General features: G+C 72.3%; 47 protein-coding genes and 1 pseudogene (2 of these 48 cut by a window edge). 27 read left to right on the forward strand and 21 right to left on the reverse strand.

Annotation, left to right across the window (positions count from 1 at the left end; all coding sequences use genetic code 11):
* A protein-coding gene (gene argG / locus ACF062_RS25420) for an argininosuccinate synthase (protein ID WP_223778570.1) crosses the window boundary here: on the reverse strand, positions 1-845 show its 5' portion. The gene continues 604 nt to the left of window position 1, outside the view; only the first 845 of its 1,449 coding nucleotides appear in the window; the start codon lies at positions 843-845; its stop codon lies off the left edge, out of view.
* 270 nt (positions 846-1,115) lie between these two features.
* Between argG and pstS the strand changes: the two genes are divergently transcribed.
* Complete coding sequence (gene pstS / locus ACF062_RS25425; RefSeq protein WP_392141501.1) at positions 1,116-2,195, forward strand: phosphate ABC transporter substrate-binding protein PstS; 1,080 nt, start codon at positions 1,116-1,118, stop codon at positions 2,193-2,195.
* Positions 2,196-2,266: 71 nt separating this feature from the next.
* On the opposite strand, the gene ACF062_RS25430 is transcribed toward pstS, so the two are convergent.
* Positions 2,267-2,470, reverse strand: coding sequence for a ferredoxin (locus tag ACF062_RS25430; RefSeq protein WP_223778572.1), 204 nt, complete (start codon positions 2,468-2,470; stop codon positions 2,267-2,269).
* A 5-nt stretch (positions 2,471-2,475) separates the two neighbouring features.
* Positions 2,476-3,684, reverse strand: a complete 1,209-nt coding sequence (locus tag ACF062_RS25435; RefSeq protein ID WP_392141503.1) for a cytochrome P450 — start codon at positions 3,682-3,684, stop codon at positions 2,476-2,478.
* Between the two features lie 246 nt (positions 3,685-3,930).
* On the opposite strand from ACF062_RS25435, the gene ACF062_RS25440 reads away from it, so the two are divergent.
* The 3 genes from ACF062_RS25440 to ACF062_RS25450 all read left to right on the forward strand — a co-directional run bounded on the left by ACF062_RS25440 (position 3,931) and on the right by ACF062_RS25450 (position 7,437).
* On the forward strand, positions 3,931-5,403 hold the full coding sequence (locus tag ACF062_RS25440; protein ID WP_392141505.1) for a PepSY-associated TM helix domain-containing protein: 1,473 nt from the start codon (positions 3,931-3,933) through the stop codon (positions 5,401-5,403).
* 260 nt (positions 5,404-5,663) lie between these two features.
* Positions 5,664-6,134: a four-helix bundle copper-binding protein gene (locus ACF062_RS25445; protein WP_392141507.1), complete on the forward strand. Its 471-nt coding sequence runs from the start codon at positions 5,664-5,666 to the stop codon at positions 6,132-6,134.
* A 115-nt stretch (positions 6,135-6,249) separates the two neighbouring features.
* On the forward strand, positions 6,250-7,437 hold the full coding sequence (locus ACF062_RS25450; protein ID WP_392141509.1) for an acyl-CoA dehydrogenase family protein: 1,188 nt from the start codon (positions 6,250-6,252) through the stop codon (positions 7,435-7,437).
* Between the two features lie 44 nt (positions 7,438-7,481).
* Here ACF062_RS25450 and ACF062_RS25455 read toward each other — a convergent pair whose 3' ends face one another.
* Complete coding sequence (locus tag ACF062_RS25455) at positions 7,482-8,498, reverse strand: metallophosphoesterase family protein (RefSeq protein ID WP_392141511.1); 1,017 nt, start codon at positions 8,496-8,498, stop codon at positions 7,482-7,484.
* Positions 8,499-8,907: 409 nt separating this feature from the next.
* On the opposite strand from ACF062_RS25455, the gene rph reads away from it, so the two are divergent.
* From rph to ACF062_RS25480, 5 genes are all read left to right on the forward strand, one after another.
* Positions 8,908-11,490: a rifamycin-inactivating phosphotransferase gene (rph, locus tag ACF062_RS25460; protein ID WP_392141513.1), complete on the forward strand. Its 2,583-nt coding sequence runs from the start codon at positions 8,908-8,910 to the stop codon at positions 11,488-11,490.
* 74 nt (positions 11,491-11,564) lie between these two features.
* The gene (locus ACF062_RS25465) at positions 11,565-12,503 is read left to right on the forward strand and encodes an oxygenase MpaB family protein (RefSeq protein ID WP_392141515.1); all 939 of its coding nucleotides are present in this window, start codon (positions 11,565-11,567) and stop codon (positions 12,501-12,503) included.
* Positions 12,485-14,722 (forward strand): tetratricopeptide repeat protein, encoded by a 2,238-nt coding sequence (locus ACF062_RS25470; RefSeq protein ID WP_392141517.1) that lies wholly within the window; start codon positions 12,485-12,487, stop codon positions 14,720-14,722. The genes ACF062_RS25465 and ACF062_RS25470 overlap by 19 nt, the downstream gene beginning before the upstream one ends.
* A 72-nt stretch (positions 14,723-14,794) precedes the next feature.
* The gene (locus tag ACF062_RS25475) at positions 14,795-16,348 is read left to right on the forward strand and encodes a phytoene desaturase family protein (RefSeq protein ID WP_392141519.1); all 1,554 of its coding nucleotides are present in this window, start codon (positions 14,795-14,797) and stop codon (positions 16,346-16,348) included.
* Between the two features lie 59 nt (positions 16,349-16,407).
* Positions 16,408-17,034 (forward strand): TetR/AcrR family transcriptional regulator, encoded by a 627-nt coding sequence (locus ACF062_RS25480; RefSeq protein WP_392141521.1) that lies wholly within the window; start codon positions 16,408-16,410, stop codon positions 17,032-17,034.
* A gap of 2 nt (positions 17,035-17,036) precedes the next feature.
* Here the strand turns inward: ACF062_RS25480 and ACF062_RS25485 are convergent, their stop codons facing one another.
* Positions 17,037-17,822 (reverse strand): alpha/beta hydrolase family protein, encoded by a 786-nt coding sequence (locus ACF062_RS25485; RefSeq protein ID WP_392141523.1) that lies wholly within the window; start codon positions 17,820-17,822, stop codon positions 17,037-17,039.
* A 124-nt stretch (positions 17,823-17,946) separates the two neighbouring features.
* On the opposite strand from ACF062_RS25485, the gene ACF062_RS25490 reads away from it, so the two are divergent.
* A complete protein-coding gene (locus tag ACF062_RS25490; RefSeq protein WP_392141525.1) occupies positions 17,947-18,624 on the forward strand; it encodes a GNAT family N-acetyltransferase in 678 nt (225 codons plus the stop codon).
* Between the two features lie 35 nt (positions 18,625-18,659).
* Positions 18,660-19,505 (forward strand): PaaX family transcriptional regulator C-terminal domain-containing protein, encoded by an 846-nt coding sequence (locus ACF062_RS25495; protein ID WP_392142023.1) that lies wholly within the window; start codon positions 18,660-18,662, stop codon positions 19,503-19,505.
* Here ACF062_RS25495 and ACF062_RS25500 read toward each other — a convergent pair.
* The gene (locus ACF062_RS25500) at positions 19,495-20,733 is read right to left on the reverse strand and encodes an FAD-dependent oxidoreductase (protein WP_392141527.1); all 1,239 of its coding nucleotides are present in this window, start codon (positions 20,731-20,733) and stop codon (positions 19,495-19,497) included. The two genes, ACF062_RS25495 and ACF062_RS25500, sit on opposite strands and share 11 nt — an antisense overlap.
* A gap of 166 nt (positions 20,734-20,899) precedes the next feature.
* Here ACF062_RS25500 and ACF062_RS25505 point away from each other — a divergent pair, with 166 nt between their 5' ends.
* Together ACF062_RS25505 and ACF062_RS25510 are read left to right on the forward strand one after the other, a co-directional pair.
* Complete coding sequence (locus tag ACF062_RS25505; protein WP_392141529.1) at positions 20,900-22,012, forward strand: NAD(P)H-dependent flavin oxidoreductase; 1,113 nt, start codon at positions 20,900-20,902, stop codon at positions 22,010-22,012.
* Positions 22,009-23,559 carry an acyl-CoA synthetase gene (locus tag ACF062_RS25510; protein WP_392141531.1) on the forward strand — a complete coding sequence of 517 codons (1,551 nt, stop codon included), beginning with the start codon at positions 22,009-22,011 and terminating at the stop codon, positions 23,557-23,559. The genes ACF062_RS25505 and ACF062_RS25510 overlap by 4 nt, the downstream gene beginning before the upstream one ends.
* A 40-nt stretch (positions 23,560-23,599) precedes the next feature.
* Here the strand turns inward: ACF062_RS25510 and ACF062_RS25515 are convergent, their stop codons facing one another.
* Positions 23,600-26,011 (reverse strand): penicillin acylase family protein, encoded by a 2,412-nt coding sequence (locus tag ACF062_RS25515; RefSeq protein WP_392141533.1) that lies wholly within the window; start codon positions 26,009-26,011, stop codon positions 23,600-23,602.
* Between the two features lie 105 nt (positions 26,012-26,116).
* Between ACF062_RS25515 and ACF062_RS25520 the strand changes: the two are divergent.
* Both ACF062_RS25520 and ACF062_RS25525 read left to right on the forward strand, forming a co-directional pair.
* Positions 26,117-27,144: pseudogene (locus ACF062_RS25520) on the forward strand (AMP-binding protein); the annotation flags it as partial.
* A 219-nt stretch (positions 27,145-27,363) separates the two neighbouring features.
* Entirely contained in the window at positions 27,364-27,618 is a 255-nt protein-coding gene (locus tag ACF062_RS25525) for a hypothetical protein (protein ID WP_392142025.1), read from the forward strand.
* Between the two features lie 27 nt (positions 27,619-27,645).
* Here ACF062_RS25525 and paaK read toward each other — a convergent pair whose 3' ends face one another.
* The gene (gene paaK, locus ACF062_RS25530; RefSeq protein WP_392142027.1) at positions 27,646-28,932 is read right to left on the reverse strand and encodes a phenylacetate--CoA ligase PaaK; all 1,287 of its coding nucleotides are present in this window, start codon (positions 28,930-28,932) and stop codon (positions 27,646-27,648) included.
* Between the two features lie 637 nt (positions 28,933-29,569).
* Positions 29,570-30,274: a bleomycin resistance protein gene (locus ACF062_RS25535; protein ID WP_392141535.1), complete on the reverse strand. Its 705-nt coding sequence runs from the start codon at positions 30,272-30,274 to the stop codon at positions 29,570-29,572.
* 134 nt (positions 30,275-30,408) lie between these two features.
* On the opposite strand from ACF062_RS25535, the gene ACF062_RS25540 reads away from it, so the two are divergent.
* Both ACF062_RS25540 and ACF062_RS25545 read left to right on the forward strand, forming a co-directional pair.
* Positions 30,409-31,026 (forward strand): chorismate mutase, encoded by a 618-nt coding sequence (locus tag ACF062_RS25540; protein ID WP_392141537.1) that lies wholly within the window; start codon positions 30,409-30,411, stop codon positions 31,024-31,026.
* A 754-nt stretch (positions 31,027-31,780) separates the two neighbouring features.
* Positions 31,781-33,226 (forward strand): PLP-dependent aminotransferase family protein, encoded by a 1,446-nt coding sequence (locus tag ACF062_RS25545; RefSeq protein WP_392141539.1) that lies wholly within the window; start codon positions 31,781-31,783, stop codon positions 33,224-33,226.
* A 9-nt stretch (positions 33,227-33,235) separates the two neighbouring features.
* Here ACF062_RS25545 and ACF062_RS25550 read toward each other — a convergent pair whose 3' ends face one another.
* The gene (locus ACF062_RS25550; protein WP_392141541.1) at positions 33,236-34,849 is read right to left on the reverse strand and encodes an acyl-CoA synthetase; all 1,614 of its coding nucleotides are present in this window, start codon (positions 34,847-34,849) and stop codon (positions 33,236-33,238) included.
* A gap of 221 nt (positions 34,850-35,070) precedes the next feature.
* Here ACF062_RS25550 and ACF062_RS25555 point away from each other — a divergent pair, with 221 nt between their 5' ends.
* The 6 genes from ACF062_RS25555 to ACF062_RS25580 all read left to right on the forward strand — a co-directional run bounded on the left by ACF062_RS25555 (position 35,071) and on the right by ACF062_RS25580 (position 40,643).
* On the forward strand, positions 35,071-35,871 hold the full coding sequence (locus ACF062_RS25555) for a crotonase/enoyl-CoA hydratase family protein (protein WP_392141543.1): 801 nt from the start codon (positions 35,071-35,073) through the stop codon (positions 35,869-35,871).
* Between the two features lie 117 nt (positions 35,872-35,988).
* Positions 35,989-36,960, forward strand: coding sequence for a Zn-ribbon domain-containing OB-fold protein (locus ACF062_RS25560; RefSeq protein WP_392141545.1), 972 nt, complete (start codon positions 35,989-35,991; stop codon positions 36,958-36,960).
* Between the two features lie 60 nt (positions 36,961-37,020).
* The gene (locus ACF062_RS25565; protein WP_392142028.1) at positions 37,021-38,076 is read left to right on the forward strand and encodes a thiolase domain-containing protein; all 1,056 of its coding nucleotides are present in this window, start codon (positions 37,021-37,023) and stop codon (positions 38,074-38,076) included.
* Between the two features lie 20 nt (positions 38,077-38,096).
* A complete protein-coding gene (locus ACF062_RS25570; protein ID WP_392142030.1) occupies positions 38,097-39,263 on the forward strand; it encodes a thiolase domain-containing protein in 1,167 nt (388 codons plus the stop codon).
* 107 nt (positions 39,264-39,370) lie between these two features.
* Complete coding sequence (locus ACF062_RS25575; RefSeq protein WP_223778596.1) at positions 39,371-39,613, forward strand: DUF397 domain-containing protein; 243 nt, start codon at positions 39,371-39,373, stop codon at positions 39,611-39,613.
* Between the two features lie 109 nt (positions 39,614-39,722).
* A complete protein-coding gene (locus tag ACF062_RS25580) occupies positions 39,723-40,643 on the forward strand; it encodes a universal stress protein (protein WP_392141547.1) in 921 nt (306 codons plus the stop codon).
* Positions 40,644-40,658: 15 nt separating this feature from the next.
* Here ACF062_RS25580 and ACF062_RS25585 read toward each other — a convergent pair whose 3' ends face one another.
* Both ACF062_RS25585 and ACF062_RS25590 read right to left on the reverse strand, forming a co-directional pair.
* Positions 40,659-41,366: a leucine-rich repeat domain-containing protein gene (locus ACF062_RS25585; protein ID WP_392142032.1), complete on the reverse strand. Its 708-nt coding sequence runs from the start codon at positions 41,364-41,366 to the stop codon at positions 40,659-40,661.
* A 295-nt stretch (positions 41,367-41,661) separates the two neighbouring features.
* On the reverse strand, positions 41,662-41,820 hold the full coding sequence (locus tag ACF062_RS25590) for a hypothetical protein (RefSeq protein WP_392141549.1): 159 nt from the start codon (positions 41,818-41,820) through the stop codon (positions 41,662-41,664).
* Positions 41,821-41,826: 6 nt separating this feature from the next.
* Between ACF062_RS25590 and ACF062_RS25595 the strand changes: the two genes are divergently transcribed.
* Together ACF062_RS25595 and ACF062_RS25600 are read left to right on the forward strand one after the other, a co-directional pair.
* Positions 41,827-42,327: a hypothetical protein gene (locus ACF062_RS25595; protein ID WP_392141551.1), complete on the forward strand. Its 501-nt coding sequence runs from the start codon at positions 41,827-41,829 to the stop codon at positions 42,325-42,327.
* A gap of 158 nt (positions 42,328-42,485) precedes the next feature.
* Positions 42,486-44,822 (forward strand): glycoside hydrolase N-terminal domain-containing protein, encoded by a 2,337-nt coding sequence (locus tag ACF062_RS25600; protein WP_392142034.1) that lies wholly within the window; start codon positions 42,486-42,488, stop codon positions 44,820-44,822.
* Positions 44,823-45,008: 186 nt separating this feature from the next.
* Here the strand turns inward: ACF062_RS25600 and ACF062_RS25605 are convergent, their stop codons facing one another.
* Together ACF062_RS25605 and ACF062_RS25610 are read right to left on the reverse strand one after the other, a co-directional pair.
* Positions 45,009-47,006 (reverse strand): N-acetylmuramoyl-L-alanine amidase, encoded by a 1,998-nt coding sequence (locus ACF062_RS25605; protein WP_392141552.1) that lies wholly within the window; start codon positions 47,004-47,006, stop codon positions 45,009-45,011.
* Positions 47,007-47,357: 351 nt separating this feature from the next.
* Entirely contained in the window at positions 47,358-48,545 is a 1,188-nt protein-coding gene (locus tag ACF062_RS25610; RefSeq protein ID WP_392141554.1) for an aminoglycoside phosphotransferase family protein, read from the reverse strand.
* Positions 48,546-48,778: 233 nt separating this feature from the next.
* On the opposite strand from ACF062_RS25610, the gene ACF062_RS25615 reads away from it, so the two are divergent.
* Entirely contained in the window at positions 48,779-50,272 is a 1,494-nt protein-coding gene (locus ACF062_RS25615; RefSeq protein ID WP_392141555.1) for a hypothetical protein, read from the forward strand.
* Positions 50,273-50,293: 21 nt separating this feature from the next.
* On the opposite strand, the gene ACF062_RS25620 is transcribed toward ACF062_RS25615, so the two are convergent.
* The 4 genes from ACF062_RS25620 to hemC all read right to left on the reverse strand — a co-directional run bounded on the left by ACF062_RS25620 (position 50,294) and on the right by hemC (position 55,001).
* Positions 50,294-51,712: a PP2C family protein-serine/threonine phosphatase gene (locus tag ACF062_RS25620; RefSeq protein ID WP_392141557.1), complete on the reverse strand. Its 1,419-nt coding sequence runs from the start codon at positions 51,710-51,712 to the stop codon at positions 50,294-50,296.
* Positions 51,713-51,968: 256 nt separating this feature from the next.
* Complete coding sequence (locus ACF062_RS25625) at positions 51,969-52,616, reverse strand: LuxR C-terminal-related transcriptional regulator (RefSeq protein WP_392141559.1); 648 nt, start codon at positions 52,614-52,616, stop codon at positions 51,969-51,971.
* A 13-nt stretch (positions 52,617-52,629) separates the two neighbouring features.
* A complete protein-coding gene (locus ACF062_RS25630) occupies positions 52,630-53,976 on the reverse strand; it encodes a sensor histidine kinase (protein WP_392141560.1) in 1,347 nt (448 codons plus the stop codon).
* 89 nt (positions 53,977-54,065) lie between these two features.
* Entirely contained in the window at positions 54,066-55,001 is a 936-nt protein-coding gene (hemC, locus tag ACF062_RS25635; protein WP_223778603.1) for a hydroxymethylbilane synthase, read from the reverse strand.
* Between the two features lie 296 nt (positions 55,002-55,297).
* Between hemC and ACF062_RS25640 the strand changes: the two genes are divergently transcribed.
* Entirely contained in the window at positions 55,298-55,768 is a 471-nt protein-coding gene (locus ACF062_RS25640) for a GNAT family N-acetyltransferase (RefSeq protein ID WP_392141563.1), read from the forward strand.
* A gap of 77 nt (positions 55,769-55,845) precedes the next feature.
* On the opposite strand, the gene ACF062_RS25645 is transcribed toward ACF062_RS25640, so the two are convergent.
* The 3 genes from ACF062_RS25645 to ACF062_RS25655 form a co-directional block, all read right to left on the reverse strand.
* Positions 55,846-56,445 carry a sigma-70 family RNA polymerase sigma factor gene (locus tag ACF062_RS25645; protein WP_392141565.1) on the reverse strand — a complete coding sequence of 200 codons (600 nt, stop codon included), beginning with the start codon at positions 56,443-56,445 and terminating at the stop codon, positions 55,846-55,848.
* 83 nt (positions 56,446-56,528) lie between these two features.
* Positions 56,529-57,233: a hypothetical protein gene (locus tag ACF062_RS25650; RefSeq protein WP_392141567.1), complete on the reverse strand. Its 705-nt coding sequence runs from the start codon at positions 57,231-57,233 to the stop codon at positions 56,529-56,531.
* A gap of 347 nt (positions 57,234-57,580) precedes the next feature.
* Positions 57,581-57,671, reverse strand: the 3' end of a protein-coding gene (locus ACF062_RS25655) for a cation:proton antiporter (RefSeq protein ID WP_392141569.1). It continues 1,169 nt past the right edge of the window; 91 of the gene's 1,260 nt are visible here — the last part of the coding sequence; its start codon lies beyond the right edge, outside the window — the gene reads right to left on this strand; the stop codon is at positions 57,581-57,583.

A 57,671-nucleotide genomic window follows, 5' to 3' on the forward strand; every position in this document is an offset into this window, starting at 1 on the left:
CGGTTCTCGATCTGGTCGGACATGCCAAGGCCGTGCCGGCCGCCGATCGCGTTGGCCTCCATGACGAGGTCGACCGGGGAGGAGAACTCCTTGCCGTTGATCGTCACGGGACGGCCCTGGTCGAAGCCGACCGTCACGTCCTCGGTGTCGATCTCCACCGCCGGGTCCCAGAACCGCACGCCCATGATGGGGTCGACGGTCTCGATGCCGGTGTCGAGGTGCTCGAGGGTCTTCGCCTCGTGGGTGGCGCCCCAGATGTTGGCGTCCGTCGAGTACGCCTTCTCCGTCGAGTCCCGGTAGGGGAGCCCGTGGGCGAGCAGCCACTCGGACATCTCCTTGCGGCCGCCGAGCTCCGTGACGAAGTCCGCGTCCAGCCAGGGCTTGTAGATCCGCAGGTGCGGGTTGGCGAGGAGGCCGTAGCGGTAGAACCGCTCGATGTCGTTGCCCTTGAACGTGGAGCCGTCGCCCCAGATCTGCACGCCGTCCTCGAGCATCGCCCGCACCAGGAGGGTGCCGGTCACGGCACGCCCCAGCGGCGTGGTGTTGAAGTACGGACGGCCGCCCGACTTGATGTGGAACGCGCCGCAGGCCAGCGCCGCGAGCCCTTCCTCGACCAGCGCGGCACGGCAGTCGACGAGACGGGTGATCTCGGCGCCGTACGCGGAGGCGCGGCCGGGCACGGACGCGATGTCGGGCTCGTCGTACTGGCCGATGTCGGCGGTGTACGTGCACGGAACGGCGCCCTTGTCGCGCATCCAGGCGACGGCGACAGAGGTGTCGAGACCGCCGGAGAAGGCAATGCCGACGCGCTCGCCGGTGGGGAGGGAGGTGAGGACCTTGGACATAGGAAGAGTATGCATGATGATGCATGACCATGCAAACTGCTCCTCGCGCGCGTCCTCCGGCCGGTCACCGTATGCCGCCGGGCGGCTACCTCTTGATCTCCGTACGGCAGCACGTCGTCCGCTGTTCGCCTCAAGGTCACCCGCCGTCGTCGCCGAGCGACGATCATCTGAGGTCCGATCGCGGTATCCGAGGGGTCAACGTTGCAACGCCCACGTCCAGGACGTACGTATCAAGGCAGTAGAACGCTCGCGGCGGGCTCCCTGGCGGCCGTGCTGTCGCTGGCCCTGGCGGGATGCGGGTTCGCGGGCCTCGGGGAGGGGGACGGGGACGACCCCGCCTCCGCCGCGCCCGCCGCCCTCGCGGGGATCGACTGCGCGAAGAGCGGCAAGGTCCCCGGCACCGGATCGAGCGCCCAGCAGAACGCGATGAAGTACTGGATCAAGCAGTACGAACGCGCCTGCCCCGGCGTGCGGATCGCGTACAACCCGATCGGTTCCGGGGCCGGCGGCGCCCAGTTCCTGCGGGGCGCCACCGCTTTCGGCGGCTCCGACGGCGCGTTGAAGCCCGATGAGGTCGCCTTGTCCAAGAGCGTCTGCCGGGGTGGCCGGGCCATCGACCTGCCCATGGTCGGCGGACCCATCGCGATCGGGTACGACCTGCCCGGCGTCGACGACCTGGTCCTCGACGCCGCGACCCTCGCCAAGATCTTCGACCGGCGGATCACCTCCTGGGACGACCCGGAGATCCAGCGCCTCAACCCCGGCGCCGAACTGCCCTCCATGCCGGTCCGTCCCGTCCACCGCTCCGATGACTCGGGCACCACGCAGAACTTCCAGGCGTACCTCGCGGGCGCGGCCCCCGAGGTCTGGCAGCACCCGGTGGGCAAGGCCTGGCAGGGCAGGGGCGGCGCGTCCGCGAGCGGGTCCAGCGGTGTCGCCTCGCAGGTCACCTCCGGCTTCGGCGCGATCGGCTACCTCGAACTGTCCTTCGCGCGGGGCCGGCACATAAAGACCGTCAGCATCGACACGGGCGCGTCGGCCCCGGTCGAGCCGACGCCCGCGACGGCCTCCGCCGGCATCGCGGCGGCGCGAGTCGTGGGCCGGGGCAAGGACATGACGCTGAAGTTCCGCTACGGCGCATCGACGCCGGGCGCGTACCCGATCGTCCAGGTCACCTACGAGATCGTGTGCGACAAGGGGAACCAGAAGGCGACCCTGCCCGCCCTGAAGTCGTTCCTGACCTACACCGCGAGCAAGGCGGGCCAGAAGCCGCTGTCCCGCCTGAACTACGCACCGCTGCCGGAATCCGTCGCCGGCCAGGTGCGCGAGGTGATCCGCACGCTGTCCTGACCGGCGCCGGACGCCCCCCGGCCCGTCGTCCGCCGCCGTCCCCTGCGCGGCGGCGGGCGACGTCTCGCCCTCTAGCGGTTTTCGGCCACCGTGACCGCCCCGGACGGGCACAGCTCGGCGGCTTCTCTGGCGGCCTCGCGCCGCTCACGCGGTCCCGGTGCGGCGTCGAGGAGCAGCACCCTGCCGTCCTCGGCGTCCTGGTCGAAGACTTCGGGGGCGGTCAGCGCGCACATGCCGGCGCTCAGACAGCGTTCGCGGTCGACTCGGAGCTCCACCGTGCCTACGCCTCCTTCCAGGTGACGGGCAGTTCGTGCACCCCGAAGATGTTCATGCCGGTCCGCAGCGGAATGTCCTCGGGTGCGGCGGCGAGCCGCAACGTCGGGAAACGGGTGACCAGCGCGGGCAGCGCCACCCGCAGTTCGATGCGGGCCAGTTGCTGCCCGAGGCACTGGTGGATGCCGTGGCCAAACCCCAGGTGGCCGGTGGCCTTGCGGCGCACGTCGAGGGTGTCCGGGGCGGGGAAGCGGGCCGGGTCGCGGTTGGCCGCCTCCATGGAGACGACGACCGTCTCACCCGCCCTGACCAGCCGGCCGGCCACCTCGACGTCCTCCAGCGCCGTCCGTGCCCCCGTCTGCGCGATGGTGAGATACCGCATCAGCTCCTCGACGGCCGACTCGGCGAGCCCCGGATCGTCCCGCAGGGCGGCGAACTGGTCCGGGTGGCTCAGCAGCGCGAAGGTGCCGTACGCGATCATGTTGGCGGTGGTGTCCAGGCCCGCGCCCAGCAGGAAGTTGCCGATCCCGGCGAGCTCCTCGTCGCTGAGGTCGGTGCCGGTGAGGTCGCCGAGCAGGTCGTCGGTGGGCTCGGCCCGCTTGGCGAGGACCAGCTGGTGCAGATACTCCTGGCCGGCCGTCATGGCGGCCAGCAGCTCCGCCTCGCCGGTGCCCTGCGTCATGAGGATCTCGGTCTGCCGCCGGAAGAACTCCCGGTCGGCGTACGGGACTCCGAGCAGCTCACAGATCATCAGCGTCGGGATCGGCTGCGCGTACGCCTTCACCAGGTCGAGCGTCGGCCCGTGGCGTTCCATGGCGTCGAGGTGGTCGGCGCTGATCTGCTCGACGCGTTCGGTGAGCAGCCGCATGCGGCGCACGGTGAACTTGCCGGTGAGCAGCCGCCGGTAGCGGGTGTGTTCGGGGGCGTCGAGTCCGGTGAGGTCGCCGACCGGCGCGGGCCCGAGCTGCCCCGACAACTCGGACTCGTAGGGCAGGTGCATGAGTTCGTAACGCGAGCTGAAGCGAGGGTCGGCCAGGACCGAGCGGACCACGGAGTGGCTGGTGGCCAGCCACCCGAGGTGCCCGTCGGGGAAGTGGAGCCGGGCGAGCGGCTGTTCCGCCCGCAGCCGCGCCAACTCCTCGGGCGGATCGAAGGGGCAGCCCTCCCGGCGGGTGGTGGGCAGGCGTAACAGGGTGTTCGACGGATCGTGCCGCATGGCGGTTCCTCCGGTGCGGGAAGCGTTGTGATGCCAGCATGGCACATGGGTGACGCCAGTGCGAGCCATTGTGGCTCAGCGTGGCGTCACGTGGCTTCTCCGCTGCTGGCCAGGTGGTCGGAGTCCCCTGGGCGGCCGTGGCGCAGGTCACAGCAGGCGGTGGGAACTCGGCCGTGGCGCGGACCGACTCCTCAACCGGTCCGGTCGCAGCCGGGCCGCGGTCCATCGATCCTGGGAGCACGCCTCATGCCCGCCGAACCAACCGTCCTCGCCGAAGACGACGGACGGCAGCCAGCCGAGCCTTCGAAGCCGCCCCACGCCTCGGAGGCCCGGCCCGCCATCAAGCGGTCCGGCTGGGCGTCGCTGCGTCCGCTGGTCCTGCGGCTGCACTTCTACGCCGGGCTGCTCATCGCGCCGTTCCTCCTGGTCGCGGCCGTGACGGGCCTTCTGTACGCGGGCTCGTACCAAGTCGAGAAGTACGTGTACGCCGATGAACTCCGCGTGCCGGTAGCGGCAGGCAAGAGCGAACTGCCCCTGAGTCGGCAGGTGGCCGCGGCCCGCGAGGCGCACCCGGAGGGGACGGTCAGCGCGATCCGGCCCGCGCCGGAGGAGGGCGCCACCACACGGGTCCTGCTGTCCGAGGTGCCGGGCGTCGACCCCGACCGCGCGCTCGCCGTCTTCGTGAACCCGTACACGGCGGAGGTGCGCGGTGCCCTGGAGCAGTACGGCGCGTCCGGCGCGCTGCCGCTGCGCACCTGGATCGACGGACTCCACCGCGATCTGCACCTCGGCGAGCCCGGCCGCCTCTACAGCGAGCTCGCGGCCAGCTGGCTCTGGGTGATCGCGGGCGGCGGCCTCGTCCTGTGGTTCGGGCGCCGCAGGTCGCAGCGGAAGCGGCGGAACACGACGGGCCGGGGCCGCACGCTGTCCCTGCACGGCGCGGTGGGAGTCTGGACGGCCGTCGGGCTGTTCTTCCTCTCCGCGACGGGGCTGACCTGGTCGACGTACGCCGGCCAGAGCGTCGCCGACCTGCGGGAGGTCCTCGGCCAGACCACGCCCGCGGTGACGGCGAGCGTGGAACCGGGAGCGGACGGCGCGGGCGAGCACTCCGAGCACGGCGGCGCGAGCGGTCCGGGTGCCTCGGCGGGCGCCGGGAGCGGGCGGGAGGCGGCCGACGTGGGTCTCGACGAGGTCCTGAAGTCCGCGCGCGGCCAAGGGCTTTCGGACCCGGTGGAGATCGTCCCGCCCGCCGACGCGGCGTCGGCGTACGTCGTCAAGCAGGTCCAGCGCAGCTGGCCCGAGAAGCAGGACTCGGTCGCGGTGGACCCGGCGAACGGGGAGGTGACCGAAGTCCTGCGCTTCGCCGACTACCCCGTGCTGGCGAAGCTGACGCGCTGGGGCATCGACGCGCACGCCGGTTCGCTGTTCGGCGTCGCCAACCAGATCGCGCTCGCCGCGCTCGCCCTCGGCCTGATCCTGCTGATCGTATGGGGCTACCGCATGTGGTGGCAGCGCGGCCGGGGGACCTCCTTCGGCCGGCCCATGGCACGCGGCGCCTGGCGGGACGTACCGGCGTACCTCCTGGTCCCGCTGATGGTCGCGGTCGCGGTCCTCGGTTACTTCGTGCCGCTGCTGGGCATTCCGCTGGCGGTGTTCCTCGCCGTGGACGTCGTGTTGGGGGAGGTCGCGTACCGGCGGGGGAGGCGTACGTACGCCTGAGGGTGCCGGGTTGCCCGGTTCCGCCGCAATGAGGTTCCGCTTCATGGGTGTGACCGGCTCCGTAGCGGGCACTCGAAAGGTGGGCCCCGCCGTGTCTCCCCCGTCGCGGCGGGGCTCCCTCATGCCGCGGGCCGAGGGGACGGGTGGACGGGTGGACGTCCGCGTCCGGAACGACCTGGCGAACGGGCCGACGAACGGCTTGGCGCGGGTTTGACCCGCAGGGCCCCGGCTACTCGTGCGGGGTCGAAGGGAGAGGTCCCGTGACAGGCACGACATCCTCGCCGGCCTCGCCGCAGGCCGCGCACCCCGCCCCCGGACCCGACTCCGCGCCGACGATACAACCCCGGGCTCTCGTGCCCGCGGGCGAGCCGCGGGAGCTCGGCCGCCACGAACTGGTCCGGTATCTGGAGGACCGCTTCGCCTGCGCGCAGGCCTGCGACGACTGCGTACGCGCGTGTGCGCGGCGACACGGCCCGCCAGGACCGGGCGACGCGCCCCGTCTCGACACCGCCTGCGCCGACGTGTGCGACGCGACCGCGCGGCTCCTCGCCGACCAGATCGACCAGGACGAGCAGGACGAGCAACGGGTCCGTGTGCAGGTCGAATGGTGCCGCGCCATCTGTCTCCAGTGCGCCGCCCTCTGCGATCCCCTCCCCGGCTCGGCCGCCTGCGCGGAGGCGTGCCGACGCTGCGCGAAGGCCTGTGACGCCTTCCTCACGACCCTGGGCTGACTCGGCGGGTGCCCTGCCGGCCCGGGTCACCGGCATTCCCTATTTCTGGAACGCGTTCTACTGTGTGCGCCGTCAAGTCCGGGGCCGAGCGAGCCAGTCAGAGCCTGGAGGGGCCGTGCACCTCGAATACACGCCTGAGCAGCAGCAGTTGCGCACCGAGCTGCGTGCGTACTTCGCCGAACTGGTGCCGGACCACATGCACGCGCGCTACGCCGACCCCGCCGCCCAGAAGCGGTTCTACCGCGAGACCGTCCGACGCCTGGGCACGGACGGCTGGCTCGGCGTCGGCTGGCCCGAGGAGTACGGCGGGCGGGGGCTCTCGCCCATGGAGCAGTTCATCTTCTTCGACGAGGCCGCGCAGGCCGGCGTCCCCCTGCCCCTCATGGCCCTGAACACCGTCGGCCCCACGATCATGCAGTTCGGCACGGAGGAGCAGAAGAGCTACTTCCTGCCGAAGATCCTCTCCGGGGAGCTCGACTTCGCCATCGGCTACAGCGAACCCGACGCGGGCACCGACCTCGCCGCTCTCAAGACCAGGGCGGTCAGGGAGGGCGACGAGTACGTCGTGAACGGGCAGAAGATCTGGACGACCAACGGCGACACCGCGGACTGGGTGTGGCTCGCCGTCCGCACCGCCACCCCCGAGGAAGGCGTCCCGCTCCACAAGGGCATCACGATGCTCCTGGTCCCCACCAGCGCCCCGGGTTACTCCTGCACCGTCATCAACACCCTTGCCTCGCACGACACCACCGCGAGTTACTACGAGAACATCCGCGTCCCGGTCTCCCGCCGCGTCGGCGAGGAGAACAAGGGCTGGCGCCTGATCACCAACCAGCTCAACCACGAACGCGTCACCCTCGCCGCCCACGGCACCATGGCCATCCGCGCCCTGCACGACGTCCAGCGCTGGGCCATGGAAACCAAGCTCACCGACGGCCGCCGCGTCGTCGATCTCGCCTGGGTCCGCCGGTGCCTGGCGAAGACGCACACCCGGCTCGACGCGATGAAACTCCTCAACTGGCAGATGGTGAACGCCGTCCAGGACGGCACACTCACCCCGCAGGACGCCTCCGCCGTCAAGGTCTACGGCTCCGAGGCGCGCAGGGACGCGTACGCCTGGCTCATGGAGGTCGTCGGCGCGGCGGGTGCCCTGAAGGAAGGCTCGGCGGGCGCGGTCCTCCACGGCGAACTGGAACGCGGCTACCGCTCCGCGGTCATCTTCACCTTCGGCGGCGGCAACAACGAGATCCAGCGCGAGATCATCTCCTGGATCGGCCTGGGAATGCCGAGGGTCCGCCGCTGATCCGGCGCGACGCCGGCAAGCCCCCGTCCGCGTCGGTCGCCCCCTCAGCGGGTCAGCGGCACCGTGATCTGCTTCAGCCAGGCGCGGCGGCCGAAGTCGCGGGCCTTGATGACGACCGCGTCCTTGTGCACCTCGACCTGGAGGCCCTGGTTGAAGGAGCCCTCGACGGCGACCTCGCCGCCCTTGCCGTCGTCGCGGTAACCGGTCTGGATGGCGCCGGTGTTGACCACGGTGAACCCGCTGAGGTTGGCGGTGCCGGGCACGACGCGGCGTACCACCCAGTCGGACAGGTCGAGGTCCCAGTGGGTGTGGCCGGAGAAGAGGAAGACGTCGGGGTGGCGGCCGAGCAGGCCCAGCAGGCGGTCGGCCTGGAGGTAGTCGCCCGCGTAGAGCTTGTTGCGGGTGCCGGAGACCGTGTTGGGCAGCGGGTGGTGGGTGATGACCATGACCGGCCTGCGGCGGCGCGACCAGTACCACAGGCGGTCCTCCAGCCACGTGAACTGCGCTTCGCTCAGCCAGACTTCGTCCCAGAGCCTGGCGTCGTGGTAGTGCGCGTAGCGCTCCGTGCCGAGGGTGATGACCGGGACGGAGGCGAAGGACGTCTCCGCGTGGACCGTGCCGCGCCCCGCGAACCGGTAGAAGCTGCGGAAGAGCGATTCCTCGGTGGTCCCGTTGGGCCAGGTCTCTTGGGCGAGCGTGTCGGGGTCGCGCCACTTCGGTACGTAGAACTCGTGGTTGCCGATCGCCCAGGCGGTGTCGCGGGGCCGGGCGTGGCGCCGGAGTTCGGCGCCGACCTGCGCGTACTCGAAGTCGTAGCCGCGCGGCGTGATGTCGCCCGCCACGGCGAGTCCCGCGCTGCGCGGGTTGACGGCCGCCATGTCGTCCAGGGCCCGGCCGAAGTCCCGCAGGTCGCCCTGGATGTCGCTGATGACATTGAACCGTACGACGTCCCGGCCACGGCCCCGCTCCGTGCGCCCGGTGGGAAGGGCGTGAGCCTGCGGGGCGACGGCGGCGGTCGCCAAGGCGCCGCCGCTCGTGGCGAGAAGGGTTCTGCGGTCCATGCCTGGCTCCGTGGTGGTGATGAAAGGTGCGGGGTGTGCCGTCCGCGAACCTCACGGGAGCGAGTGCCTTCCCTGCCACGCTGGAGGGACGTATGCGTGTAGGGATCATGAACACATGGGATGCGGGGCGCGTACGCGAACCCGAGCGGGGTGCCCAGCGCTTCTACCCCCACCGGCCATTCCAGTGAACGGCAGGAAATGACAAAGGCAAGGAGGACTCTCTCTCCTTGCCACTCTCAACTTATAGCGCACCGGGGGGCTTGCGGCAAGGCCCCGGTCGTGCCGCAGAATCAGCGGCCAAAGCCACGACCTGCGGGAATGAGGACACGACGTGCCTAGTGCAGTGCCAGGGCAAGGGCGAGGGAACACGGAAGCCGGCCCCGGAGGTGTCGCGACGAGTGAGCCGTACGTGGTGGGTCTCCGGGACCGGGAGATCGACGAGACGAGCGTCGCGCTGGTCGGCGGCAAGGGCGCGCACTTGGGCGGGTTGTCGCGGATCGAGGGCATCCACGTGCCGGACGGCTTCTGCGTGACGACGGACGCCTTCCGGCGGACCATGGCGCACGTGCCGTCGCTCGACGAACGGCTCGACCGGTTGTCGCGCCTCGACCTGGACGACCAGGAAGCGATCCGCAAGCTCAGCGCGGAGATCCGCCGGATCATCGAAGGGTCTCCGGTCCCGGACGATCTGGCGGCGGCCGTCACCCGCGCCCTCGCCCGGCTCGGCGAGCAAGAGGCCTACGCCGTACGGTCCAGCGCGACGGCGGAGGACCTGCCGACGGCCTCCTTCGCCGGCCAGCAGGACACCTACCTGAACGTCGTGGGGCCGACGGAGATCCTGCGGCACATCAGCCGGTGCTGGGCCTCGCTGTTCACCGAGCGGGCCGTCACCTACCGCCGGCGCAACGGCATCGACCACCGCGCGGTCCACATGGCCGTGGTCGTGCAGCGGATGGTCTTCCCGCGGGCGGCGGGCATCCTGTTCACGGCCGACCCCGTCACGGGTGACCGCACGGCCGCCACCGTGGACGCCGGTTTCGGCCTGGGCGAGGCCATGGTCTCCGGCCTGGTCAACCCGGACGTCTACAAGGTGCGGCACGGCGAAGTCGTCGCCAGGACGATCGCCGCCAAACACCGTGCCCTACACGCCGTGGCGACCGGCGGTACGCGGGAAGTGGCCGTCGACGCGCGGCAACAGGAGCAGCCGGCGCTGACGGACGAGCAGGTCGTGGAACTCGTACGGCTCGGACGGCGGATCGAAGCGCACTTCGGCCGCCCGCAGGACATCGAATGGTGCCTGGCCGATGACGGCTTCCGCATCGTCCAGAGCCGGCCGATCACGACGCTGTTCCCCATTCCCGAGGCCGATGACCAGGAGAACCACGTCTACGTCTCCGTCGGTCACCAGCAGATGATGACCGACCCCATGAAGCCCCTGGGGCTCTCCATGTGGCAGCTGACGGCCATGGTGCCGATGCACGCCGCCGGCGGCAGGCTGTTCGTCGACGTCACCCGGCGCCTGGCCTCACCCGCGAGCCGCGACGCCCTGCTGGATGCCGTGGGGAGAGGCGATCCGCTGATCAGGGACGCGCTGGAGACCGTCCTCGACCGCGCGGACTTCATCCCGTCCCTCCCGGACGAGGGTCCCGGCCCTACTGGTGGCGCCCCCGCCCCCGTCGCCACCGATCCGGCCATCGTCACCGGGCTGATCGAGCGCAGCCGGACCTCCGTCGCCGCCCTGGAGCGCGACATCCGTACCAAGACGGGACCGGCGCTCTTCGAATCTCTGCTGGAGGCCTTCGAGGAGCACAAGCGCGTCCTCGGCGATCCGCTGAACATGCGGGTGATCATGGCCGGGATGGACGCCACCTGGTGGCTCAACGACAAGCTGCGGGAGTGGCTCGGGGAGAAGAACGCGGCCGACACGCTCACGCTGTCCGCCCCCGGCAACGTCACGTCGGAGATGGGCCTCGCCCTGCTCGATGTCGCGGATGTGGTCCGTCCGCATCCGGAAGTGGTGGCCTTCCTGCAAGGGGTCGAGAACGACGGCTTCCTGGACGAACTGGCGAAGCTTCCGGGCGGGAGCGAGGCACGCGACGCCATCGAGGCCTACCTCGACCGGTACGGCATGCGCTGCGTCGGCGAGATCGACATCACGAGGCCGCGGTGGCGCGAGCACCCCTCGGCGCTCGTACCCGTGATCCTCGACAACGTCAGGAACTTCGAGCCCGGCGCCGCCCGGCGGCGCTTCGAGCAAGGGCGTCAGGCGGCCCTGAAGAAGGAGGAGGACGTCCTGGCCCGCTTGCGGACACTGCCGGACGGGGAGCGGAAGGCCGCCGAGACCAAGGCGATGATCGACCGGGTCCGGACCTTCATCGGCTACCGCGAGTACCCGAAGTACGACATCGTCAGCCGCTCCTTCGTCTACAAGCAGGCCCTGCTGGCGGAGGCCGGGCGCCTCGTGCGGGACGGCGTGCTCGCCGAGAAGGAGGACGCCTTCTACCTGACGTTCCAGGAGTTGCACGACGTCGTGCGCTCGGGGCAGGCGGACGGAAGGCTCATCCAGGAACGCAAGGAGGCCTTCCGCTCGTACCAGGCGCTCACACCGCCCCGGGTGCTCACATCGGACGGCGAGGGCGTCTGCGGGGCGTACCGGCGCGCGGACGTGCCGGCCGGGGCCCTGGTCGGCCTGCCCGTCTCCGTCGGGACCATCGAGGGCAGGGCCCGCGTCGTCCTCGACATGGCGGACGCCGATCTGGAGGCGGGCGACATCCTGGTCACGGCCTTCACCGACCCCAGCTGGTCGCCCCTGTTCGTCGCCATCAAGGGCCTGGTGACGGAGGTCGGCGGTCCGATGACCCATGGCGCGGTGATCGCCCGCGAGTACGGCTTGCCGGCTGTCGTGGGGGTGGAGCAAGCCACCCGGCTGATCAGGGACGGACAGCGGATCCGGGTGCACGGGACGGACGGGTACGTCGAACTCCTGTCCTGAGTATCCTGCCCTCGACCGCAGGCGGCGGCGTACGGTGCGGCTGGGCCGGGCCGCCGCCAGGAAGGGGAGGCACCATGCCCGAGCCCGCGCGTGAGCCCGACCCCGGTCTCTTCGGGCCGGAGTCCGTGACCTGGCAAGTGCACTCCGACCCCATGATGTGGGTCGCCGGGATACGCGCCCTGTATCTCCAGGCCCTGCACCCCAGGGCCGTCCGCGGCGTCATGCAGAACAGCGACTTCCGCAAGGACGCCTGGGGGCGCCTGATGCGCACCGCCCGCTTCGTCGGCACCACCACCTACGGCACCACCGAGGCGGCCGAGAAGGCGGGCGCCCGCGTCCGCAAGATCCACGCCATGCTCGGGGCCACCGACCCGGACACGGGGGAGCGGTACGGCGTCGACGAGCCGGCGCTGCTGCTCTGGGTGCACTGCGCCGAGATCGGCTCCTACCTCCATGTCGTACGCCGCTCGGGGATCCGGATGACGGACGCGCTCGCCGACCGGTACGTCGACGAGCACCGGCACAGCGCCCGGCTTGTCGGCCTCGACCCCGGCGAGGTCCCCGGCTCGACGGCCGAACTCGCCGCGTACTTCGAGAAGGTGCGCCCCGAACTCGCCGCCGGGCCCGACGCCCGCGCCGTCGACGACTTCCTCCGCAGGCCGCCGACGCACCCCCTGCTCACCCCGGCGCGCGCCCTGCTGTGGCGGCGCGTGGCCGATCTGGCGTACGCCTCCCTGCCGTCGTACGCCCTCCGGCTGTACGGCAGACCCGCCCCGCCGACCGCCACGGTGACCCGCCGCCTGGTCCGCACCGGCACCATCCTGCGCACCATCCCCGCGCGTGTGCGCTGGCAACTTCCGCCGAAGCACATCCTGAGCGCCATGGCCCGCCTCGGTCCCGGCAGCCGCCCGGCCCCGTACAAACTCGACAGAGGGGACGCCATACTGGACGGGCCGGGGAGGGCGCAGCGAGGCAACGGGGGCGACAGCGCGACATGGCGGACACCAGGCTGATCCAGAGCCGCTACCGACTCCTGGATCTGATCGGGCGCGGCGGCATGGGCGAGGTGTGGCGGGCGCGCGACGAGTCGCTCGGGCGGCACGTCGCCGTCAAGTGCCTCAAGCCGATGGGGCCCCAGCACGACCAGTCCTTCACGCGCGTACTGCGCGAGCGCTTCCGGCGCGAGGCGCGCGTCGCGGCGGCGCTCCAGCACCGCGGCGTCACCGTCGTCCACGACTTCGGCGAGCACGACGGCGTGCTGTACCTCGTGATGGAACTCCTCGAAGGCCGCAACCTCAGCCAGCTCCTGGAGGACAACAAACAGCACCCGCTGCCCGTCGCCGACGTCGTGGAGATCGCCGACCAGGTCGCCGCGGCCCTCGCGTACACCCATGAACAGGGCATCGTGCACCGGGACCTGAAGCCCGCGAACATCATGCTGCTCTCCGACGGCACCGTGAAGATCTGCGACTTCGGCATAGCCAGGCTCGGCGCCGACATCGGCTTCACCTCACGCCTGACCGGCACGGGCATCGCCATGGGCACACCGCACTACATGTCGCCCGAGCAGATCAGCGGCGAACCCGTCGACCAGCGCAGCGACCTGTACTCCTTCGGCTGCGTGCTCTACGAGATCGCCACCGGGGCCCCGCCCTTCGACCTGGAGGACGCCTGGGCCGTCCTCGTCGGACACCGCGACACCACGCCCGCGCCGCCGCGCCGCCACCGCGGCGAACTGCCCGCCTACTTCGAGCGCATCGTCCTGGACCTGCTCGCCAAGGACCCCGCCGACCGGCCGCCGGACGCGCGTGAGGTGCGCCGCCGCGTCGCCGACGGACGCGCCACACCCTCGTACGTCCCGACCGTCGCCACGTCCCCGCCGCGCCGCCCCGCGGCGTCGTCCGCCGGTGAGGCGCGGCTGCCCTCCTGGACCCGCGGCATGACCACCGGACACAAGGCGACCGGCGCCTCCGTGCTGCGCGCCACACCGCCCGACGCGGCGGCCGGTCTGACCGGCGAGTGGATCCCGCGCACCGACGCGCGCCGGGCGGCGGCGCCCCCGAGGCCCGAGCGGCCCGCGCCGCCGCCGGAGCTGGTCGCCACCCTCACCAGCCGCCACAACGCGGGCCTGAGCCTCGGCAGGCTCGGCCGCTGGGAGGAGGCGGGCGAGGTCCACCGCGCGGTCGCCGCCGAGCGCGAGCACGCCCTCGGCCCCGACCACCTCGACACGCTCGCCAGCCGGTACGAGGTCGGCTTCACCCTCAGCCGCACCGGCCGCGCCGCCGACGCGCTGCGCGAGTACGGCCGGGTCGCCCAGGGCCGGGAGCGCTCCCTCGGCGCCGAGCACCCGGAGACGCTCGCCGCCCGCCAGGAGATGGCGTACGTACTCGGCCAGCTCGGGCGGCACTTCGAGGCCCACCAGATGTACACCTCGGTGCTCGCCGTCCGTGAACGCACGGCGGGCCCCGACCACCCGGACACGCTGCGCTGCCGTCACAACCTCGCCTACAACCTCAGCCGCCTCGGTCGCCTGGAGGACTCCTACCGGCTCGCGGAACAAGTGGCGGCGGCCCGCGCGCGGGTGCTCGGCCCGACGCACCCCGACACCCTGGTAACGCGGTACGAAGTCGCCTACGCGCTCGGGCAGTTGGGGCGCTGGCCGGAGGCCCTGCACACGTATCGGGAAGTCGCGGACGCGCGGGTGCGGGCGCTCGGCCCCGACCACCCCGACACGCTCGCCGCCCGCTATGAAGTCGGCATCAGCCTCGGCAGGCTCGGCCGCAGTGCCGAGGCCCTGAAGCTGTACCGCGACCTGATCGAGGACCGTACGCGCGTCAACGGCCCCGCGGACCCCGAGACGCTGCGGGCCCGGCACGGCCTCGGCGTGAATCTCGGCCGCCAGGGCCGCTGGGAGGAGGCCCTCGCGGAGGCCCGGGACGTGTGCGCCCTACGGGAGCGGGTCCTTGGCCCCGACCACCCCGACACCCTGGTGAGCCGCCGCGAGATCGCGGTCTGCCTCGGCTGGCTCGGCCGCTGGTCCGACGCCCTCACCGAGTACCGCGGGGTGGCGGCCGCCCGGGAGCAGGTGCTCGGCGCCGACCACCCCGACACCCTCGCCAGCCGCAACGACGAGGCGCACTGCCTGGAACAACTGGGCCGCGGCACGGAGGCGGTCGAGCTCTACCGCCGGGTGGCGGCGCTCCGACAGCAGCGGGCTTCCGGAGGCCTCTGAGCACACCGGGGGACCACCAGGCGTCCCGGACAGGCGGGTCCCCAAGCGCGGGCCCGCGTGCTAGGAAGAGTCATGCCTGATCGCGATGCGTACGACGCCGTCATCGTCGGCGGTGGTCACAACGGTCTCGTCGCCGCCGCCTATCTCGCCCGCGCCGGGCGGTCCGTGCTGCTTCTGGAGCGGCTCGGCGGGACCGGGGGCGCCGCCGTGTCCAGCCGGCCCTTCGCCGGGGTCGACGCGCGGCTGTCCCGGTACTCGTACCTCGTCAGCCTCCTTCCGAAGAAGATCGTCCGGGATCTCGACCTGGACTTCAGGGTGCGGACACGCACCATCTCCTCGTACACCCCGACCGAGCGCGCGGGCCGCCCCACGGGCCTGCTGGTCGGCGGCGGCGAAGCCCGCACCCGGCAGGCGTTCGCGCGGCTCACCGGCGACAGCCGCGAGTACGAAGCCTGGCGGAGCTTCTACGCCATGACCGGGCAGGTCGCCCGCCGCGTCTTCCCCACGCTCACCGAGCCCCTGCCCAGCCGCGACGAACTGCGCGACCGCGTCGACGACGCCACCGCCTGGCGCACCCTCTTCGAGGAGCCCATCGGCACGGCGATCGAGGAGCGCTTCGCCGACGACCTCGTACGCGGCATCGTCCTCACCGACGGCCTCATCGGCACCTTCGCCGACGCCCACGACCCGGCCCTGCGGCAGAACCGCTGCTTCCTCTACCACGTCATCGGCGGCGGCACCGGTGATTGGAACGTGCCCGTCGGCGGCATGGGCGCCCTCACCGGCGCCCTCGCCGACTCCGCGCGCATCGCGGGCGCACGGCTGCGCACGGGGTGCGAGGTGACGCGGATCGACACCGACGGGCGGCGCGGCGAGGTCACCTACCGGGAGGGCGACAGCGGCGAGCGGGCCGTCGCCGCCCGGCACGTCCTCGTCAACGCCTCCCCGCAGGCCCTAGCCGCCCTCCTCGGCGAGGAGCCGCCCGCGCCCGCCGAAGGCGCCCAGCTCAAGGTCAACATGCTGCTCAAGCGGCTGCCGAGGCTGCGCGACACCTCCGTCGACCCACGGGACGCCTTCGCCGGGACCTTCCACATCGCCGAGGGGTACGAGGAGTTGGCGACGGCGTACGCCCAGGCCGCCGGCGGTGCCACGCCCGCGGTGCCGCCCTCCGAGATCTACTGCCACTCGCTCACCGACCCGACGATCCTCGCCCCCGACCTGGTCGAGCGCGGCTACCAGACCCTCACCCTCTTCGGCCTGCACACACCCGCCCGGCTCTTCGCGCGGGACAACGACGCCGTACGCGCCGACCTCCTGAAGGCGACGCTCGCCCAGCTCGACGCGCACCTCGCCGAGCCGATCGCCGACTGCCTCGCGCTCGACGCGGAGGGCCGCCCCTGCGTCGAGGCGAAGACCCCGCTCGACCTGGAACGGGACCTGCGGCTGCCCGGCGGCCACATCTTCCACGGCGACCTCGCCTTCCCCTATGCGGATGAGGGGAGCGGGCGTTGGGGCGTGGCGACCCGGCACGCGAACGTGCTGCTGTGCGGGGCGGGCGCCGTGCGCGGCGGAGGCGTCAGCGGCATCCCGGGGCACAACGCCGCCATGGCCGCTCTGGGCGAGTAGCCGCTGGTGTACGGTCGGACGTCGATCACCGGCGCGAGCGACGAAAGGGGTGCCGCACGATGGCTTCCCGCCGAGGGGACCGAGGGGACGGCACGCCGACCTTCATCGAACAGGCCCGCCGCGGTCAGCTCATCGAGTGCACGATCGACCTGATCTCCTCCAAGGGCTACCCGGCGACGTCGCTCGCGGCGATCGCCGAGCGGGCGGGCCTGTCCAAGGCCGCGGTCCTCTACCACTTCGCGTCCAAGGACAACCTCGCCCGGGCAACCCTCGCGTACGTCGTCGAACGGTTCACCGCGTACGTGGACGAGAAGGTGGCCGCAGCGCCGGACCCGCGCGCGGCCGTCGTCGCCTACGTCCGGGCGATGATCGGCTACCAGCGGGACAACCGCCGTCACGTGCGCGTGATCACCGAGATGCTCCTCGACGACGCCGACGGCACCCGGCTCAAGAACCCCGGCGGCCATGACACGGCGGGCCGCTGGAACGCCCTCGCCGATCTCCTCGCCGACGGTCAACGGGCAGGCGTGCTGCGGGAGTTCGACCCGCCGACGGTCGCCCTGGCCATCGGCGGCGCGATCGACGGGGTGGTCGCGCACTGGCTCGTCCACCCCGGCCTGGACCTGGACGCGGCGGCGGACGAGCTGGAGAAGTTCACGCTGTACGCCATCGAGAGCCGCGACTGAACCTATCGGCCCGGTGAGCGCAGGAACCGTCGCCGGCCGTCCAGGAACCCGTCGGCGAAGAGCGCGCGAGGGGCGAAGAGCGCGGTGAGCGTGGTCCTCGTGCCGGACCGCTCGATGGACCGTTTGACCAGGGAGTGGGCCGCGTCCGGGTAATGCTCGACCGTCAGGGCGCCATGGCCCGCCAGCACCTTGCGGTGGACGCGTTCCGTGTCTGCGGTGTCCACGTTGAGGTCGTGCCCCGCGAGGACCAGCAGTACCGGTACGCCGCGCAGGGCCCGCAGATCCTCCGTCGCGTCCGCGCGGTGATTGCGGGAGATGAAGCCCCAGCGCGCGGCCGTCATGCCCTCGGCGTCACCGCCCCGCGCCCGCACGTACTCCTGGAAGGTAGCGCGGCGCCGCAGGAGCCGCCGGGTGGCGTCGCTCTCGGCCACCTCGGCGTCCACGCGGCTGCGGGACGCGCCGTCGGCCCGCAGTTGCGCGAGGAGGTGATGGCGGCCCTGCCTGAGCCAGTTGATGGCGGGCGAGACGGCGACGACGAAGCTCACCGGTGTCTTCGCCGCGACCTTCGGCAGGACCCAGCCCGCCTGGCCGGCACCCCACAGTCCGATCCGCCCACCGTCGATGTCCGGCCGGGCGCGGGCCCACGCGATGGCGGCGGCCGCCTCGTCGGCCCGGCCGGCCATGGACTGCCCGAGCCAGTCGCCGGGAGCGCCCGCGACGCCGGGCTTGTGCCAGGAGAGGGAGGCGTATCCGGCCCGTGCGTTCGCCTCCCACATGGGCTTGCTCACCTCCGGGATGAGGGGCGACGGGACGACGGAAACTATCACTACTCCAACGGTCGTGCTAGAAGTGATAGCTTTGGATCCCGGCGGCGGCGCGCGTCGCGGGCGGCAGCGGGAGAGGGGTGGCGTCATGGAAGCCGACGCGGTGGACAGGAGCGGGCGCGCGGGGCCAGGGGGCAGTGGATCCATCACGGTTCGGCGAGGCATCCCGGCGGGCGCCGAACCGCGCGCGGCCGAGCTGTACTGGGAGGCCTTCGGCCGCAAACTCGGTCCGGCGCTGAACCCTCCGGAGAAGGCGGTGCCCTTCATCGCCGCCCACCTCGACCCCGATCGCGCGGTGTGCGCCCTGCTCGACGGACGGCTCGTCGGCCTCGCCGGCTACCAGCTCGACGGGCGCTCCCTCACCAAAGGCTCGGCCGGTGCCGTGCTGCGCGCGTACGGTCGCGTACGGGGCTTGCCCCGGCTCCTGCTCCTCGCCCTCTTCGAGCGACGCCCGGCCCCCGGTCAGCTCGTGATGGACGGCATCGCCGTGGACGCGCGGATGCGGGGCCGCGGGGTCGGCAGCCTGCTCCTCGACGAAGTGGCCGCCCTGGCGGCGGAGGCCGGCTGCCGGGAGATCAGACTGGACGTGATCGACACCAACCCGCGCGCCCGAGCCCTGTACGAGCGCCGCGGCTTCACGGCCGTACGGACCGAACGCACGCCCTACCTGCGCGGGCTGCTCGGCTTCGGCGCGGTGACCACCATGCGCCGCACCCTCGGAGCGGGAGAAGCGGCGCGAGGGACGAGAGGAACCACGGAGCAGTGAGCGCCGAGAAGGACCGGGTCGAGGTCCCCACACGCATGCTCGTGCACGCGCTGATCCGCGAGGACGGCACGGTCGCCGCCGACGAGCTGTACACCGTCGCCAACACCCTCGGCATGAGCGACCAGCAGGTCAGGCTCTGCGTCAAACGCCTGGTCACGGAGGGCCGGTTCACGCACGAGGGCCGCGGCCGCAAGGCGGAGCTGCGGGCGACCGCGGACACCGTGCGCGCCCTCGCCCCGAACGCCGACTTCCTGCGGCACGCCTTCCGGCAGGACGCCGGGAACGCACCCTGGGACGGCGTCTGGCACCTGGCCGCCTTCGCGGTCCCCGAATCCGCGCGCACGGCGAGGGACACCCTGCGCGAGACGCTCGTCCACCTCGGCGGCTCCCCGCTCCAAGGCGGGCTGTACGTCTGCGCCAACGCCTGGGAGCCGTACGTCGAGGACGCGGCCCGCCGCATGGAGGTGCACGACGCGCTCACCCTCCTCACCACGACGGACCTGCGCAGGGGCACCACGCGTGACCCCGCCGAACTGGCCCGCGACCTCTGGCCCCTGCCGGAGATCGCCGACCGCTACCACCGCCTCGGCCGGGTCACCCGCCCGCGCCTGAAGCGGCTCACGGGCTCCGCCGCGCTCACCCCGGCCGAACTCCTCACCATCGCCATCGGGATGGCGGCCGAGCTCAGCCGCGCCATGGAACCCGATCCGCTTCTGCCGCCCGAACTGCTGCCTCGCCCCTGGCCCGGCACGCTGGCCAGGGAGCTGGTCGCCCGGTGCTGGGCGGCTCTGCGCGCCCGGGAGGAGGGCGGCTCCCGGCCGGCCGTCTTCCGCCTCTACGCGGACCTCACGCGGGAGGAGGGGGACCGGGTCACCGGCTGAGCGCGCGCCGGGCGAACTCCGGCGCGTGCTCCGGACGTACGCCGACGCCGCCGAGGTACCCCGCGACCGTCCGCAGCGGGGGCACCCGGCGCAGCATCCGCAGCGGCACCGGAAGCCGGTCGCCGCGCAGCGTTCCCGCCAGCGCCGGTCGCAGCAGCATCTCGTGCTCGGCGAGCTGCTGCTTCTGCGTCGCAACCGTCGGGAACAGGCGCCGCTTCTGCACCCGCGCCAGATCGCGCAGGTCGACCCGGCCCCGCCGCAGCGGCCCGGCGAGGATGCGGGCCGCGGCGACGGCGTCCTGCACGGCGAGGTTGACGCCGACGCCACCGACCGGCGACATGGTGTGCGCGGCGTCGCCGATGCAGAGCAGGCCTGCCGTGTACCAGCGGGGCAGGCGGCCCATGGTGACCTCCAGGAGCTTCACGTCGTCCCAGGAGCGGATCCCCGCCGTCGTGGCGCGGTCCCAGCCGAGCAGCGCACCCAGCCGGTCGCGGAACCAGTCGATCCCGTGGGCCCGCAGCTCGGCGTCGGTGCCCTTCTCGATGAGGTAGGAGGTCTGGTAGTAGTCCCCGCGGTCCATGGTGGCCGCGATCTGGCCGTCGCGGACGGAGAGGAAGACGCGGCCGCTCTTGGCCGCGTCGGGCGGTGCGGGCACGCCGACCTGCCAGACGTCGATCGGCACGTCGTACGCGACCGGGGTGAGCCTCGCGGCGGCGCGGACCAGGGAGTGGCGGCCGTCGCAGGCCACGGTCAGATCGGCGGTGAGCTCGCCGGACGTGCCGTCGGCGCTCCGGTACCGCACACCGGTGACCTTGCCCGAGGCGTCGGTGAGCAGACCGGTCGCCGTCGTCCGCATCCGCAGCGTGAACGACGGCTCGGTGGCGGCCTCGCCCGCCAGCAGATCGAGGAAGTCCCACTGCGGGACCATCGCGATGTACTTGTGCCGGCCGGGAATGTGCCGCAGGTCCCCGGCGACGACCGTCGTGTCGTCGATGCGCATCCGCATCTCCCGGAGCTTGCGGGAGGGAAGGCGGGCGAAGCGCTCCCCGAGGCCGAGTTCGTCGAGCAGGCGCAGGGTCGACGGATGCACGGTGTCACCGCGGAAGTCCCGCAGGAAGTCGCCGTGTTTCTCCAGGACCGTCACCTGGATCCCCGCCCGGGCCAGCAGCAGACCGAGCATCAGACCGGCCGGGCCGCCGCCCACCACACAGCACGTCGTGCGTTCCATGTCGCTGTCCTTCCTCCGTTGATGCGGCCAGCTTAACCGACCGGTCAGAGATCTAACCGTCTGGTTAGAAGCCTGACCAGACGGTCAGGAAATGGGTCGCGAAAGGAACTGACACCGCATCAGAAAATCTCTTCCCTCGACCGGGGCTCTGCGGCATCCTGCGGCCATGCAGACGGAGTTGAGCAAGAGACTGGGAGCCGAGCACGCCATCTTCGGTTTCACACCCTTCCCCGCGGTGGCCGCCGCCATCAGCAAGGCGGGCGGGTTCGGGGTGCTCGGCGCGGTCCGCTACACGGCGCCGGACGAACTGGCCAGGGACCTCGACTGGATGCAGGAGCACGTCGACGGCAGGCCCTACGGCCTCGACGTCGTCATGCCCGCCAAGAAGGTCGAAGGCGTCACCGAGGCCGACGTCGAGGCGATGATCCCCGAAGGGCACCGGCAGTTCGTCGAGGACACCCTCGCCAAGCACGGGGTGCCCGAACTCGCCGAGGGCGAGGCGTCCGGCTGGCGCATCACCGGCTGGATGGAGCAGGTCGCCCGCGACCAGCTCGACGTCGCCTTCGACTACCCGATCAGACTCCTCGCCAACGCGCTCGGTTCACCCCCGGCCGACGTGGTCGAGCGCGCCCACGCCCGGGGCGTCCTCGTCGCCGCCCTCGCCGGCAGCGCCCGCCACGCCCGCAAACACGCGGACGCCGGCATCGACGTCGTCGTGGCCCAGGGGTACGAGGCGGGCGGCCACACCGGCGAGATCGCCTCCATGGTGCTCACCCCCGAAGCCGTCGAGGCGGTCGCGCCGCTGCCGGTCCTCGCCGCCGGCGGCATCGGCAGCGGCGAGCAGATCGCGGCCGCGCTCGCGCTCGGCGCGCAGGGCGTCTGGCTCGGCTCCCTGTGGCTCACCACCACCGAGGCCGACCTGCACTCGCCCGCCCTCACCCGGAAACTGCTGGCCGCGGGCTCCGGGGACACGGTCCGCTCCCGCGCCCTGACCGGCAAACCGGCACGGCAGCTGCGTACGCGGTGGACCGACGCCTGGGACGACCCGCAGGGCCCCGGGCCGCTGCCGATGCCGCTCCAAGGGCTCCTCGTCGCCGAGGCCGTGTCCCGCATCCAGAAGTACGAGGTCCAGGAGCTGCTCGGCACCCCGGTCGGACAGATCGTCGGCCGGATGAACAGCGAACGCAGTGTCCAGGCCGTCTTCGACGATCTGACCCGCGGCTTCGAACGGGCCCTCGACCGGGTCAACCGCATCGCGGGAAGGGGCGGTCAGTCGTGAGCACACCTCCCAATGGGTTCTGGGCGCAAGCCCACGCCGACCCCGGCCGTACCGTCCTCGTCGCCCCCGACGGCGCCGAGTGGACGGCCGGCCGACTGCACGGTGGCGTCAACCAGTTGGTGCACGGGCTGCGGGCCGCGGGCCTGGAGCGCGGTGACGCGTTCGCCGTCGTGCTGCCCAACGGCGTGGAGTTCCTCACCGCGTATCTGGCCGCCGCCCAGGCCGGATTCTATCTCGTCCCCGTCAACCACCACCTGGTCGGCCCCGAGATCGCCTGGATCGTCGCCGACTCCGGGGCCAAGGTGCTCATCGCGCACGAGAGGTTCGCCGACGCGGCCGTCGCCGCGGCCGACGAGGCGGGCCTGCCGGCGACCCACCGCTACGCCGTCGGACACGTGCACGGCTTCCGGCCCTACGCCCAACTCCTCGACGGGCAACCGGAGTCCGCCCCCGCCGACCGCACACTCGGCTGGGTCATGAACTACACCTCGGGCACCACGGGCCGCCCGCGCGGCATCCGTCGCCCCCTGTCCGGCAAGCTCCCCGAGGAGTCCTACCTCGGCGGCTTCCTCGGCATCTTCGGCATCAAGCCCTTCGACGGAAACGTCCACCTGGTCTGCTCACCGCTCTACCACACCGCCGTGCTCCAATTCGCGGGCGCCGCCCTGCACATCGGCCACCCGCTGGTCGTGATGGACAAGTGGACACCCGAGGAGATGCTCCGCCTCATCGACGCGCACCGCTGCACGCACACCCACATGGTGCCGACCCAGTTCCACCGCCTGCTCGCCCTGCCCGAGGCGACGAAGGCCGCGTACGACGTGTCCTCCATGCGGCACGCCATCCACGGCGCCGCCCCCTGCCCCGATCATGTGAAGCGGGCGATGATCGGGTGGTGGGGCGAGTGCGTCGAGGAGTACTACGCGGCCAGTGAGGGCGGCGGCGCCTTCGCCACCGCGCAGGACTGGCTGAAGAAGCCCGGCACGGTCGGAAAGGCCTGGCCCATCAGCGAGTTGGCGATCTTCGACGACGACGGGAACAAGCTGCTCCCCGGTGAGCTGGGCACCGTCTACATGAAGATGTCCACCGGCGGATTCTCGTACCACAAGGACGAGACGAAGACCCGGAAGAACCGCATCGGTGACTTCTTCACCGTCGGGGACCTCGGGCTACTCGACGAGGACGGCTATCTCTTCCTGCGCGACCGCAAGATCGACATGATCATCTCGGGCGGGGTGAACATCTACCCCGCGGAGATCGAATCGGCGCTGCTGACCCACCCGGCGGTCGCCGACGCCGCGGCCTTCGGGATCCCGCACGACGACTGGGGCGAGGAGGTCAAGGCCGTCGTCGAGGTCGCCGAGGGCAGGGCCGCCGACGCCGCGCTCGCCGCCGAGATCCTCGCCCACTGCGAGCACCGGCTCGCCGCCTACAAACGCCCCAAGAGCGTCGACTTCATCGAGACGATGCCCCGAGACCCCAACGGCAAGCTGTACAAACGGCGGCTGCGCGACCCCTACTGGCAAGGGCGCGAGCGCCCCGTGTGAGCGGAGGCGGGCCGGGCCCCCGCGAGCCCGGCCCGCGACCTCAGCGGCGCTCGCGCACCCGCACCACCTTCAGCGCGGGATCGCGGTGGATGTCCTTCTCGCAGAAGCGTGACGTCACCCACCGCTCCTTCGCGTACAGCCGCGTCTGATCACTGTAGTGGGGCGAGTTCGGGTTGGAGGACTGCGCGTACGTCAGCAGCGTCCGGGCCTTCGGGCAGCGGCTCTCACTCCAGCCGACCGCCTGGACGTGGCTCGAACCGTGCGCGACCTCGGTGTAACCGCCCTCCGCGTCCCAGACCGCCTCGATCTTGTTCCAGACGCCCAGGGACTCCGTGCCGCCGTGGACCGGCAGGCGCTCGCCGCCGCGTACGACGTACTGGCCCTCGCCCAGCGGCGCGTCCAGGGCGATCCCGGCCCGCTCAAGATCGGCCACCGCGTCGGCCAGCGCGGCCGTGAAGCCCGGCACCGAGGTGTCCAGGGTGCGCGGGGTGCGCACCGGGTCGGCCGCCGAGAACGGCACCTTCCACAACCGCTCCTTCGGCACGGTCACCGTCAACGTGCGCCAGAAGCGGTCGAAGAGGAGCGCGCCACGACTGCCGGTGTCCATCCGGTGGTCCCAGCGCGCCAGCACCTCGCAGGCCTCGCGCACGTCGACGGCCTTGCCGTCAGTGCCCCGCGCGGTGCCGCCGGGCAGGGCGGCGCAGGCCTTCGCCGTGTCGTCGGCCGCGAGATCGGCCGCGGGCACGCGGTTCGCGAACTGCTGACGCCGGAGGTCCTCGACCGTCAGACCGCCCTTCTCCGCCATCCCGGCGACGTCCTCCACCCCGCCGCGGGTCCGCAGCGAACGCTGCGTGCCGATGGTTCCGAAGACCCGCTCGTAGCCGGTGATCGGCCGGTCGGCGTTGCTCAGCCAGGCGCTGTCGTTGGAGTTCACCACGTACGGGGCGTCCTTCAGCGTCGGCATCCTGGACGGCCCGAAGATGCCGGGCTGCACCGCGTCCTTGTCGGAGCCGAGCGCGCACGCGCCCCGCGAGCCGTCGAGCACGGCCACACCCGACGCCGGATAGGTGACCTTGCCGAGGGCGGTGCTACAGCGCTCCGCGAGGTCGTCCGTGATGCGGGGGAGCACCTGCGACTGGGTGAGCAGCGAGTGACCGCGCCGGTCCGCCGCGACGGTGTTGACCCAGGGCAGCCCCTGCGTGTCGCGCAGCGACTTGAGCACGCCGGCCGTGGAACGGGCCTTGCCGAAACCGAGGTTGGTGTCGCTGCCGCGCAGGTTCACGGCGTTGGGGTCGTTCAGCGCGTACGCCGCGGTGGCGGACCAGGGCAGGGGCAGCTGCGGGCCGAGGCCGGTGACGACGGGGCCATAGCGGGTCCACCACTGGGTGCGGGTGACCGGGGCGCCGTCCTTCACCGGCACCGTGACGGTCCGCTTCGTCATCTTGTGCGGCTTGCCGTCCACCAGGTAGGTGGTCGGGTCGGCCGGGTCCAGCGTGAGCTGGTGCAGGTTCAGGGGGACGCCGGTGGCAACGGTGTGGCTCCACGCGACGTCGCCGTTGAAGCCGATGTTGACCACGCTGGTGCCGAGCAATGAGCCCCCGGACACGTTCAGTTCGCCCGGGATGGTCTGCTGCGACTGCCAGAAGCGGCGCCCGCCCTGCCAGGGGTAGTGCGGGTTGCCGAGCAGCAGGCCCCTGCCGTTCGCGGTGGTCTCGCCGTGGAACGCGACGGCGTTGGACCCCATGTCGGCGTCCCGCGCGGAGAACAGCTCCCGGGCTGCCTCGGCCGTCTCGCGCGGATCGGCCACACGGTCCCGGTCCTGGCCCGTGGCGCCCGGTGGCCGGGCCGCCGTGATGCCGTCGATGCCGCGCCCCTGCCCGCCGAGCACCTGCAGGGCGAAGCCCTGCCGCGCCACGTCCAGGGCGGTGATCGGGCGGACCCAGGCGGCCTTGGCGCAGGCCGGGTCGGTGATGCGGTTCTGCCTCAGCCAGGCGTTGTAGCCCGCCGCGAAGCCGCGCATCAGCTCCTTCACCTGACGGCTGGGTCCCGCCGGGGCGGGCCGGTCCAGGAGCTTCTCGACGGTCCGCGCGTCGCGTACGCCACGGAAGTACAGATCACTGCCGAGGTTTGTGGACGCCGACGACAGGGCGGAGCCGGGCGAGGCGTCGGGCCCGAAGTGACGGGAGCGTTCACCGCGTACGGTCAGGTAGCCGTCGGCGAGCGTGCACACCTGGTCGGCGGCCTGCGCCCAACCGGTGCCGAAGCCGAGGTTCGCGTAGTCCTTGGCCAGGATGTGCGGGATGCCGTACTGCGTGTAGCGGACGGTGGCGTGCAGACCGCCGCCCGAGGGCCCGGCGTCGCGCGGCGCGGCCGCCGCGCCCGCCGGCAGCAGGGCCGCGGCGGTCAGCAGCGTGACCGCGGCGGCGGCCAGTCGTCTCGTACGGGTACGCATGGTGCCTCCCAACTGCGCTGAGGGAAGGAGTGGTTGAGCGTACCAAGCGGTATGTCATCTGTGTCGTCCCTTGACCGGGCCGCCCAGGGGACCCAGGATCACGCCATGACGGGTGCACGTGACAACACGGTCGACGCGGTCCTTCGCCGCAGTGCCCGCCGCACACCGCGGCGCACGGCACTCCGCTACGGCGAGCGGTCCTGGACGTACGAGGAACTCGACGACGCCGTCTCGCGCGCGGCCCGGGTCCTGCGCGATCACGGTCTCGCGCCGGGCGACCGGGTCGGCGCCTACGCCCACAACTCCGACGCCTATCTGATCGGCTTCCTCGCCTGCGCCCGCACGGGCCTCGTCCATGTGCCGGTCAACCAGAACCTGACCGGCGATGACCTCGCGTACATCGTCCGCCAGTCGGGCAGCTCACTCGTCCTCGCCGACCCCGGCCTCGCCGGCCGCCTCCCCGCCGGGGCGGCGGCCCTGCCCCTGCGCGACACGGACGACTCGCTGCTCGCCCGGCTCGCCACGTCGGGGGCGTACGAGGGCGAGGGTCCCCGCGGTGACGATCTGGCGCAGCTGCTCTACACCTCGGGCACGACCGCGCAGCCGAAGGGCGCGATGATGTCGCACCGCGCGCTCGTCCACGAGTACGCGAGCGCGATCACCGCCCTTGACCTCAAGGAGAGCGACAAGCCCCTGCACTCGCTGCCGCTCTACCACTCGGCGCAGATGCACGTCTTCCTCCTGCCGTACCTGGCGGTCGGGGCCGAGAACACGATCCTCGACGCGCCCGACGCCGAGCGGATCTTCGACCTCGTCGAGGCGGGGCGCGCCGACAGTCTCTTCGCGCCGCCCACCGTCTGGATCGGCCTCTCCCACCACCCCGGCTTCGCCACCCGTGACCTGACCGCCCTGCGCAAGGCGTACTACGGCGCGTCGATCATGCCGGTGCCGGTCCTGGAGCGGCTGCGGTCCCGCCTGCCGGGGCTCGGCTTCTACAACTGCTTCGGGCGAGCGAGATCGGGCCGCTCGCCACCGTCCTCGGGCCCGACGAGCACGAGGGCCGCATGGACTCCTGCGGGCGGCCCGTCCTGTTCGTCGAGGCGCGCGTCGTCGACGAGCACGGCCAGGAGGTGCCGGACGGCACGCGCGGTGAAGTCGTCTACCGCTCACCGCAGTTGTGCGACGGATACTGGGACAAGCCGGAGGAGAGCGCGGAGGCGTTCCGCGACGGCTGGTTCCACTCCGGGGACCTCGCCGTCCGCGACGCCGACGGCTACTTCACCGTCGTCGACCGCGTCAAGGACGTCATCAACTCCGGTGGCGTACTGGTCGCCTCGCGCCAGGTCGAGGACGTGCTGTACGCGCACGCGGGCGTCGCGGAGGCCGCGGTGATCGGACTGCCGGACGATCGCTGGATCGAGGCGGTCACCGCGGTCGTCGTCCGCAAGGACGAACAGCTCACGGAGGCCGCGCTCATCGCCCACGCACGCGAGCACCTCGCCCACTTCAAGGCCCCGAAAAGGGTCCTCTTCGTGGACGAGCTGCCACGCAACGCGAGCGGCAAGATCCTCAAGCGGGAGCTGCGGGACCGCTTCGGCACGTCCTGAACCCCTCACCCCGTACGAAGGGCCTGGTCACCCCGTACGCAGGTCCACGATCCGCTTGAACTTGCCCACCGAGCGCTCGATCGTCTCCGGGTCCACGATGTCCACGCCCACCGAGACGCCGATGCCGTCCTTCACCGCCGCCGCGATCTCCCGGGCCGCCGCCTCCCGCCGCTCGGGCGGGGTGTCCGCGCGTGCCTCCGCCCGGACGGTGAGGGCGTCCATGCGGCCCTCGCGGGTCAGGCGCAGCTGGAAGTGCGGGGCGACGCCCGCCGTGCGCAGGACGATCTCCTCGATCTGCGTCGGGAAGAGGTTGACGCCCCGCAGGATCACCATGTCGTCGCTGCGGCCGGTCACCTTCTCCATGCGCCGGAAGGTGCGGGCCGTGCCGGGCAGCAGGCGCGTCAAGTCCCTTGTGCGGTAACGGATCACGGGCATCGCCTCCTTCGTGAGCGAGGTGAACACCAGCTCCCCGCGCTCGCCGTCCGGCAGCACCTCACCCGTGATCGGGTCCACGACCTCGGGATAGAAGTGGTCCTCCCAGACGTGCAGCCCGTCCTTGGTCTCCACGCACTCCTGGGCGACACCCGGGCCGATCACCTCCGAGAGCCCGTATATGTCGACCGCGTCGATCGCGAATCGCTCCTCGATCTCACGCCGCATCTCCTCCGTCCACGGCTCCGCGCCGAAGATGCCGACCCGCAGGGACGTCGTACGCGGATCCACGCCCTGCCGCTCGAACTCCTCCAGGAGCGTGAGCATGTACGACGGGGTCACCATGATGATCTCGGGGCGGAAGTCCTCGATCAGACGCACCTGACGTGCCGTCATCCCGCCGGACGCGGGGATCACCGTGCAGCCGAGCCGCTCGGCGCCGTAGTGGGCGCCGAGACCACCGGTGAACAGGCCGTACCCGTATGCCACATGCACCTTGTCGCCCGGCCTGCCGCCCGCGGCGCGGATCGACCGCGCCACCACGTCCGCCCACATGGACAGGTCACGCTCGGTGTATCCGACGACCGTGGGGAGCCCGGTCGTGCCGCTGGAGGCGTGCAGCCGGCGTACCTCGGACTGCTCGACCGCGAACATGCCGAACGGGTAGTTGGCCCGCAGGTCGTCCTTGGCGGTGAACGGGAAGCGCGCCAGGTCGGCGAGCGAGCGGCAGTCGTCGGGGCGCAGGCCCGCCTTGTCGAACGCCGCCCGGTAGAACGGGACGTTCTCGTACGCGTGCAGCAGGGTGTCCTGGAGGCGTTCCAGCTGGAGCGCCCCGAGCTCGCGGGGGCCGAGCCGTTCGCCGGCGTCCAGCTGCGGCGGCATACGCGTCATAAGGAGTTCTCCCGTCCCGAACCGGCGACCGATCATTCGGTCGTCGATCTTCCGTCGAGGTCAGTAATCCAGGCCCGGCGGTGGGCGTCAAGGGACCGCGCGCACCCGCTTCGAGCTGCGAAGGCCGGTCCGCGCCGGGTCCGTGGCGCATTGCCCGGGGCCGACCCGGGATGTGATGATCACGCCCATGCCGACATTCAGCGCGTACGACGGGACGGAGCTCGGCCACGGAGAAGAGCGCGCGGGCGGCCGCCGCCTTCTACGGCGAGGGCGCCTTCGACCCGCCCGCGACCCGAGCGGCCCTGGCCGCCGTGGCGGCTCCGGTGCTTGTCATCGCGGGGGAGTGGGACGGCGGCCCGAACCCCGCGCACGCCGAGGAGTTCGCGGGCCTCTTTCCTCACGGCGTACGCCAAGTGCAGCCGCGCGGCGGGCATGGCTGGACGACCCCGAGTGGTTCACACGGCGGGTGGCGGGGTTCCTGGCGCAGGATTAGAGACGGCGGCTCGGCGTCGCGGTCACGCCCGGACGTGACCGGGGTCAGGGCCGGGCGGCGCCCACGTCGCCGAGCAAGGTCACCGTCTCCGACCAGAGTTGACCCTGCGTCTGCTCGCCGCACTCAGGGGTTCCGTCAGGGGCTCAGGAGCTCCGTCAGGCGTTCCAGGTCGTCGCGCACCAACTTCCTCTGCTCTTCCGTGAGACGGACCGATGTGGCCTTGTCCAGCATGTGCTGGGCTGTGGTGTCGTCATCCAGGCGGTACGCCACTTCGGCGCGCAGGAGCAGGAGTTGTGCCGCCTGGAGAGGTGTCGGCCGTTCGTCCTCCAAGGCCAGCGCCCGGTCGATGATCTTCGCGGCGCCGGCCGGGTCCTCGTGCGAGTGGGTGAAGACGGTGGCGAAGTGCAGGGCGCGCGCGAAGGTCTCCTTCGGGGCGGGCCGGTGGTGCTGGTTCTCGCTGGTCTTCTGGGCGATCCGGACGCAGTTGCCGCCCGGGTCGCTCATCAGGAATTGCCGCGTGCCGTACGACATGTCCTTGACGGGTCCGATGCGGGGCAGGCCCCGGCTCGGGATCCTGCCGTACGTGGCCTTGAGGCCGGCTCGGAACGCGGTGTGGAGGGCGTCCACGTCGTCCGTGATGACGCAGCAGTCGCTGTACGACTCGGTGGGGTCGTACCGCTTCATGCCGAAGAAGTGCAGTTCGATCGCGCCGTACTCGACCACCGCGTAGGGGTTCGGGCTCTTCTGCTGGAAGGTCACCTCGAAACCGAGGGCGGTGTAGAAGTCGAGGACCGGTTGCAGACTCTGACAGGGGAGCATGGGGATCGTCTTCTCGACCATGCCGAGCAGCCTACTCAAAGTTGAATAGATGGCGGAGGCAAGCGGCGAACCGCTGAGTCGGCCCGCTGTCGGAAGTGGCCAATGGAAGCGATGAGTATGTGACCAGTGGAAGCGATGAGTAAGGGGAACTCTCCGTGCGACTCACCTCGGCCACGGGCCGTGTTCTCACCACCGGCGTCATGGCCGCCGCCCTGTTCGCGGGAAGCGCCGTGGCGGTCGCCGCACCCGTAGGGACCGGCGCCGGGGACGCCGCCGCATCCCATGGGTCGTACGCCCGACTGCACCCGCTCGCCGAGCTGTCCGCGCGGCGCCTGGCCACGGCCGACCTCGTCGCCGCCGCCAAGTACGGCACGGGCAGCCCGATCGACGACTCGGGCCGCGAGAAGCAGGTCCTGGACGCCGTGGCCCGAGCGGCGCGGGAGGCCGGCGGCGACCCCGAGGCCACCGTGCGGATCTTCCGGGATCAGATCGAGGCCAACAAAGTGGTGCAGCGGGAGCTGTTCCGGCGCTGGGACGCCACCCCATCACAGGCGCCGCAGGCGCGGCCCGACCTCGCCGAGGTCCGTGAGGAGATCAACCGGATCAACACGGACCTGGTGCGGGGCATCGCGGCCTCAGCGGGCGCGCGGACGGCGCCGTCCTGCGGGGGAGTCCTGACCGCCGCCACCGCGCACGTCCGGCACACCGACCGTCTCGACGCCCTCCATGCGCTCGTCCTGGGGCGGGCATTGCGGTCCGTCTGCGCGCCGTGACACCCGCTCGTAGGCGAACCGCGGCACGAAGAACTGCGTGACCGGGCCCACCGCGAGCGCGTAGAGCACGGTGCCGACGCCGACGGTGCCGCCCAGCAGCCAGCCCACGGCCAGCACCGCGACCTCGATGAGCGTACGGACCCGGCGCAGGGAGCGCCCCGTGGCGGCGGACAAGCCGGTCATCAGGCCGTCCCTGGGGCCGGGGCCGAGGCGCGCGCCGACATAGACGGCGACGGCCAGCCCGTTCAGGAACACCCCGCCCACGAGCAGACCGACCCGGGCGGGCAGGCCGAGGCCCTCGGGCAGGAGTGCGAGACCAAGATCGGAGGAGACGGCCAGGACGGCGATGTTGGCGGCGGTGCCGAACGTCGGCCGCTGCGCCAGCGGGATCCACGCCAGCAGGACGAGCACCCCCACGACGGCACTGATCGTGCCGAAGCTGAGCGGTGTGCGCTGCTCCAGCCCTTCGTACAGGACGCTCCAGGGGTTGACGCCCAGCGCCGCCCGGACCAGGGCCGAGAGGCTGAAGCCGTAGAGGGCGAGGCCGAGAAAGAGTTGGGGGAGGCGTCTCGACGGACGCTCGCGCAGGGGGACGTACGTGATGCTGTCCTGCGGCATGGCTGGTTGCCTCCGGGATGTGGGCGTGGGACGCGGGAATGGGGAACGCGGAAGGCCGCTGCCGTGAAACTGGGCCACCGGCGCCACCCTGTGCTCTGATTGGCCCGGAAAACACGGCCAATCAGAGGAGAATGGTGTGGTCGACGCACTGGGCAGCCGGCAGCTCGCCGCCCTGCTGCCCGACCCGGCAGGCGCCCGCCCCGCCTACCGCCACCTCGCCCAGGCGATCAGCGCCCTCATCCTGGACGGCCGCATCGCCCTGCATGTCAGACTGCCCGCCGAGCGGGACCTGGCCGCCGCCCTCCGCACCAGCAGGACGACGGTCACGGCTGTCTACGACCTGTTGCGCGAAAGCGGTTACGCGCGCAGCCGCCAGGGGGCCGGCACCTGGACGGCCCTGCCCGAGGGCCGCGCCCCGAGCGGAGTGCGGCGCCTGCTGACCACGGCCGAGGACACCGCGATCGACCTCGCGAGGGCCGCGCCCACGCTCCCGCCGGGCACGCTCGCCGACGCCCTCGCCCGCGTCACCCCGCGCCTCGCCGACCACGAGGAAACTCCCGGCTACCACCCGTACGGCCTGCCCGACCTGCGCGCCGCCCTCGCCGAACGCTTCACGCGCCGTGGCCTGCCCACCGTGCCGGAACAGATCCTGGTGACCTCCGGCGCCCAGCACGCGCTCAGCCTCGTCCTGGCGCTGCTATGCCGTCCAGGCGACCGAGTCCTGACCGAGAACCCCTCGTACCCGAACGCCCTGGAGGCCATGCGGCGTGCCCGGCTGCGCAGTGCGGCGGTCCCGGTGACCGACGACGGCTGGGACATCGAGATCGTCGAGTCGGCCTTCCGGCAGCTGCCCCAACTGGCCTACCTCATACCTGACTTCCACAACCCGACCGGCCTCCTCATGCCCGAGGGGGAGCGGGTCCGTGTCCTGCGGGCGGCCCGGCGTTCCGGTACCTGGCTCGTCGTCGACGAGACGCTCGCCGAACTCGCCCTCGATGTGCCCGCGCCCGCGCCCCTCGCCGCCCACGCGGCTCCCGGCGGGGCGGGCGGCCAGGTCATCACCATCGGCTCGATGAGCAAGACGCACTGGGCGGGCCTGCGCGTCGGCTGGCTGCGCGCGCCCGCGCGGCTCGTCACCGAGCTGGCCGGGCAGCGCGTAGCCACCGACATGGGCGGCTCCGTCCTCGACCAGCTCCTCGCCCTCGACCTCCTCGACCGGGCCGACGCCATGCAGGCGGACCGGCTGGAGCGGCTGCGAGGCCGGCGGAACGCGCTGGCAGCCGCCCTCACCGAGCAGCTGCCGCGCTGGACGTGGCGACTCCCGCCCGGCGGGCTCTCGTTCTGGGTCGACCTCGGGGAGCCGGTCGCCGCCGCGCTGGCGAAGCGGGCGCTCGACCACGGGGTGCGGATCGAGGGCGGAGGCCACTTCGCCACCGAGCCGGGCGTCTTCGAGCAGCGGCTCCGCATCCCGTACACCCTGCCCGCCGACACCCTCCGCGAGGCCGTGTGCCGTCTGGCGGCCACGCTCGCGGCGGGGCTTCCGCGCGTGGCCACCGCCCGGCGGCCGCATTGGGTGGCCTGAACGCCGCGCCTACCCTCCGGCCGCGACCGCCTTCGCCCACCGGTAGTCCGCCTTGCCGCTCGGCGAGCGCTGGATGTGGTCGGTGAAGACCACCGCGCGCGGGATCTTGTAACCGGCGAGCAGCGCGCGGCAGTGCCTCTGGACGCCTTCCAGGTCCAACGCGGGTGCGTCGGCGCGGAGTTGGACGACCGCCGCGACCCGGGAGCCCCACCGCTCGTCGGGCACCCCGGCGACCAGCGCGTCGTACACGTCCGGATGGGACTTGAGCGCCTGCTCGACCTCCTCCGGATACACCTTCTCGCCGCCGGTGTTGATGCACTGCGAGCCGCGGCCGAGGACGGTGACGATGCCGTCCTCGTCGACGGTCGCCATGTCGCCGAGCAGCACCCAGCGCTCGTCGCCCTTCTGGAAGAAGGTCTCGGCGGTTTTCGCCGGGTCGTTGTAGTAGCCGAGCGGTACGTGGCCGCGCTGGGCGAGGCGGCCCGGCTCGCCCACCGGGACCGGTTCGTGGGTGGCGGGGTCCACGACCTGGGTGCGTTCGTTGACCTCCAGGCGGAAGCCCTTCTCCGGGCCCGAGTCGTCCGTGGCCTTGCCGTTGGAGCCGGATTCGGAGGAGCCGAAGTTGTTCAGGAGCAGTACGTTCGGCGCCAGTTCCTGGAACTGGGCGCGCACCGTCTCCGACATGATCGCCCCGGACGAGGAGACGCTGAACAGGGACGACAGATCGGTGCCCCTGAGCGGTCCGCGCAGCGCGTCGATGAGCGGCCTGAGCATCGCGTCGCCCACCAGGGACACGCTCGACACCTTCTCCCGCTCGATGGTGCGGAGCACCTCCTCGGGCACGTACTTGCGGTGCAGGGCCACCCGCTGGCCGTAGTTGAAGGCGATGAACGACGTCAGCGTCGACGTGCCGTGCATCAGCGGGGGAGCCGGGAAGAAGGTGAGGCCGGGGCCGCCCGCCGCGACGCGCTCGGCCAGCTCCTCGGGGCGCTTCACCGGCTCGCCCGCCGGTTCGCCGCCGAAGAGCCCCGCGAAGAACAGGTCCTCCTGGCGCCACATGACGCCCTTCGGCATGCCGGTCGTGCCGCCGGTGTAGATGATGAACAGGTCGTCGGCCGAGCGCGGCCCGAATCCGCGCTCCGGCGAGCCTGCCGCCTCCGCCGCCGTGAAGGCCACCACGTCGAGCTCCGGGGCGCCGACGGGCGGCGCCCCTACCCGTATCAGGTGCCGCAGCCGTTCCGTACGGGGCAGTGCCGCCGCGACCCGCTCGGTGAACTCGGCGTCGAAGACGAGCGCCGCGAGATCCGCGTCGCGGTAGAGGTACACCAACTCCTCTTCGACGTAGCGGTAGTTGACGTTGACAGGGACGAGACGGGCCTTGAGGCAGGCAAAGACCGTCTGGAGGTACTCGACGCCGTTGTACAGGTGCAGGCCGAGGTGCTCGCCGGGCTTCAGGCCGCCGTCGATCAGGTGGTGGGCGATGCGGTTGGCGGCCGCGTCCAGCTCGGCGTAGGTCAGCCGGCGCTCCGCGCCCGTGCCGGGGTGGTCGATGTAGACGAGTGCCTCGCGGTCGGGGACCACGTCGACGACCGACTCGAAAAGGTCGGCAAGGTTGTACTCCACCGCACTCCTCCTGACCCCGGTGTCCCTCGCGACGTCTCGTCCGACGTCCGGCTTGGCGGTCATCAGAGCAGAGGCACCCGCAACTGGGAAGGGCTCCCGCGCAAGGAAACTGACTGAGTGTCAGAAAACTATTGAACTGGCTCCGCGCCTACTGCAACCTGTTCTACGTCCGGAGCGTCCGGTCGGCCGGGCGCCGGCCGTCGATGGAGGGAGCACGGCACATGGGTGGGACGGAACATCTCTCCGTGCGGCGCGCGGGCGCCACACTGATCCTCACGCTGAACAGGCCCGAAGCGAAGAACGCGCTGTCGCTCGGGATGCTCGTGGGTCTCTACGACGGATGGCTCGCCGCCGACGAGGACGACGAGGTCCGCTCGGTCGTCCTCACGGGCGCGGGGGGCGCGTTCTGCGCGGGCATGGACCTCAAGGCCCTCGCGGGCAAGGGGATGGCGGGCGAGCAGTACCGGGACCGGCTGGCGGCCGACCCCGACCTGCACTGGAAGGCGATGCTGCGCCACCACCGCCCCCGTAAACCGGTCATCGCCGCCGTCGAGGGGTACTGCGTGGCCGGCGGTACGGAGATCCTTCAGGGCACCGACATCCGGGTCGCGGGCGAGTCCGCGACGTTCGGTCTCTTCGAGGTCCGGCGCGGGCTCTTTCCCATCGGCGGGTCGACCGTGCGGCTGCCGAGGCAGATCCCTCGTACGCATGCCCTGGAAATGCTGCTCACCGGGCGGGCGTATACCGCCGCCGAGGCCGCGGCGGTCGGTCTCGTCGGGCATGTCGTGCCGGACGGCACGGCTCTGGAGAAGGCGCTTGCCATCGCCGAGCAGATCAACGCGTGTGGGCCGCTGGCGGTGGAGGCGGTCAAGGCGTCGGTGTACGAGACGGCCGAGATGACGGAGGCGGAGGGGTTGGCGGCCGAGTTGAAGCGGGGGTGGCCGGTCTTTGACACGGCCGATGCCAAGGAGGGGGCCAGGGCGTTCGTGGAGAAGCGGGTGCCGGTGTTTCGACGGGCCTAGGTCGTGTTCTGGCCACGGGTCGGTTGTGGCTGGTCGCGCAATTCCCCGCGCCCTGGGGGGCGGGGGCCTTGGGTGAATGTGTGTTCTTTCGGTTCTGGATGAAATGGAGTTCCGTCGATGGCATCCGTTCCCGCGCCGGAGGTGCTGCGTGCGCCTCTGGTCGTCGAGTTTCCCTTCACCCGTTCCCTCGGGCCCGTGCAGAGCGCCTTTCTCACCGGGCTGCGGGAGCGCACCGTCCTCGGGGTGAAGACCCGTGACGGTCGCACACTCGTACCCCCTGTCGAATACGACCCCGTGACCGCCGAGGAGATACGTGACCTCGTCGAGGTCGCCGCCACGGGAACCGTCACCACCTGGGCCTGGAACCACGAGCCGCGCCGCGGCCAGCCCCTCGGCACCCCCTTCGCCTGGGTCCTGGTCGAGCTGGACGGCGCCGACACCGCCCTGCTCCACGCCCTCGACGCACCCGGCCCGGACGCCGTGCGCACCGGCATGCGCGTCCGGATCCGCTGGGCCGCCGAGCGCGTCGGCGCCATCACGGACATCGCCTGCTTCGAGCCGTACGACGGGGCTCGCGACGAGCGGCGGCCAGAACCTCACACGGGCGAGTTCGACGAGCCCGTCACCGGCATCGTCGCGGCCGCGCGGCTCGACTACACCTACTCGCCCGGCCGCGCCCAGTCCGCCTACATCCACGCACTCTCCGAGCGGAAGACCGTCGGCGAACGCTGCCCGTCCTGCCGCAAGGTCTACGTGCCGCCCCGGGGCGCCTGCCCCACCTGCGGCGTCGCCACGGCGGAGCGGGTGGAGGTCGGGCCGCGCGGCACCGTCACGACGTACTGCATCGTCAACATCAAGGCGAAGAACGCAATGAACGACGCCATCGAAGTCCCCTACGTCTACGCGCACATCGCCCTCGACGGCGCCGACCTCGCGCTGCACGCCCGCATAGCCGGGATCCCCTACGACGAGGTCCGCATGGGCCTGCGCGTCGAACCGGTGTGGACCGACGGCGGCCGCTACCCCGACCACTACCGGCCCACGGGTGAACCCGACGCCGACTACGACACGTACAAGGAGCTGGTCTAGATGGCGCCCCGTGAACCGTCCGCGCCACAGCCCGCCTCACGGTCCGCGCGAGCGTCCGTGATGCGGCCCGTCCGCGACGTCGCCGTCGTCGCCTTCGGCCAGACCGACCACCTGCGCTCCACCGACGAGCTCTCCGAAGTGGAGATGCTCATGCCGGTCCTGCACGAGGTCCTCGCCGCCACCGGCCTGCGGACCAGTGACATCGGATTCACCTGCTCCGGCTCCTCGGACTACCTCGCGGGCCGCGCCTTCTCCTTCACCATGGCGCTCGACGGGGTCGGCGCCTGGCCCCCGATCTCCGAGTCGCACGTCGAGATGGACGGCGCCTGGGCGCTCTACGAGGCGTGGACGAAGCTCCAGACCGGCGAGGCCGACACCGCGCTCGTCTACTCCTACGGGAAGGCCTCACCCGGGTCCGTGCGCGACGTGCTGACCCGCCAGCTCGACCCGTACTACGTCGCCCCCCTGTGGCCCGACTCCGTGGCGCTCGCCGCGCTCCAGGCGCAGGCGCTCATCGACGCGGGAGAGACCGACGAGCCCGCCCTCGCCCAGGTCGCCCACCGCAGCCGCGCCGACGCCGCCGCCAACTCCCATGCACAGCTGCGCGGTTCGGTCGACCAGGGCGAGTACGTCGTACGTCCGCTGCGCACCGGCGACTGCCCACCGGTCGGTGACGGGGCGGCCGCCGTGATCCTCGCGGCCGGGGAGCGCGCCCGGGGCCTGTGCGAGCGGCCCGCGTGGATCCGCGGCATCGACCACCGGATCGAGGCGCACGGCATCGGCGTGCGCGACCTCACCGACTCGCCGTCCACACGTCTGGCCGCCGAGCGCGCCGGCGTCTTCGAACGGCCCGTCGACACCGCCGAGCTGCACGCCCCCTTCACTTCCCAGGAAGTCGTCCTGCGCAAGGCCCTGGACCTCGGTGACGACGTCACGGTCAACCCCTCCGGGGGCGCGCTCGCCGCCAATCCCATGATGGCCGCCGGGCTCATCCGGATCGGCGAGGCCGCCGCCCGTATCCACCGGGGCGCCTGCGACCGCGCCGTCGCGCACGCCACCTCCGGTCCATGCCTCCAGCAGAACCTGGTCGCCGTCCTGGAAGGAGACGCCCGATGAGCGACACGAGGAGCGGGACGGTGGGCAAGGAGCCCGTGGCCGTCGTCGGGATCGGGCAGACCAAGCACGTGGCCGCCCGGCGCGACGTGTCGATCGCGGGCCTGGTCCGCGAGGCGGCCCAACACGCGCTGCTGGACGCGGAGTTGACCTGGAGCGATATCGACGCCGTCGTCATCGGCAAGGCCCCCGACTTCTTCGAGGGCGTCATGATGCCGGAGCTGTACCTCGCCGACGCCCTCGGCGCCGTCGGCAAACCCATGCTCCGCGTCCACACCGCGGGCTCCGTCGGCGGCTCCACAGCGCTCGTCGCCGCCAACCTCGTCGCGGGCCGCGTCCACGGCACCGTCCTGACCCTGGCCTTCGAAAAACAGTCGGAATCCAACGCGATGTGGGGCCTGTCGCTGCCCATCCCCTTCCAGCAGCCGCTGCTCGCCGGGGCGGGCGGCTTCTTCGCCCCGCACGTACGGGCGTACATGCGGCGCAGTGGCGCCCCCGACACGGTCGGCTCCCTCGTCGCGTACAAGGACCGCCGCAACGCCCTGAAGAACCCCTGGGCGCACCTCCACGAGCACGACATCACCCTGGAGAAGGTCCAGGCCTCGCCGATGCTCTGGGACCCGATCCGCTACTCGGAGACCTGCCCGTCCTCCGACGGGGCCTGCGCCATGATCCTCACCGACCGGACGGGAGCGGCGCGTTCACCCCGGCCGCCCGCCTGGGTGCACGGCGGCGCCATGCGCAGCGAACCGACGCTCTTCGCGGGCAAGGACTTCGTCTCCCCGCAGGCCGGCAAGGACTGCGCGGCCGACGTCTACCGGCAGGCGGGCATCACCGAGCCGCGCCGCGAGATCGACGCCGTCGAGATGTACGTGCCGTTCTCCTGGTACGAGCCGATGTGGCTGGAGAACCTCGGCTTCGCGGCGGAGGGCGAGGGCTGGAAGCTCACCGAGGCCGGCGTGACGGAACTCGACGGCGACCTCCCGGTGAACATGTCCGGCGGCGTCCTGTCGACCAACCCCATCGGCGCCTCCGGCATGATCCGCTTCGCCGAGGCGGCACTTCAGGTGCGCGGCCAGGCGGGGGAGCACCAAGTCGAAGGGGCCCGCAAGGCGCTTGGGCATGCCTACGGAGGCGGCGCGCAGTTCTTCTCCATGTGGCTCGTCGGGGCCGAACCGCCCACCACCTGACGGCACTTGCGCACGCCCGACGATCGTGGTGCTTCCGCCGCGGCCTGTCCGGCGCCCGAGGCGAAAGCTAGGCTGGCGCCGGACGACGCATCGGGAGGAGCACGGACGTGGCCGACAGCACCATGCAGCAGCATCCGCTCGCGGGCTGGAACAAGCCGGAGCTCGACCTCAGCACCGCCGACTGGCGATCGAGCAGCGAGGGGCGAGGGGACGTGGAGATCGCCTTCGTCGAAGGCTTCGTCGCGATGCGCAACGCCCGCCGGCCCGAGAGCCCGTCCCTGATCTTCACACCCGCGGAGTGGGGAGCCTTCGTCCACAGCGCACGTGAGGGCGAGTTCGACCTGACCTGACGCGCCCGGACCGCCTCTCCGGCCTGCCGCCTCCCACGGCCTTTCGGCCCTGGTGGGCACGTGACCTTCGACTCTCCCGGCGCGGAGCTCGCTGCACCAGGCTGAGGCCATGAGCAGCGAAACGGTCAACAGCTCGAGCCCCGTCGTCGCGGCCGTCGACGGTTCCGCCGGCAGCGTCCGCGCCCTGGAGTGGGCGCTGACCGCCGCCCGCCTGCGGGAGGCGCCGCTGCGAATGGTCCATGTGCGGGCGTACGGCGTTCCGCTCGTCGACGGGCCGTTCGCACCGGTGTGGGAGCCGACCGAGGGCGACCCGGTGCTCGACCATGTACGTGCCCTCCTCGACGGGCGCGCCGGCCTGCCGCCGCTGGAGTTCGTCACCGTGGACGGCAGCCCCGGGCGTGAACTGCCGCGGCTCGGCGACCGGGCCCGGCTGCTGGTGCTCGGCTCGCGCGGCAGGGGCGGTTTCGCCAGTTTGCTGCTCGGTTCGAACGGCCTGGCGTGCGCGCGGGAGGCGGCCTGCCCGGTGGTGGTCGTACCGCGCCCCGCGCAAGGTGACGACGGTGCGGCGGAGGGGACGGTGCCGGCCGCGCGGCCCCGCGTGGTCCTCGGGCTCGCGGCGCCCGCACCGGACAGCGACGCCACCGCCTTCGCGTTCGCGGAGGCCGGACGGCGTGGGGCACGGCTCCAGGTGGTCGCCGCGTATCCGTGGCCCGTCCTCAGCAGCACGGCCGCCGGCGACTTCGTCATGAACGCCGTCGCCGACGGGGAGACGGAACGGGAGTACGGGGAACTGGCGGCCGCCGAGCTGGCCCCGTACCGGGAGCGCCACCCCGACGTGCCGGTGGACGTGGTCCTCGCCTCCGGCGACGCCGCGGGCCACCTCGTCGACGCCTCGCACGCCGCCGAGCTGGTCGTCGTCGGCCGCCACCGGCGCAGGACGGCGCCGGGCCGCATGCTGGGGTCGGTCACCAACGCGGTTCTGCTGCACGCGGGGTGCCCGGTCGCGGTGGTGCCGCCGGACGCCGGCTGAGCACCACGGGCCGCGCTAGCGGAGGACGACGCAGCCCTGGTCCTCCAGGGTCCGGAGCAGATCGTCGGGAACGTGGGTGTCGTTCCAGCGCAGGTCCAGTTTCTCCAGCGAGGGCAACTCAGCGAGCCAGCAAGGGAGTTGACGCACCCGATTGCCGCGCAGGTCGACGCGGCGCAGCGACGGCAGGCCGCGCAGGGCCTCCGGTACGGCCGTGAAGGCGTTCTCCCGCAGCTCGATCTCGCGCAGGGCGGTCAGCGCTCCCACGCCTGCGGGCAGGTCATCGAGGCGGTTGCCGCGCAGCCACAGCTCGCGCAGCGCGCCGAGGGAGCCGATCGTGTCGGGCAGTCGGGTCAGCCGGTTGTGCTGGGCGCGCAGCTCGACGAGACCGGACATCGCGCCGAGGGTGCCGGGGAGGGCCGTCAGGCGGTTCTCGCCGACGTTGAGGTAGCCGAGCCGGCTGAGGCGGCCGAGCGAGGCCGGCAGCTCGGTGAGGTCGTTGTCGTGGAGGTAGAGGAAGCGGCTCAGGGCAGGGAGGTCACCGATCTCGTCCGGGACCGCGCGCAGCCGGTTGTGACCGAGGTCGAGGGTGTGCAGGGCGGCGAGCGTGCCGATGCGGGCGGGAAGGCGCGTGAGCGCGTTGTCGGGCAGGAGCAGCACCTCCAGCCCCGGGTGACGCCAGACTTCGTCCGGCACCTGGCTGAGACCGCCGTGCCAGTAGTTCAGGACGGTGCGGTGGTCGGGGGCGGTGGGGTCGGCCGGTGCGGTGGGGGCGCCGCCGTCTGGGGTGGTGGCGTCCCGCGGTGCGGTGGTGTCGCGGTGTGCGGCGCCGGTGTCGTCCGCTGCGGCGTGGTCACTGAGCGCGCAGGCATCACCCGTACCCGTGCCCGCTCTGGTACCGCCGCCCGCGCCCGCACGCCCGCCTCCACCCGCCGTCCCCCTGCGACCACCCATCCCTGTGCCCTCGCCCACTCCCCGGCCCCCTTCCCCGTACCCCCGGCTCATGATCCCGGCCGAGACCCTACTCGGCCGGTGGCGGTGACCGGGCCGGCCGGGCCCCCGCCTGGCCCGTATGCTTCGCCACCGCCACCGCCACCGCCACCGCCACCGCCACCGCCACCGCCACCCCCGCCGACCAGCCGCGCCCCCACGTCGGCGCGCGGCGGCGGACACGTACCATGGGCGCATGTCCTTCCTCCGCCGCCGCAGCTCCGCCACCCCCGCGGGCCCGGACTTCGACGTCCTGGCCATGGATCCCGGTGACTGGCCCGGCAATCTCGGCGCGGGCCTGCTGCCCGCCCCCGACGGCAGCTGCCAGGGCGTCTTCCTGCGCTACGACCTGTTCGGCGGGCGCGGCCCCGCGATGATCATCGGCAACCTCCCCGAGGGTTCGCCCGCGCGCGAGACCGCCGACGGCGAGGTCCCCTTCGAGGTGGCGCAGCTGCTCCTCGCCCTGGAGAACGACGAGGACATCACGGTCGTCTCCACGGAGGACATGCCGGTGATGCAGGGCGACAACCTCCTCATCGTGCGCCGCCTGAAGCTGTCGGAGAGCCGCATCTCGTGCGTGCAGTTCGACCGCAGTGACAACGTCCTGGTGACCATCGCCGCCTGGGACCGGCCGATCACCGACGATCTGTACGCGCTTTTGAAGCCGCTGCCCGCGGAGCTCTTCCAGCAGGGCTGACCAGCCCCGCAGGCCCCCAGCGCACCGCACCCCGCACTTTCCGTCCAAGCACCGCCCCGTTCCGTCCAAGGACCGGGGCGGTTTTCCGTCTTGCCAGGCCAGTCATCGGACTTTTAGCGTGGCCGGTCATGACTCAGGGGATCTCGCGAAGGACCACCATGAAGTCCGCCCTCGGCAGCGCTGCCGGACTGGCAGCCGGTGGCGGCGGACTCGCCGACGCCGTGGCGGCCGAGAAGCCGTACCACGACACATCGGATGAATCGCTGCTCTGGTACGCCGCTCCCGCCGAGGACTGGGAGCGTGAGGCCCTGCCCATAGGCAACGGCGCCCTCGGCGCCATGGTCTTCGGCTCCCTCGCCTGCGAACGCCTCCAGTTCAACGAGAAGACCCTGTGGACCGGCGGCCCCGGCTCCGAGGAGGGCTACGACTCCGGCAACTGGCGCGCCCCGAGGCCCGGCGCCCTCGACGCCGTGCGTGAGGAACTCGACGACAAGGGCCGGCTCGCCCCCGAAGCGGTCGCGAAGGAGCTGGGGCAGGCCCGCCGCGGCTACGGCGCCCACCAGACCTTCGGCGACCTGCACATCGACATGCCCGGCGCCCCGGCCGCACCCGACACCACATACCGCCGCGCCCTCGACCTCGGCCAGGGCCTCGCGACCGTCACGTACCGCCACCAACAGGTGCGCCACCACCGGGAGTTCTTCGCCTCGTACCCCCACAAGGTGATCGTCGGCCGGTTCTCCGCCGACCGCGCCGCCCAGGTCACCTGCACTCTGCGCTACAGCTCGCCGCGCGCCGACTTCACCGCGAAGGCGTACGGCGACCGGATCACCGTACGCGGTGAACTAGCCGACAACGCCCTGCAGTTCGAGGCCCAGCTGCGGATCCGCCACCAGGGCGGCACACGCGTCGCGCACGACGACGGCAGCGTCACGGTGACCGGCGCCGACCACGTCTGGTTCGTCCTCGCCGCGGGCACCGACTACGCCGACACCTACCCCGGCTACCGGGGCGAGGACCCGCACCGGACCGTCACCCGCGCCGTCGACCAGGCGATCGAAGCGGGCCACGGCACCCTGCGCGCCCGCCATCTGCGCGACCACGGCGCCCTGTTCGGCCGGGTCGCCCTCGACCTCGGCGGGCCGCTGCCCGCAGCCCTCCCCACCGACCGGCTGCTCGAGCAGTACGGGGAAGCGGGGAGTGCCGCCGCCGACCGCGGCCTGGAGGCCCTGTACTTCCAGTACGGGCGCTACCTCCTCATCGCCTCCTCGCGCGCGGGCTCACTGCCCGCGAACCTCCAAGGCGTGTGGAACAACAGCACCACCCCGCCCTGGTCGGCGGACTACCACACCAACATCAACCTCCAGATGAACTACTGGCCCGCCGAGGCCGCCAACCTGGCCGAGACCACCGCCCCGTACGACCGTTTCGTCCAAGCCCTGCGCGCCCCCGGCCGCCGGACGGCCAAGGAGATGTTCGACAGCCGCGGCTGGGTGGTGCACAACGAGACCAACCCCTACGGCTTCACGGGGGTCCACGACTGGTCGACCGCCTTCTGGTTCCCCGAGGCCGCCGCCTGGCTCACCGCGCAGCTCTACGAGCACTACCGCTTCGGCGGCTCCACGGAATACCTGCGCTCCACCGCCTACCCGGCGATGAAGGAAGCCGCCGAGTTCTGGCTCGACAACCTCCGCGCCGATCCGCGCGACGGCACGCTGGTCGTCACGCCCAGCTACTCGCCCGAACACGGCGACTTCACCGCGGGCGGCGCCATGGCCCAGCAGATCGTCCACGACCTGCTCACCAACACCCTCGAAGCCGCGCGCGTACTCGGCGACTCTGCCGGTTTCCGCGCCGAACTGGAGAAGACCCTCGGCAAGCTCGACCCCGGCCTGCGGATCGGCTCCTGGGGCCAGCTCCAGGAGTGGAAGGCGGACCTCGACGACAGGACCGACGAGCACCGCCACGTCTCCCACCTCTACGCCCTGCACCCCGGCCGGCAGATCGAGCCCGGCGGCAAGTGGGCCGAGGCGGCGAAGGTGTCGCTCACCGCGCGCGGCGACGGCGGCACCGGCTGGTCCAAGGCCTGGAAAATCAACTTCTGGGCGCGGCTGCGGGACGGCGACCACGCGCACAAGATGCTCGGCGAGCAGCTGAAGTCCGCCACGCTGCCCAACCTCTGGGACACCCACCCGCCCTTCCAGATCGACGGCAACTTCGGCGCGACCTCCGGCATCGTCGAGATGCTCCTCCAGAGCCAGCACGACGCGATCGAGATCCTGCCCGCGCTGCCCGCGAGCTGGCCCGACGGGTCGGTGCGCGGACTGCGCGCCCGCGGCGGCGCGACCGTCGACATCACCTGGGCCTCGGGCCGCGCCGTCCGCGTCGTCCTGACGGCGGCGCGCACCCGCGAACTCACCGTGCGCGGCACGCTGTTCAAGGGCGGCACGAAGACGTTCAGGGCACGAGCGGGGGCACGCTACGTCTTCGACTAGCGTCGGCATCAAGAACGCGTCAAGACTGCCGGATCGCGGCAGTGCACCGAGGCGCGCGGCCGGTCCATGATGAGCGCGGCAGAAACGGGGGGCCTGCTCCGGTGCCGGATCCCGGAAGCGGGATCCGGCACCGGGACCGGAACCGCGCCCACGCGGCCCCGGCCCCTGCCCCCGCTCACGGCGTCGTCACGACCCCGAGCGCACCACCCGCACGTCCGCCGCCCGCACATACCCGATGCGGTGCCCGTACTGGACGACGTAGTACATGTCCTTGCCGCGCACCACCTTGTGCCCGGCGGTGTCGAACGTCGAGGCGTAGTAGTACTCACCCGGCACCTTGTCGCCGATCACGTACTTCTGGCCCGCCAGGATCTTGTAGGGCAGCGGCGAGACCGCCTGGACGGGCACACCCGCCGGGTAGGCCTCCTTCTCCGGGTACGCGCGCCCGTACACCGGGACCTCGGTCGCGCCCTCCTTCGGCGTCACCACCCACCCCTTCGCGTCGAGGGCGGTGGGCTGCTTCCGCGGGTTCTTGAACCAGGCCTTCTGGCCGAGGTACCAGACGGCGGTCCAGTCACCCTGACGGTCGGCGACCGCGTACTGCTGACCGGTGGAGAGCCGCGCCCCGACGTCGTTCACGTCGATCGTGGAGTCCTGCCCGCCCGGCCGCTTGCCGATGTCCTTGATCAGCGGCGCGTCGTCACGCGGCTCGGTGTGGACGCGCACCGCCGCCGAACCGTGCGGCACACACGTGTCGGCGGGCTTGCCGCAGCCCGTGTACACCGGCCGGTTCTTCGCGTACTCGGGCGCCACCGTCACCAGCCCGCCCTTCGGCCCCGCCGTGCGGTGGAACGGCTTGCCGAGCAGCGTGAAGTAGTGCTGCCAGTCCCAGTACGGGCCCGGGTCCGTGTGCATCCCCCGGATCGTGGACGAGACCGTGCCCTGGACGTTGTCGTGGCCGAGGATGTGCTGGCGGTCCAGCGGGATGTCGTACTTCTTGGCGAGGTACTTCACCAGCCGCGCCGACGTACGGTACATCGCCTCCGTGTACCAGGTGTCGGGGGCGGTGAGGAAACCTTCATGCTCCAGGCCGATCGACTTGGCGTTGACGTACCAGTTGCCCGCGTGCCAGGCGACGTCCTTGGCCTTCACGTGCTGGGCGATGTGGCCGTCGGTGGAGCGCAGGCTGTACTGCCACGACACGTAGGTCGGGTCCTGCACCATCTTCAGGACGCCCTCCCACCGGCCCTCGGTGTCGTGGACGATGATCGAGTCGATGCTCTGGCTCTTGGGCCGGTCCGCCTTGTCGTGGTTGCCGTAGTCCGGATTCCCGTTGGGATCCTTGAACTCCTCGTACGGCGCCGGGATCCACTCGCAGGACACCGTCTTCGGGCACTCCGTGTCACCGGGGGCCGCCTTGCGCAGTCCCATGCTCCTCAGCTGCGCCGCGTCGGTCCGCAGGCCGGGCTCCGGGGCGAGCACCACACGCTGGCCCGCGTCCGTCGTCCGCCGCTCACCGTCGCGGATGACCGCGAACACATCATTGGCGTACGTCGCCGCCGTCGCCTCGTCGTCCGCCCCGGAGAAGCGGGCGATCGCGCCGTACCAGTCGGCGGGGTCGGAGCTCAGCGGCTTGCCGAGCTTCTTCTGGGCCGCGGCGAGCAGGGCGGCGCCGCCCTCCACGTTCGCCGCGGAGTCGGTACGCAGCTCCTCGGCGGGCAGGCCGGTCAGCTCGGCCGCGCGCGGCAGCGTCTTGAGCCGTGCGGGAAGTTCGGCCTCCGAGGGCACGGCGGGAAGCTCCGCCTCGGGCGGCGGCATCGGACGCGAGGTGTCGCCGCGCGGATCCTCCTCGCCCTCGCTGTGGTGCGGGGCCGAGGCCAGGGCGGTGCGCGCGTCGGTCAGGTGCATGGGGCCGTAACCGCCGGTGACGCTGGCCGCGCCGCCGTGCGCGTCCCAGCGGGACTGGAGATACGAGACGCCGAGGAGCACGCTCTGCGGTACGCGGTACTCCTCGGAGGCGGACGCGAAGGCGTCCTGCAACCGGGTGCCGGACGCCTGTGGCTCGGCGCCGGACGACGGGGCCGCGCCGAGCAGCGGCACCAGCAGTCCGGCCGACGCGAGGGCGCCCGCCGTCCTGATGGTGCGTCTGCGCGCCGACGAGGTACGGGCTGTGGATCCTCGCAATGCAGCCTCCTGGAACTCCTGGGCCGATGAAGCGTGGCGGGGCGTGCGGGGCCGGGCGTGCGTGCGTCAGTGGTACCGGCTCTCCGACAATCCGTCAATCATGCCCAGGAGACGGGATTTCGCATGTCAGCGACGGTCCCGGCGGGTCATGCCCACACTTTCGCCGGGGCAGGCCCTACCGCCTGCGGCGCGTCAGTGGCGTAAACCAATGCGCAGTACGGGATACACCTGTTCGGGGAGCGGAAGAGGCACGGGCATAGGCCGGTGTGCCTTTCCCGACGACATAGACCAGAGGCATACGAAGGTCCGCGGTGCGCCACTGTTCTCGGCGCACCGCGGACCTTCTTCCCCTCAGCGAGTGCCGACCGCCGCTCGCACGGCCCGGCGGGCCAGCTGGCAGTCGTCGTGCAGCCGCCTCAGCAGCAGCCGCTGTTCCTCGCCGGACGGCGCAGCACCGGACGGGGCCGGGCCCGGTGCCACCGGGGCCGATTCGTGCATCGAACGCTGCACGGCCGTTTCGTAGTGACGGATCTCGCGGGTCAGTACCACCATGAGATTGACCAGGAACGCGTCGCGCGCCGCGGGGCCCGCGGCCTGCGCCTGCTGACTGATCTCGCGCCGCGCCGCGGGGGCGTCACCGAGGACCGCCCACAGCGTCGCCAGGTCGTACCCCGGCAGATACCACCCCGCGTGCTCCCAGTCGACCAGGACGGGCCCGGCCGGCGAGAGCAGGATGTTCGACAGCAGGGCGTCGCCGTGGCAGAACTGCCACATGGCCTCCGGGCCCTCGCCCTGGTGGACCGCCGAATGCGCGATGCCGTGCAGCAGCTTCTGGAGGTCGCCGATGTCACGGTCCGTCAGCAGACCCAGCTCGTGGAAGCGGGAGATCCGCCTGCCGTACTCCAGCGGCCTGCCGAACATCTCCGCGGGCGGCCGCCACCGGTTCAGCCGCAGTACGGAGTCGAGCGCCGCCCGGATGTCCGCCCGCGGCGGGGCCTCGACCGGATGCCGTTGCAGTGCCGCCACCCGCCCGGGCATCCGCTCGATCACCAGCGTGCAGTCCTCGGGGTCCGCGGCGATCAGCCGGGGCGCCCGGACCGGCGGCCGGTGCCGGACGAACGAGCGGTATGCCGCTATCTCGTGCCGGAGCCGATCGGCCCACAGAGGGGAGTGGTCCAGTAAACACTTGGCGACGGCAGCGCCGCGTCCCGCCGTCCCGACGAGCAGGACCGTACGGCCGCTTCGACGGAGCACCTGCACGGGGTTGAACTCGGGGCAGATGCGATGCACGGAAGCAATCGCGGTGCGCAGTTGCGCCCCCTGGGGGCCGGACAAGTCGAGTCTCCCGCTGAGCGGTTGGGCGCCGGATCCCGGCACGCGACGCGCCCGGCCGGCGCTGAGCTGCGCGGCAGAGGTCCGCGCGGGCTCCAGGTAGGGGCCGCTCCCCGCGGAGGGGGGCACCTCGCGGCTCCGGGGCACCGGGGGGCGCGGGTGGAGCGGCCGGGGCGGGGCGGACACGGAGGACGATGCTGCGTACATGGGCGAACAGATCCCTTCGTGTGCCTGTGGATTGCGTGCGCCTCCCGCCCCGATCGCGTCGGGATCACCCTGGGGAGTGCCTTGCGGCGACCGGGTCGGGGTGGCGCACTCCTACCTGACACCCGGCGCCCCCTGGCACACCATGTGGCGCACCCTGGCGAACCCTGGCGAATAGTCGCTCAGCAACTGACAGACGGTTACTGTCAACTCAGCCGAGAACCTGGGGGCTTGACGTGCACGGACAACCCAACACCCGCCTTTCGGATCTGTTCGGCCTCGCCGGCTGGTCCAAGGGTGAGCTCGCGAGACTGGTGAACCGGCAGGCGGCGGCCATGGGCCACCCCCAGCTGGCCACCGACACCTCGCGGGTGCGGAGGTGGATCGACATGGGGGAGATCCCCCGCGATCCGGTGCCCCGGGTGCTGGCTGTTCTGTTCACCGAGCGTCTCGGCCGTGTCGTGACCACTGAGGATCTAGGTCTGGTCCGGCACGGGCGCGCAGGGAAGCGGCGTGGCGACGGGAGTGTGGAGCACCCCGACGGCGTGCCGTGGGCGCCCGAGCGGACAGCCGCGGTCCTCACCGAATTCACGGGAATGGACCTCATGCTCAACCGACGCGGCTTGGTGGGCGCGGGCGCTGCGCTTGCCGCAGGCTCCGCACTCAGCAGCGCCATGCACGACTGGCTGCACACCGATCCGGCCCTCGCGGCCGACGCCCCCCGTATCCACGATCCCCTGCACGCCGACCCCGCCGGGTTCGACCGCTATGAGGCCGCTCCCATCGGCTCCCAGGAGATCGAGGAACTGGAGCGCTCGGTCGAGGTGTTCCGCGCCTGGGACGCGGCCCGCGGAGGCGGGTTGCAGCGCAAGGCCGTGGTGGGCCAGCTCAACGAAGTGGGCGGCATGCTCGCCTACCGTCACCCCGACCATCTCCAGCGGCGCCTGTGGGGCGTCGCCGCCAACCTCGCCGTCCTCGCGGGCTGGATGTCGCACGACGTCGGCCTGGAGCCCACGGCCCAGAAGTACTTCGTCATCGCCGCCCACGCGGCCCGCGAGGGCGGCGACCGCCCCCGCGCGGGCGAGGCCCTGTCCAGGGCGGCCCGCCAGATGGTGCACCTCGGCAAGCCGGACGACGCCCTGGACCTGATGAAGCTCGCCAAGTCGGGAGCGGGCGAGGAGGCACTGCCCCGCACCCAGGCGATGCTGTACACCATCGAGGCCTGGGCGCAGGCGTCGATGGGGCGCGGCCAGGCCATGCGGCGCACGCTGGGCCTCGCCGAGGACCTCTTCGTCTCGGACAAGGGTGATGTGCCGCCGCCGAGCTGGATGCAGATGTTCGACGAGGCGGACCTGCACGGCATGCAGGCCCTGGCCTACCGCACCCTCGCCGACCACGAACCGGCCGCGGCGAACATCGCGCAGCGGCATGCCAAGGAGGCCATCGAGCTGCGCGCCAAGGGCCGTGACCGGTCTCAGATCTTCGACTACATCTCACTGGCGTCGGCCTGCTTCATCGCCGACGACCCCGAACAGGCCGACCGGTACGCACGCCTGGCGCTGGTGTCGATGGGATCCAACTCCTCCCACCGCACCTGGGACCGGCTGCGCGAGATGTACCGGCTGACGGCGCAGTACGCCGGCTATCCGAAGATCCAGGACCTGCGCGAGGAGATCAAGCTGGCGCTGCCGAAGGGGACCAAGGGGGCGGGCAGGACGGCCAGGGCATAACACCTTTCGGAAGGCGAAGGCTCAACACCGTGCGATCAACAGGCAGGCGTCGTCCTCGCGCGGGTCTCGGCCGAACTCCTCGACGACCGTCCGCACGCACTCCTCGGCCGTACGCGCCTCGGTGAGGCGGGGGGCGAGGGAGAGCAGCAGCTCCGTCGCCGTATCCCTGTCGTGGCGTGGCACCAGCCCATCGGTGTGCAGTAACAGCAGGTCCCGGGGGCGCAGTTGCACTTCGGCCTGCTCGTACGCCGCTTCGGGCGCGGCTCCGAGGAGGGCGCCGGTCGGTGGCGTCAGCGTGCGCCCCGTCCCGTCACGGAACAGCAGCGGGGCGGGGTGTCCGGCCTGCGCCCAGGTGAGCAGCCGGGTGGCGGGGTCGTAGCGGCAGCAGATGGCGCTGCCGAGGGCGGGCCGGGCCGTGGTGTCGAGGAGGCCGTTGAGCCAGCCCATGAGCCGGCCGGGCATGGCGCCCGCGACCGCCATGCCGCGCACCGCGCCGAGCAGCATGGCCATGCCGGAGGCGGCGGTCACGCCGTTCCCGGTGAGGTCGCCCACGGTCAGCAGGGCGTGGCCGTCGGGCAGTTCCATCGCGTCGTACCAGTCGCCGCCGATGAGCGCGCCGACCGAGGAAGGGAGGTAGTGGGCGGCGAGGTCGAGCCGGGCGGGGCCGCCGTGCGCAAAGCGCAGCGAGCCGCGCCAGGGCGGCAGGACCGCCTCCTGGAGTTCGACGGCGAGGCGGTGCTCGGTCTGCTCGGTCTCGCGGCGGCGGCGCAGCGACTCGTGGGTCTCGCGCAGCGCGAGCCGGCTGCGGCGCAGTTCGCTGACGTCCCGCAGGACCGCCCACATGGAGGCGGTGGAGCCGTCGGCGGCCAGCACGGGCTCGCCCATCATGTGCACGTGGCGCACGCCCCCGCCGGGGCGCACGATGCGGAACTCACCGTCGATGGGCTTCCCGTCGATCAGGCAGTCCGTGACCATCGCGGTCAGCAGGGGCTGGTCGTCGGTGTGTACGAGGGAGGGGAGTTCGTCGAGGGAGAGCGGTGGAGCAGCGGGGTCGCGGCCGAGGATCTGGTAGAGCTCGCAGGACCAGCTGGCCTCGTCGGTGAGGAGGTTCCATTCGGCGCTGCCGACCCGGCTCAGGAGTGAACCCCGGCGTGGGTCGGCGGCTCCGGGCGCGGGTGGCACCGCGGGCTCGCCGGCCGCCCGCGGTGGCCCCTCCCGCAGCTGGGCCAGATGGTCGTCGAGGTCGTCGAGCTGGTGCACGGCCAGGTCGCACAGGGCTCTCTGCCAGCGCCCCGCCGGGTCTCCGCGGTCGGCCACGGCTTCGCGCCGTACGGCGTCCACCTCGCCGCGGAGTCGGCGCGTCTGCGAGATCAGCGCGTCGACCGTGCCGCGCTCGGGCGGCTGGGCGGCGGCGTGGTCCGCGAAGACATGGGAGGGCATGCGTTGCTCCGGTGAGGGTGCGGTGCGACCAACTTGACGGGTGGTGGACCGCTAACGACTTTCGCACAGCAGAAGGGGGCCCGTAAGGGATTTGGCGACACCCGGTGCGGTGGTGCTTATGGCATATGCCTTTGTCCTGCGGATATACCGGCCGGGGGGCGCGAGTCTATGTGCAAACGGTGAAGAACGCGTAGGCGGGGACGGTGGAACATGGCGCTTCTGTGGGGGAGTTGAGGTCATGGCGTGTCCGGTCCGGCTACGACGGGTGCAGGTATCGCATGACCGCGAGGACCCGCCGGTTGTGATCGTGCGACGGGAGCAGCCCGAGTTTCTCGAAGACCGCCGCCACGTGTTTCTCCACCGTGCCCGCCGACACGAAGAGGGCCTGGGCGATCGCCGCGTTGGAGCGGCCCTCCGCCATCAAGGCGAGCACCTCGCGCTCCCGGCCGGTGAGCGGCGCAAGTCCGGCCGCGCGGTGACTCGCGCCCGCCAGCTGTGTGACGACCTCCGGGTCGAGCGCGGTGCCCCCCGCAGCGACCCGCTCCAGCGCGTCCGTGAACTCGGCGACGTTCGCCACCCGGTCCTTGAGCAGATAGCCGACGCCGGCCGAGCCCGCCGCGAGCAGGCGCGTGGCGTACTTCGTCTCGACGTACTGCGAGAACAGCAGCACTCCCGTGCCGGGGTGGGCGCCCCGGATGTCGATGGCCGCCCGAAGGCCCTCGTCCGTGTGGGTCGGCGGCATCCGGATGTCGACCACCGTGACGTCCGGGCGGTGCGCGGCCACCGCCTCGCGCAGCGCGTCCGCGTCCCCCACGGCGGCGCAGACCTCGTGCCCGCGCTCGGCGAGCATCTGGGCCAGCAACTCCCGCAGTACGGCGGCGTCCTCGGCGATCACGACACGCATGGCCCGCATGCTCTCACGCGTGCGGCGGCAGCTCGACGGTGACCGTCGTCGGACCGCCCCGCGGGCTGCGGACCTCGATGCGCCCGTCGACCGTACGGACGCGTTGCGCGAGCCCGCTCAGGCCCGTGCCCGCCTCCGGCGCGGCGCCGCCCTCGCCGTCGTCGGTGACCTGGAGCCGCAGCAGCCCGTCCCGCTGGGTCACCCCGAGTACGGCCCGGCTCGCCCCGCTGTGCTTGATGACGTTGGTCAGGAGCTCGGCGGCGCAGAAGTACGCGATGGTCTCGATCGCCGGCGTGGGCCGCACCGGCACGTCCGCCGAGAGTTCGACCGGCACCGTGCAGCGCGCGGCGAGCGTGGCGAGTGCGTCGGGCAGGCCGTCGTCGAGGACGGGTGGATGGATGCCGCGAGCCAGGTCGCGCAGTTCGGTGAGCGCCTCGGTGGCGTTGCGGTGCGCGCCGTCGACCAGCCGGCGGACCCCCGCCACGTCCAGGGGCCGCCCGTCGTCGAGTCGTTCCTTCACCATGTCGAGGCCCATCGCCACCGCGACCAGCCGGACCTGTGCGCCGTCGTGGAGGTCGCGCTCGATCCTGCGCAGCAGCGCGACCGAGTCGTCGACGGCGAGCGCACGTGTCTCCTCCAGGTCCCTTACGCGGTCCGCGAGCCGGCCGGGCCCGAGCAGTGCCCGGATCAGCCGGCGGTCGCCCGCGACGACGAGGCGGGTCACCCACGGGGCGCACAGGAGTGTCGCCGCGCCGGTCAGAACCGCGAGCCAGGTCCCGGCGAACGTGTCCGCGTCCAGGCCGCCGAAGGGTACCGGAGTCAGCACCGGCATGCCCTGCGGGTCCCCGGCCTGGACCCGCTGGCCGAACACCGTCCACCGCAGCGGCGCGGTGAGGTTCACCAGACCCGTGATCCACCACAGCACGGCGTACGCACCGAGCGCGCCGACCGGCAGCTTCGCGAGGACGTAGCCCGCCGCCCGCCAGCCGGTGCCGTCCCGCAGCCGCGCGTCGAGCCGCCCCACGAGGCCCTCGCCCCGCCGGAAGGGCGGGGGAGCGGCCGTCCGCTCGCCGAGCAGCCGCGCGGCGAGCCCGCGGTGGACGCCGCCCAGCGCACGGGCGAGGCGCGGCGCCGCGATGAGCAGCAGCACGCCGACCACCGCGAGGACCAGCGAGAGCGTCAGCCCGGCGCCGAGGGCGAGCACCACCACGACGACCACCCCGCCCCCGACACCCAGCGGAAAACCGATCAGGCAGTACGCCGCCTCCGCCCAGGCCCGCCGGGTGAAGGGGGCGCGGACCGCTTTCCGCAGCAGGCGCAGGAGGCTCGGTCTCTCGTCAGCGGCTGGCCATGTGCTCACGCACCCACGCTAGGCGGCCCACGCCTCCGGGCGGAACGGGGCTTTCCGCAGGTTGGTCCGGGGGGTATCCCCCAGGGGTGACCTCGGGGTCAGTGGGCGATCGTGTCGATCAGTTCACGGGCGCCCTGGCGCAGCAGCGCGACGGCCACGGACGTGCCGAGGGTCGCCGGGTCCAGCGGGCCCGCCCACTCGTGCGCGTTGAGCACCGTCTTGCCGTCGGGTGTGAACACGCAGGCGCGCAGCGACAGGTCACCACCGCGCCCCGAACGGGCGTACCCGGCGATCGGCGAATTGCAGTGCCCCTGGAGCACGTGCAGGAACATGCGCTCGGCGGTCGCCTCCCGCCAGGCGTCCTTGTCGCCGAGGCCGGTCACCGCGTCGATGGTCGTCGTGTCGTCCTCGCGGCACTGAAGGGCGAGGATCCCGGCACCGATCGGCGGGCACATCGTCTCCACCGACAGGATCTCGCTCGCCAGCTCGGGGCGGCCGATGCGCTCCAGCCCCGACTGGGCGAGCAGCAGGGCGTCGGCGTCGCCCGCGGCGAGCTTCTCCAGGCGGCGGCCCGCGTTGCCGCGCATCGGCACGCATTCCAACTCCGGGTGCGACGCGGCGAGTTGGGCGCGCCGACGCACCGAGGAGGTGCCGATGCGGGTCCCCGCGGGCAGCTCGTCGAGGGTGAGCCCGCCCGGGTGGATGAGCGCGTCCCTGATGTCGTCCCGCTTGAGGAACGCGGCGAACGTCGTCCCGGCGGGCAGCGGCCGGTCCGCCGGCACGTCCTTGACGCAGTGCACCGCGAGATCCGCCTCACCCGCGAGCAGCGCGGCGTCCACCTCCTTGGTGAAGGCCCCCTTGCCGCCGAGGCGGGCCAGGTCCCCCATCCACCGGTCGCCGGAGGTCGTGACCGGCACGACCTCGGTACGGATGCCGGGGTGGAGCGCCGCCAGTTCGGCGCGGACGCGCTCCACCTGGGCCAGGGCCATGGGGGAGGAGCGGGAGACGATGCGGATCAGCTCAGGAACGGGCATGCGGACCACGATAAGGGCTCGGCGATGACGCCCATGACGGGCGTCCAACCGATCAAAGGACTGTCGGGGCGGGGCAGTTGCCGGCTCTGCTGCCACGGAGCCCACGAGGCTGCTACGGAGCGTCCGGAGCGGCTGCGGGGAGCCGGAGGTGGCCCGCGCCGCACGGGGGCCGGTCAAGGGAGCCGTCGCCGGGCGCGGCCCGAGGCCCCGCTCCGCATGCGTGACCACACCCCGCCTCATAGCGTGAGGTGGACGCAGCCGCGGCCGACCGCCGCCCCCGCCACCTGGGAGGCCCCATGTCCACCCCCGCCGCGCCGGAGCGCCCGGCGATCGATCTCGCACCGATGGCGGCCACCCATCTGGCCGATGCCCTGGCACTCGGCCGCCAGGTCTACGACACCTCCGTGAAGCCCTACACGTCCTGGTCGCTCTCGGCGATCGCGCGGCACCTGGACAGCGAGGCGTCCGCCTGCTGGGTGGCGCTCGACGGGGACCGGCTCGCCGGGTTCGTGCTCGGCTCGATGGGATTCGACAAGCGCTCCGACTGGGGCAACCTGGAGTGGATCGCCAGCGCCCTCGAGTACCAGGGGCAGGGCATCGCGAGCCGCCTGGTGAAGGCCTGCTGCGCGACGCTCACCGAAGCGGGCGCGAGCGCCGTCGTGACCGACGTCGAGTCCCGCAACACCGCGTCCGCCGCGTTGATGCGGAGCAACGGCTTCGAGGCGAGCGTGTCGGTGACCCTGTTCGTACGCGAGACACCCAGGTAGCCGGAGGCGGCCCCAGACCGCGCCCCCCGCCGACGCCCGCGCGGAGTACGCCGGACGACGGCGGGGGCCTGGGGCGGTCAGGCCGCGTGGTCCGCCGCGACGAGCAGCGCGTTCACCCGTTCCCGTGCGCGCGCCACCCGCGAACGCACGGTGCCGATCGGACACCCGACGGCGGCCGCCGCGTCCGCGTAGGGGAGCCCCGCGAGCTGGGTGAGCACGAACGCCTCACGGCGCGGCGCGTCGAGTGTCCGAAGGAGGTCGAGCAGGGCCACGCCCTCCTCGAAACCGGGAAGACCGCGCGGCTGCGCGCGCTCCGCGGCCGCCTGCCAGTCCGCGGTGTCGGCGATCCGCGGCCGGGCCGCGGCCGAGCGGAAGCGGTCGGCGACGGTACGGCGCGCGATGGCGAGCAGCCAGGTACGGGCGCAGGAACGGGCGGCGTAACCGCGCAGCGCGGTCAGGGCGCGCAGATACGTCTCCTGGGTCAGGTCGTCGGCGCCGTGCAGGTCACCGCTGAGGTGGGCCACGAAGCGCCACACGTCGCGCCGCGTGGCCCGCACGAACCGTTCGAACGCGTCGGGGTCGCCGTCGCGGGCCGCCAGCGCCCACTCGGTGATCAGGTCGTCACGGGTCGGCTCGGCCACGTGGCCGCGCCCAGGACGCAAAAGGGCAGGAGTCATCGCAAAGGGTCCTTCGGTGAAGGGAGTTCGAGGAGCGGCGTGAACGCCGAAGATCCGCCCGGCACCTGGAGGTGCGGGCGGTTTCAGGAACTGACCGGAAGGACCGGTGGACCTCTGCGCGAGACGGCGTACTGGATCAGGACTCCGCGCAGTCGCCGCACCGGCACCAGCGCGCCGACGTGCGGCGGCGCCGGGGGAAGCGCGGCGACGAGGAGCGTCAGGACGAGCCGCAGCGGGACGAACACGGCCGCCGCGAGCGCGCGTCCGGCGCGGAACGCGGCGGCCTCGCCGCGCCACAGCCACAGGGCGCAGATCAGCGCGGCGGCCAGGTGGGCGAGGAACATACCGAAGCCGCTGTGCCCGAAGACGGACATCACCCAGCGGGACAGGGCCTCGTCGGACAGGGCGGCCGGGGTGGCGTCGGAGGACGGCATCGGCATCGGCATCGCATGGCTCATATGGTTCATGCCGTCGCCCCCGCCCGACGGCGCCGCATGCGGGTCCTGCCCGCCGCGTCCGCTCGGGCCCGCGCCGAACCGCTGCGCCAGGTCGAACAGTTCGTGCAGGGCCAGCTGTGCCACGACCGTCGCGCCGGTGACCGCCGAGGCTCCGCGCTCGCGCCCGGTCAGCCACCACGCGGCGGCCGTCGTGGCGGCGAAGGCGTAGCCCACCGCCCACCAGGGCAGCGCGGCGCCGGACATGAGGGCGTGTCCGAAGGCCGTCGTCACCACGCACAGAGCCGCGAACACGGCGGCTCGTGCGAGGCGGAACGCGGGCCCGGACGTCATGGAGAGCATCGTGCCAGGCGCGCGGTCGCCGCCGGGCGGCGAGTCCCGGACTTGCCCTTACCGCACGTCGGCGCACGGGACGCGCAAGCCCTGCGCGGCGGCCGGATGGGTGTGACACGAATAGGGCACATGGCGACCTCGACCGGCCCGGTCACCAACGTCGCTCCCGCAGTTCCGCGCGCCCCTGACAGGGCGCCACACCTGGCGCCCACCCCACCGCGCCCCAAAGGGGCGCGGGGAACTGCGCGACCAGCCCACCACGACCCGCACCGGCCACCCCACAGAACCCCGCAGACGCACCTGCCCCGAACCGCCCACGACGCCCGCGGGGGGACCCGGACCTGGCTCTACGACCGGTCGCCCGCGTCCTGCCCGTCCAGGGACTCGACGGTCTCCCGGGGGCCGGGCACCCGCGCGGCCCCGACGGCGGGGCCGCTC

The sequence above is a fragment of the Streptomyces sp. NPDC015345 genome (genome assembly GCF_043078805.1).
In the GTDB taxonomy this organism is placed as follows: domain Bacteria; phylum Actinomycetota; class Actinomycetes; order Streptomycetales; family Streptomycetaceae; genus Streptomyces.

Excerpts from the sequence above, each read along its gene's own strand:
- ACF062_RS25580 (WP_392141547.1), top strand. The coding sequence starts at position 39,723 with ATGAGCAGCGAAACGGTCAACAGCTCGAGCCCCGTCGTCGCGGCCGTC.
- ACF062_RS25535 (WP_392141535.1), bottom strand. The coding sequence starts at position 30,274 with ATGGTCGAGAAGACGATCCCCATGCTCCCCTGTCAGAGTCTGCAACCG.
- ACF062_RS25490 (WP_392141525.1), top strand. The coding sequence starts at position 17,947 with ATGGAAGCCGACGCGGTGGACAGGAGCGGGCGCGCGGGGCCAGGGGGC.
- ACF062_RS25565 (WP_392142028.1), top strand. The coding sequence starts at position 37,021 with ATGCGGCCCGTCCGCGACGTCGCCGTCGTCGCCTTCGGCCAGACCGAC.
- ACF062_RS25455 (WP_392141511.1), bottom strand. The coding sequence starts at position 8,498 with ATGGACCGCAGAACCCTTCTCGCCACGAGCGGCGGCGCCTTGGCGACC.
- ACF062_RS25440 (WP_392141505.1), top strand. The coding sequence starts at position 3,931 with ATGCCCGCCGAACCAACCGTCCTCGCCGAAGACGACGGACGGCAGCCA.
- ACF062_RS25625 (WP_392141559.1), bottom strand. The coding sequence starts at position 52,616 with ATGCGTGTCGTGATCGCCGAGGACGCCGCCGTACTGCGGGAGTTGCTG.
- ACF062_RS25595 (WP_392141551.1), top strand. The coding sequence starts at position 41,827 with ATGTCCTTCCTCCGCCGCCGCAGCTCCGCCACCCCCGCGGGCCCGGAC.
- ACF062_RS25645 (WP_392141565.1), bottom strand. The coding sequence starts at position 56,445 with ATGACTCCTGCCCTTTTGCGTCCTGGGCGCGGCCACGTGGCCGAGCCG.
- ACF062_RS25610 (WP_392141554.1), bottom strand. The coding sequence starts at position 48,545 with ATGTACGCAGCATCGTCCTCCGTGTCCGCCCCGCCCCGGCCGCTCCAC.
- ACF062_RS25515 (WP_392141533.1), bottom strand. The coding sequence starts at position 26,011 with ATGCGTACCCGTACGAGACGACTGGCCGCCGCCGCGGTCACGCTGCTG.
- ACF062_RS25475 (WP_392141519.1), top strand. The coding sequence starts at position 14,795 with ATGCCTGATCGCGATGCGTACGACGCCGTCATCGTCGGCGGTGGTCAC.
- ACF062_RS25480 (WP_392141521.1), top strand. The coding sequence starts at position 16,408 with ATGGCTTCCCGCCGAGGGGACCGAGGGGACGGCACGCCGACCTTCATC.
- hemC (WP_223778603.1), bottom strand. The coding sequence starts at position 55,001 with ATGCCCGTTCCTGAGCTGATCCGCATCGTCTCCCGCTCCTCCCCCATG.
- ACF062_RS25560 (WP_392141545.1), top strand. The coding sequence starts at position 35,989 with ATGGCATCCGTTCCCGCGCCGGAGGTGCTGCGTGCGCCTCTGGTCGTC.
- ACF062_RS25620 (WP_392141557.1), bottom strand. The coding sequence starts at position 51,712 with ATGCCCTCCCATGTCTTCGCGGACCACGCCGCCGCCCAGCCGCCCGAG.
- ACF062_RS25590 (WP_392141549.1), bottom strand. The coding sequence starts at position 41,820 with ATGGTACGTGTCCGCCGCCGCGCGCCGACGTGGGGGCGCGGCTGGTCG.
- ACF062_RS25465 (WP_392141515.1), top strand. The coding sequence starts at position 11,565 with ATGCCCGAGCCCGCGCGTGAGCCCGACCCCGGTCTCTTCGGGCCGGAG.
- ACF062_RS25495 (WP_392142023.1), top strand. The coding sequence starts at position 18,660 with ATGCTCGTGCACGCGCTGATCCGCGAGGACGGCACGGTCGCCGCCGAC.
- ACF062_RS25505 (WP_392141529.1), top strand. The coding sequence starts at position 20,900 with ATGCAGACGGAGTTGAGCAAGAGACTGGGAGCCGAGCACGCCATCTTC.
- ACF062_RS25650 (WP_392141567.1), bottom strand. The coding sequence starts at position 57,233 with ATGACGTCCGGGCCCGCGTTCCGCCTCGCACGAGCCGCCGTGTTCGCG.
- ACF062_RS25640 (WP_392141563.1), top strand. The coding sequence starts at position 55,298 with ATGTCCACCCCCGCCGCGCCGGAGCGCCCGGCGATCGATCTCGCACCG.
- ACF062_RS25500 (WP_392141527.1), bottom strand. The coding sequence starts at position 20,733 with ATGGAACGCACGACGTGCTGTGTGGTGGGCGGCGGCCCGGCCGGTCTG.
- paaK (WP_392142027.1), bottom strand. The coding sequence starts at position 28,932 with ATGCCGCCGCAGCTGGACGCCGGCGAACGGCTCGGCCCCCGCGAGCTC.
- ACF062_RS25435 (WP_392141503.1), bottom strand. The coding sequence starts at position 3,684 with ATGCGGCACGATCCGTCGAACACCCTGTTACGCCTGCCCACCACCCGC.
- ACF062_RS25555 (WP_392141543.1), top strand. The coding sequence starts at position 35,071 with ATGGGTGGGACGGAACATCTCTCCGTGCGGCGCGCGGGCGCCACACTG.
- ACF062_RS25600 (WP_392142034.1), top strand. The coding sequence starts at position 42,486 with ATGAAGTCCGCCCTCGGCAGCGCTGCCGGACTGGCAGCCGGTGGCGGC.
- ACF062_RS25470 (WP_392141517.1), top strand. The coding sequence starts at position 12,485 with ATGGCGGACACCAGGCTGATCCAGAGCCGCTACCGACTCCTGGATCTG.